Origin of the sequence: Streptomyces sp. NBC_01803, from assembly GCF_035917415.1 — a bacterium.
Taxonomy (GTDB): domain Bacteria; phylum Actinomycetota; class Actinomycetes; order Streptomycetales; family Streptomycetaceae; genus Streptomyces.
In genome coordinates this window covers 3,035,346-3,091,881 of record NZ_CP109073.1, presented here as the reverse complement: position 1 = coordinate 3,091,881, position 56,536 = coordinate 3,035,346, and the positions used below count along the sequence as shown (strand labels likewise).

The window sequence follows — 56,536 nt, the reverse complement described above, 5'->3', positions numbered from 1 at the left end:
ACCTCGTCTGGACCTGGCTGCGGGACCGCAACGACAAGCCGATGACCGACCTCTCCGTGGACGCGCTCTTCGGCACGGTGCAGCCCGCGTACCACCTCTGGTTCCTGTACGCGTACATCCCGATCATCATGGCGCTCGCCTTCATCACGCTCATCCGGGTCGGCCAGCGTCCCTGGAGCCTGGGCATCGCCCTGGTGGCGATCGCGGGCCTGCCGCAGGCGCTCCCGACGATCGGCGAGGTCACCGGCTGGCAGCCGCCGCCCGTCACCTGGAGCTTCGGGACATACTCGGTGGTCTACGCGGCGGCCGGCGCGCTGCTGTTCTCCCTGCCCGGCGGGCTGTCGCCGCGCTACCGCAAGCTGATGGTGCCGCTGTTCCTGCTGAGCGCGGTGGGCGTCCTGTGGTACGACACACAGATCCACTACCCGATCGCGAACGCGCACCCGTTCACCGCCGTCATGACGGGCGCTCTGCTGCTGGGGGTCAGCCGGATCCGCGTCCCGGAGCGGTGGCGCCCGAACCTCGGCAAGCTGGCCGCCGCGGCGATGGGGGCGTACATGGTGCACGTCTTCCTCGTTGAGGAGATCGTGATGCGGATCGTCACCGAGGACGTCGGCCCGGTCGACGGGAGCCTGCTGCTGATCGCCATGGTGCTGATGACCTGCGTGCTGTCCTACGGGGCCAGCCTGCTGTGGGGCCGCCTCGGCCTGCGGCGCTTCTTGGGTTGATCCGAGGCAGCCTCGGTTCATCCGAGCAGCCTCGGTTGATCGGTGCGGCCTGGGGTGAACGGCCTGGGCTGAGAGACACGGGAGAGAGGGGGCGGCGGGCACTGGCCCACCGCCCCCTCTCTCCCGCGTTCTCGTGCGTTCTCCCGCGTTCTCGTGCGTCGGCTACCGCTTGGTCTTGGCGTCGCGCAGGGTCGCCTTCCGCACCCGGCGCGCGATCCGCAGGGCCGCGCCCGAGCCGGGGAGCTGCCGCGTGATGCCCGAGGCGAAGCCGCCCGGCAGGGCCAGCGCGGTCAGCCTGGCCCGCTTGAAGTACCGCCAGGTCTCCTCGTTCAGGTGGGCGTCCAGCCACGCCTCGGCCTCGTCGCGCAGCCCCGGGTTCAGCTTGCCCTGCATGCAGTACCCGACGGTCCGGACCAGCGGCCCCACGGCGTCGGCCGCGTCCGCCCGCTCGGTGACGATCTCCCCGGCCTTCCGCCGCTCCAGATCGGGCACCAGGGCGTCGACGATGGTGAGCGGGACGCGGTTGCTGTTCTGATACGGCGCGATCCGCTCCAGCAGGAGTCCGGTCCCGACCCGGGCGATCGGCACCCCGTAGTACGCGGACGCGGTGAACATCGCGGTGGAGAAGCACCCGACCACCAGCCCCGGCCGGTACCGCTCGAAGACGGTCTCCGCCAGCATCGGCGTGTCCAGCACGGTCAGCCGCACACCGAGGTCGGCCGCCGCCTTCTCCAGCACCTTCGAGTAGTGCGCGGGGGCGGTCGGATGGGGCTTGAACACCACCGCGCGGAATCCGGCGGCGGCGGCGCCGCGCAGCATCCGCTCGTGCAGCGCCTCCTCCTCGCGCGGGGTGAGGATCTCCAGCGCCGCCAGGTACTGGCCGAGGATCACGGCTACCGGCGCGGGCACCTCCTGGTCGCTGGCGCGGTCCTCGGCGCTGATCTCGTCCAGCACGGCGCGGAAGGCGTCGTCGGGCACGACCTCGGACGGCACCGAGTGCTCGGCCAGCAGCAGCGGGCGCAGCCCCGGCACCAGGTCGAGGTGGAGCAGCCGCTGCACGCGGATCGCGGTGTCCTGCGGCAGCCGGTCGCGCGTCGGGCCGTAGCTCATCAGCCCGTCCGCGTACACGTGCACGTCGGCGTCGGCGAAGATCGTGGCCAGCGCGGCGGCCGGCTTGGCGTGCACGGACTCCACGACCAGCTCGACGCGGCCGTCCCCGAGGCCCCAGAAACGGCGCAGCGTCCGCTCCCATATCGGCGCGTCGCGGTCGGCCGGACCCCAGTCGCCGGGGTGGTGCGGGCTGATCGTCTCGTTCCAGTCGATGACGGTGTCGAAGCGGGCGGCGATGCGGCGCCAGCCGGCCATCTCGCGCAGGTCGGCGGCCGTTTCGGGAACGGCCGCGTTGTTGCTGATGAGCAGCACGCGGCGCGCGTCGCCGCGCGGCCCGAACTGGCCGGCGTCCAGCGCCGCGGCGAGCGTGGCCGCGCCGTACAGGGTCGAGGCTTCGAAGATCTGGGTGGTGCGCGTGGTGTCAGCCATGGCTCAGGCCGCCCTCCGTCCTCGGCCGAGCAGCCGCCTGAGCACTCTCTCGCGGTCTTCCCCCATGGCCACCAGTGTCCGCTCCAGGAGCTCGGGCGGGAAGCGCCGCATCGCCGCCGCCGACTCCTGCTTCAGCCGCCGGGCGGCCTCCGACTCGTAGCCGCCGGCGTTGGCGGCGTGGAAGGCGATCATCGCGCAGTAGGTCCTGATGATCTTGGGAAGGAAGCGGTCCGCCTCGTGGTCCGCCGAGACATCCCGCAGGATCACGTCGTGGGCGGGGATGAAGTCGAGCTGGCGCTCGTCGCGAATCTGCGTCAGCGAGGTGGTCACCCCGCGCCGGTAGAACACGCCCAGCAGGCCCACGGTGGCGAACGTCTTGGCCCGCAGGTGGAGCTGCCAGGAGAACACCCGGTCCTCGGCGGTCCGCAGGTGCGTCTCGAAGCGCATGCCGTCCTCGAACAGCCTGCGGTGGTAGATCCCGGCCCAGACAAAGGGATAGTCGACCATCGTCTTGCGGTCGGCGGGCGCTATCGCGTCGCGCGGGCTGATCACCTCGCCCCGGCGCGGGGCGGGGGCGCGGGCGATGGTGCGGCGCTTGCCGTGGGACTGCACGTGGTCGGTGCGCAGGAAGTCGCAGCCGAGCTCGTCGATCACGGCGACGAGCTGGTCCAGATAGCCCGGCGCGTACCAGTCGTCACCGTCGAGGAACGTGAGGTACTCGCCCTTGGCGGCCTCGATGCCGGTGTTGCGCGCGTGCGAGATGCCCAGGTTCTGATCGTGTCTGATGACTCTGGCCCGCGGCAGCTCCCCCTCCGCCCGGCCCAGGATTTCCCCTGTGGCGTCCGTGGAGCGGTCATCGACGAGGATGAACTCGGTCTCCGGCCCGGCGTTACGGGCGAGGCTGCGCAGCGTGGTGGGCGCGAAGTCCTGCACGTTGTGGCAGGCGACGATGACAGAGAGTTTGGGCACCGGGTTTCCAGGGGCTGTGAACAGGTCAAACGCGACGGTAGACAGGTGACCAGCGCGTCAGGGTACGGGTAAGTGACCACATGGTAAACGCTGGCTGCACGTTAGGTTATTTCGCCCTGATCGTCGTCCCCCGCGGCCGGTCGCGGAAGGCCCCCGGCGGGCGGAGGACACTCAGCAAAGAGACTGGCGACTCACTGCTAAGGAATTCCCCCGGGTGCTGGGGCATCGTGCTCGCATGATCAGTCGAAGAACACTTCTGGGTGCCGGGTCCGCCGCGACCGCTTACTCGGTCCTGCAAGCCGGTCCGGTGGTCGCCGGAGGCGGCCGATCCACCACGTCCATACCCTGGGATCAGCTCCGCCGACGCCTGACCGGCGACCTGATCCTCCCCTCCGACGCGGGCTATGCCACGGCGAAGCAGCTCGACACCGTCGAATACGACAAGATCAGCCCCCAGGGCGTCGTCTTCTGCGAGACCGCGAACGATGTCGCGGTGTCCCTCAAATTCGCCCAGGACAACTGTCTGGTGTTCGCCGCCCGCAGCGGCGGCCACAGCGGCGGCGGGTACTCCACGTCCCAGGGCCTCGTCATTGACGTCTCCCGGCTCAACGGCATCACGCTCGGCAGCGGCAGTGTGCGCGTCGGCGCCGGCACGCAGAACGTCGACATCCTCAACGCGCTCGCCCCCAGCGGCCTCGCCGTGGTCGGCGGCGCCTGCCCCACGGTCGCGGCCGGCGGTTTCATCCAGGGCGGCGGCATCGGCTTCCTCACCCCGTCGTTCGGAATGGCCTGCGACAACATCACCTCCGCCCAGGTCGTCCTGGCCAGCGGCCGGGTCGTGACCGCCTCCGGACAGGAGAACAGCGACCTTTTCTGGGCGCTGCGCGGCGGCGGTGGCGGCAACTTCGGCATCGTCACCTCCTACACGGTCACGCCCGACCAGCTCACCACGGTCGCCACGACGACCCTCTCCTTCCCGTGGGACCGCGCGGTCGACATGCTTCACGGGTACGCGCAGTGGCTGGTCGACGCCCCGCGCACCATCGGCGGCGGCGGCATCATCACCCTCCCCGACGCGGCCCCCGGCGGCGTGCCGGTCCCCGTGATCCAGCTCGTCTCCACCGGCACCAGCGCCGAACTGGAGTCCGAGGTCGCCCGCCTGCTGGCGCTGACCGGCCCCGCCGCGTCCCAGTCGGCGAATGTCCTGCCCTACGTGAACCTGATGATGGGCGTCTACGGCTGCGCCACCCGCACGGTGTCCCAGTGCCACCGCGTCGGCGCGACCCCCGAGGGCCAGCTTCCGCGACCGCTCCTCGGCCTGGAGCGCAGCCGCTTCTTCGGCCAAGCCCCGTCGCGCACCGCCTGGGAGCAGGCCGTGGCCGTCTTCGACGCCGACCGTCTGGCCGGCCAGACCCACCAGCTCCAGGTGCTGCCCACCGGCGGCGCCGTGCGCGACCTGAGCCGCACCGCCACCGCGTACGTGCACCGGGACAGCCTGTTCACGCTGAACTACCTGTCCACGATCCGCCAGGGCACCGTCACCGACGAGGCGCGTACCGTCGCGCACGCCTGGGTGGACCGGGGCTTCACCACGGCCGACCCGTACTCCAACGGCGAGACGTACCAGAACTTCATCGACCCGGCGCTCCCCAACTGGCAGCGTTCGTACTACGCCGAGAACTACAACGGCCTGGTCGCGGTGAAGCGCCGGTACGACCCGTACAACGCCTTCAAGTTCGCCCAGAGCGTCGGCGCCTGATCCCCCGCTCGCCGTCTCGGGCCGGCTGCCTTTCCCCCAGGCCGGCCCGAGGCGGTCGCCGGCGCCTGCTCATCCGGTCCGCGCGGCCACGGCGCGGGTCTCGGCGGTGACCTGACGGGTCTCCCCGGTGGGCACCAGGACGCCCGGCACCCCGGCGCCGGGCGGGGCGACGTGGACGGCGTCCCGCCCGGCGGCCGGACTCGCCCGGCTCCGCTCCCGACCCTCTCGCCCAGCAGGGCGCGCATCCGGTCGTCGACGAGGACATGGTCACGCCGGTCGGGGCCGCTGTGCGTGAGGCGGTGGCCGACCGTGTCCGGGCGCGGCGCCCGCGGGAGCAGGTCGCGCAGCTCGTCGGCGGTCCCCGGGCCGGGCGGGGCGGACGACGGGCGGCGGAAGGTCGATCGGCTCCATGGCGGACTCCCCCTCCTCTGCTGCTGTGCTCCTGCCGACCGGGCCGTGGTGGTGGTGGTGCGGGTCCTCGCTCCCCACCCTGCGCCCGCGCGCGCCGGGACGACAGCCCCGCTAGGCCGACTGGCCGCGCCGCAGCCCGTGCAGCACGCCCGCCGTCACCGCGCCGTAGGCGGCGTGCGGGACGGCGTCGCTGAGCCAGTCCGCGCGGCTCCACGTCCGGAGGTCCGTCACGCCGAGCGCCGCCATCGGGCCGTTGCCGCCGGCCATGGCGCCGAGTCCGGCGGCCAGAGCGGTCCGCACGGGTCCGGTGGCGCGGACGGCCCCCAGCGCCGCGCCGACCCCCACCCCGACCACGAGCCCGGACAGCGCCCCGAGCGCGGCGACGCGGTGGGCGCGGGTCTCGCCCGCGCCCGGCACGGGGACGTGGGTCGCCGCCGACAGCTTCTCCACCGTCTCCTCGGGCGTCCGGCTGGCCGCCCGGCCCCGTGCGGCCATGTCGAGACAGGTCACGATGTGGAGCGCGGCGGTCCCCGCCGCCCCGGCGGCGGCGCCGCGCAGCAGTCCGTCGGCGCGTGAGCGCGCACGCGAGCGCGTACCCATGGGCGTTTCCTCCCGGTTGTCCCTTTCCGGTCGAGGCTACGCGGTGCCGGTGCGCACCGCCGCCCAGAGCGAGGGGCAGTGTGCCAGGCGGCCGGCTGCCCGCGCTGCCAGGCGCCCGGCGCGGCCACCGGGTGGTCCCCGTCGTGGGTGGTGTCGAGGCGTCGATCACCTCGGACGACGGGCGCGCCGTCGCGGGCACCCGCACCCGCCCGGACTCGGGCGCCGCTCCGGCCGCCGGGGAGAGCCTCGGCGGCCGGACGGTGATGACCCGGCTCAGCAGCCGCCGCAGTTGTAGTAGAGAACGTCCCAGTGGTTGCTCTCACGCGCGTAGATGTTGCCCGACCCCGACCGGTACTGCGGAGCGCCGTCGCCCCGCAGGCCGATGTAGGTGAAGTTGTTCGTGACGTACGAGTTGATGCACGTGCCCAGCGAGTAGTCGAGCTTGTAGCCGTTCCAGTGGCTGTAGGTGCCGCTGGCGTGCCCGACCTCGGTGCCGCCGGTGATGTTCAGGCCGCAGCCGCTGGCCCGCTTCAGGGTCTGCGCGCCCTGCGCCGACGCCAGGTTGAGCTGCTCGAACGACGTACACGTGGAGTTGTAGCGGTCGGAACAACCGCCGGAGGACGACCAGGTGATGCCCACCTCACGGAACATGGCCGTGGCCTGCGAGTGGCTGATCTTCGTGACGTACGGCGTGACGTCCGCGGCGGAGGCGGTCGCCACCCCGGCCCCGGGCACCGCGAAGAGCGCGGCCCCGGCGAGGGCGAGTGAGGTGAGAACAGAACGGAGCTTCATGGTGGGGGAACCCTTCTGCTTCCTTGTGCGGAGGGATGGTCCGCGCCGGGGTTCCGGGCCGCGGGCCCGGAACCCCGGCGTTGGGCCGACCGGTTGAGCGGGTGCGACCGGTCAACCTGTCAGAACCGCAGGCCCCAGGAGTCGATCTTCCCGGTGTCCAGCGCGGCGTTGTCGCTGACCCGCAGCTTCCAGGTCCCGTTCGCCACCTCGCTCGACGCGTTGACCGTGTAGGTCTGGAGCACGTTGTCCGCGCTGCCGCCGACCCCGTAGTCCTTCAGCAGGTAGGCGGTGCCGTCGGGCGCGATGAGCTGGATGCGCAGGTCACCGATGTAGGTGTGCTTGATGTCGACCGGAACGCCCAGCGTGGCCGGGGCGTTGCCGGACACGCCGGTGACCGTGATCGGCGAGTCCACCGTGGTGTTGTCGCTGATCGTGTAGTCGGTGGCGTTGTCGAACGACGGGCCGGGCGGCGGCGTGGTGCCCGTGCCGACGTACAGCAGCCGGTTGGGCGAGCCGGTCCCGGGGCTGGTGACGACGCCGGTCGTGGCATTGTTCACCAGCGCCGTGCTCACCCCGGCCGGGGTGGCGGTGGGGTTGTCCGCGAGGTACAGCGCGGCGGCCCCGGCGACGTGGGGCGTCGCCATGGAGGTGCCGGAGATCGTGTTCGTCGCGGTGTCGCTGGTGTTCCACGCCGACGTGATGGATGAGCCCGGCGCGAAGATGTCCAGGATCGTCCCGTAGTTGGAGAAGCTGGAACGAGCGTCGGTGTTCGTGGTCGACCCGACCGTGATGGCCTCGCTGACGCGCGCCGGGGAGGAGTTGGAGGCGTTGGCGTTGTTGTTGCCCGCCGCCACGGCGTAGGTGATGCCGGAGGCGATGGAGTTGCGCACCGCCGTGTCCAGCGCGCTGTCGATGCCGCCGCCGAGGCTCATGTTGGCGACGGCCGGCTTCACGGCGTTGCGCGTCACCCAGTCGATGCCCGCGATGACCTGAGCGGTGGTGCCGGAGCCGGAGTTGTTCAGCACCCGGACGGCGACGATGTTGGCCCGCTTGGCCACGCCGTACGAGGTGCCCGCCACCGTGGCCGCGACGTGCGTGCCGTGGCCGTTGCCGTCCTGGGCGACGCTGTCGTTGTCGATCGCGTCGAAGCCGTTGCTGGCCCGGCCGCCGAAGTCGCTGTGGGAGATGCGGACTCCGGTGTCGATGATGTACGCCGTGACGCCCTGACCGGCCGAATCCGGGTAGGTGTAGCTCCCGTTGAGCGGCAGCGCCCGCTGGTCGATGCGGTCCAGACCCCAGGAGGGCGGGCTGGGCTGCGTGGTGTCGATCGTGAACGTCCGGTTCTGGACGACGGATTCGACCGCCGGGTCCGCGGCGAGCCGCCTCGCCCGCTGCTCCGACAGCTCGACGGCGTAGCCGTTGAGCGCCTCCGTGTACGTCTCGGTGATGTCGGCGCCGTACTCCTCGGCGAGGGCCCGGCCGGCGCTGGTCCCGGCGCGGAGGTCGCTCTCGTCAAGGGTGACGATGTAGCTGCCGGCTATCGCGCCGGCCGCGCCCGCGTTCTGGATGCGGCCCTCCGGCTGCTGCGCGGCGCCGGAGGGGAGTGCGGAGAGCAGGCCGATCGCGAGGGCCGCGGCGGTCGCCGCACTGGCACTTGCGAGTCTTCGCCTGAACTGACGTGCTCCTGCCATCGAGGGGTCCTCCTCGTCGTGGGGGTGGGCGCAGGCGTGTGCATGACAACACGTGGTTTACGCGCGTAGCCGTGCTCCATGCATTGCCAGCGCAAGGGTGCCCCATGCGTCCGGCTCCTACAAGAGGCCGCCGCGCCAGGAAACTTCACACGGCGGCAACATCACACGGTCAGTCGTCGCAGTTGTCGTGACTCCCGCCCCCGTGCGATGTGGAGCCACTTCCCCCACTTCCCCCACTTCCCCCGCTCCGGCCGCCGGAGCCGCCGCTGACGCGCTCCGGCGCGGCCATCAGGGCGATGTCGTCGGCGGCGGCGGTCGAGGTCCCCGCCCGGTCGTCGCAGTCGCCGTCGTCCGAGCAGCCCGTCAGCAGGGCCGCGGCGAGGAGCAGCGGTACGGCGGCGATCCCGCCACGTATCACGATCCGGTCCGGGGTGGGCATGGGTGACATCCTTCCGATCGAGCGCGGGCGACCGCCCTCCCGGCGCGGCCGCTGTGGAGGAAGGGTAGTCGCCGCGTGCGGCCCTCGGCCCCGCCGACCACGGCAGCCCCGGGACGACGTCCGCGACCACCGACCGGGCCGCCGACACCCCGCGCACCGCGAACGCCTGCGTCACCGTCAAGAACCACGGCACCCGCTCGGCTCCGAACACCTCACCGGCCGCGCCGCCGAACTCCCGCTGCTCGTCGAGGCGATGACCGCGCTCGGCGGTGTCAGCCGCTCCGACGCGGGGACAGTGGTGGACCCGCCCGGCTCGGCGAGCCCGCCGACGCCGCGCTGTTGGCCGACGTCGCGTTGTTGGCCGACCACACACTGATGGCTGGCACCACGCTCCCGCGGATCGACTGCCACGAGGCCGCCGCCCGTCGTCGCGGCGGGAGATTTTCGCCCAGGGCGGACCGCCGCTTCCGTGGCGGCGGCGCGTGCTCCTCCTACGCTGAACAGGTGAGCAACCACGCACCGGACCAGGCCCGCGTCATCCCGCTGCGCCGCCCCGCCAAGGCGGCGGCGCCCAAAGAGCCCCTGTGGCGGCACCTCGTCGGTGACGTTCTGCGCCGCGAGCGCCTCGCCCAGGAGCGCACCCTCAAGGATGTGGCCGACGCCGCCCGCATCTCGATGCCCTATCTCTCCGAGCTGGAACGTGGCCGTAAGGAGGCTTCCTCGGAAGTCCTCGCCGCCGCCGCCCGTGCCCTCGGTCTCCGCCTGACCGACCTGCTCTCCCTGGCGCAGGGCGAGTTGGCCGGCCCCGCGCGGACGAGGCCGGCCAGGACCCGGACCACTCCCGAGGCATCGCTGATGCTGCGCCTCGCCTCCTGAGGCCCCCGGGCCCTCAGGAGGCCATGGCGCGCCGGCTGAGTACGTGGTCGGCGAGCCCGTACGCCACCGCCTCCGACGCGGTGAACACCTTGTCGCGGTCCATGTCCGCGCGGAGGGTGGCGACATCATGGTGCGTGTGCCGGGAGAGGACCTCCTCGACCTGGGCGCGGATCCGGAGCATCTCCTTGGCCTGGAGGCTGAGATCGGAGACGGTGCCCCGGTGACCGGCGCTCGCCGGCTGCCCCAGCAGCACCCGGGCGTGCTCCAGGACGACCCGTCGTCCGGGATCGCCCCCGGCGAGCAGCACCGCCGCCGTCGAGGCCGCCTGACCGACGCAGATGGTCGAGATCGGCGAGGCGACGTAGGACATCGTGTCGTAGATCGCCATGAGTGAGGTGAACGAGCCGCCCGGTGAGTTGATGTAGATCGCGATCTCGCGGTCCGGGTTCGACGCCTCCAGGTGGATCAGTTGCGCGATGACGACGTTCGCCACGCCGTCGTCGATCTCGGTGCCGAGGAAGATGACCCGCTCGGACAGCAGCCGGCTGTAGACGTCGTAGGCCCGTTCCCCCTGCGGGGTGCGTTCCAGAACGGTCGGGATCGTGTATTGGCCCATGTCAGAACCCCATCCGTCGCTGCGAGCCACCCGGGCGGACGTCGGCCAGCGACTGGAGGACGTGATCGACCATCCCGTACTCCTTCGCCTCCTCGGCCGTGAACCACCGGTCGCGGTCCCCGTCGCGCGAGATCGTCTCCACGCTCTGGCCGGTGTGTTCGGCGGTGATCCGCTCGATGGACTTCTTCATGTACGCCAGGTTCTCGGCCTGGATCGCGATGTCGGCGGTCGTCCCGCCGATGCCGGCCGACGGCTGGTGCATCATGATCCGCGCGTTCGGCAGCGCGTACCGCTTCCCCTTCGCCCCCACGGTCAGCAGGAACTGCCCCATGCTGGCGGCGAATCCCATGGTGAGCGTCGAGACGTCGTTCGGGATCACCCGCATCGTGTCGTAGATCGCCAGCCCGGCCGTGACGGAGCCGCCCGGGCTGTTGACGCAGAGGCTGATGTCGGTGCGCGGATCCTCCGCCGACAGCAGAAGCATCTGCGCGCAGACGCGGTTCGCGGACACCTCGTCCACCTGTGTCCCGAGGAACACGATCCGCTGCCTGAGCAGCTCCGTGGCGAGGTGGTCGTCGAACCGCGTCGGAGGTGTGTCCCCCACCTCGGCGCGCAGCCGCGTGACGTGAGCTGGGCCGGTGCTGAATGACGTCATCGGGCCTCCCTCTTCCGGTGAGCGGCGACCCTCGCCGCTCCCTTCCGAGTCTTGGCCCGGCCGCGGCGCCGCATCCCGTTTATCGGCCCGCCGCTAATCTGCCGACGGCAGAGCGTCCCTCACCCGGCCGTGAGCAGCGCCTCCAGGGCGTGCGCATAGGCGCGCCACAGCGTCCGCGCGCCCCCCGGCACCTCCGAGTCCGGGCGCAGGATCGCGGGCAGGAAGGTGACGCGCCACATGCGGAACGCGATCCCGGGCTCGGCCCCGCCCAGCAGCGCGCAGGCCGTCCGCAGCGCGTCGGCGATCAGCCCGGCCGCCCGGCCGGGGTCCGGCCGCCGGACGAGGGCGGCGGCGACCAGGGCGTGCAGGAAGTGGGTCAGCTGGAGATCGGCGCCCATGCCCACCATGCGCCGGATCACGGCCGGATCGCCGGCGTCGAACGGATACGGCTCGATGAAGCCCGACCACATCACCAGGAACGGGGTCGCGTCGTGGTCCCGGTGCCAGCCCAACTCGTCGGCGATGGCCATCGTTTCCGCCGAGAACGCGCCGATGTCCCGGATGGTCGCCAGGAGTCCGTCCAGCTCCGCCCGGTGGGCCGGGGCGAAGGCCCCGACCGGCGTCGACGCGCCCGCCGCGCCGAGTGCCACGATGCCGCCCAGCGGGCCGAAGATCTCGCGGGCGAGCGAGGACTCCGGCACGGAGACGTTCGGTTCCGTCACTTCCATCCCTTCCATCCTTCCGGTCAGCGGTTCATCCAGGCCATGAAGGCGTCCATCGAATCCCGGATCCCGACGATGTTGTCGTTGATGACCGCGAGATCGTCCGCGTTGTTGACGAACCACTCTTCCTGCCTGTTGCCCGGCGGGCCGCCCATCTGCCGGATGCGGTCGGCGAAGTCCGCGGGCACCTCGACGCGCACGACCCTGCCGCCCGGACCGGCGTACTGCTGGATGGCCCTGGTCAGGTCGTTGGTCAGGTACACCCCCGCCTCCGGAGTGGCGCCGCGCACCGCGACGCCCGAGGGGGCGCCGAGCTGGAACACCGAGCCCCGGAAGTCCTGCGCGCCATGGTAGAGAACCACCGTGTGCGCGGCGAGGCCGAGCGGGTCGATGTCGTGGAGCGGATGGGTGACGTACGTGCGGGCGTTGGGCGCGGGGAGGAGACCGAGGGGGTCGAGCGTGAGGTAGCGGGCGGTCTCGGGGTCGTAGTAGCGCTGGTAGTTGTAGTGCAGGCCGGATTCGGGGTCGTGGTACTGACCGGGGAAGCGCAGGGGAGTGGTGGGCCCGCCGCCGCCGGAACCGGGCGCGATGACCCCGTAGAGCGTGGTGCGTGACTCCCATGCGGTGGCGCCCTCTTCGTCCACCAGATGGGTCGGGGTGCCCACGAGGTCGGTGACGATGGCGTAGAAGCGGCGGTCGACCTCGCTCTGTTCGACCTGGGTGAGGGGCCGGTGGCCGTCGTAGTCCCAGGTGAGCGTGGTGCCGGAGCCGGACTGTTCGACCAGGGTGGTGCCGGACCAGGTGAACGTGGTCTCCTCCGCGACGGAACCGTCCGCCGCCAGACGCCGCTTGGCGACGCGGCGGCCGAACGGGTCGTAGAGGTACCGCCATCGGGTCCCGTCGGGGGTGGTGAGGGCGGTGAGCCGGTCCTCGGCGTCCCATTCGTAGCGCCAGGTCTCGGGCTTCTTGGACAGCCGGGTCTTCTGCCGCAGGACCAGGCGGCCGGCGCGGTCGTACTCGTAGCGGACGCGGCCCGCCCGGGTGAGGAGGGTGCCCGCGTAGGCCCGTTCGCCGGCCGCGTCGGTGGTGCCGGTGGTGCCGGTGGGGTCCGTCCAGTCGGCGGAGATCTGGTTGCCCTGCGCGTCGTAGGCGTAGGTCTCGCGCCACCCGCCGGGGACATCGGTCCGGCCGAGCACGCGGCCCGAGGCGTCCAGGTCGAAGCGGGTGTCGCCGGCTTCGGTGAGGAAGTGGTCGGCCCGGTAGGCGTAGTCCTGGCGCTGGAGGGTGCGGCCGGCGGTGTCGGTGAGTGTCCGCGACGTCAGCCGGCCGGCCGCGTCCCAGTCGTTGGCCAGGGCGAAGCCGGAGGAGAACACGCGCCGGGTCTCGCGACCGGCGGCGTCGTGGTCGAACGCCAGGGTGCGGTCGGCGGTCAGCAGCGAGGCGAGTCGGCCCGCCTCGTCGTACGACCACCCGCTGGTGTGGCCCGAGGGTGTGGTGCGGCTGACCGGTCGGCCCAGAACGTCGTAACCGTACGTGGTGGTACGGCCGTTGACCGTCTCGGACGTCAGGCGGCCGGTCGCGTCGCGCCGGACGGTCAGTTCGGTCTCCGGGCCGGTCGCGGTCAGCAGCCGGCCGAGGGGGTCGTAGGCCAGGGTGGTGAGGTGGCCGTCGGCGTCCTTCCGGACGGGCAGGCCGAGGGCGTCGCGCGTGTACGTGACCGTCTGGCCCACGGCGTTGGTGCGCCCGATCAACTGCCCGGCGGCGTCCAGGCGGTAGGTGAGGGTGTGGCCGTCGAAGTCGGTCTCGGATATCAGGCGGCCGGCCGCGTCGTAGGTGTAGTCCCAGGTGTGGCCGTCGGGATGCATGACCTGGGTGATGTGCAACTCGGTGTCACGGATGAGCGCGTACCGGACCCCGTCCGGGCCGGTCTGCGAGACGGGCAGGTCGAACGGCCCGTACTCGTAGCGGGTCGTGCCGCCGTTGGCGTCGGTGTGCGTCAGGCAGTTGCCCTCGGGGTCGTAACTCCACGTCCGCGTCCCGCCGAGCGGGTCGGTCTGGGATCGGGTCCGGCCCTCCAGGGTGTACTCGGCGGTGCGGACGCCGCCCAGAGGGTCGATGACGCGGACCGTGCGGCCGAGGGAGTCGCGACGGTACTCGGTGGTCTCGCCCCGGGCGTTGGTGAACGCGACGGGCAGACCCGCCGCGTCGCAGCGGACCCGGGTGACGTTCCCGGCCGCGTCGGTGGCCGTGCCGAGGCCGCCGTGCGCGTCGTAGACGTAACGGGTGCGGTTCCCGGCCGGGTCGAGGACCGCGGTGCGGTTCCCGGCGGCGTCGTAGGCGTAGGACCAGACCGAGCCGTCGGCCTGGGTGATCTCCGAGATCAGCCCCAACTCGTTGTATTCGGCGCGGAGTCGGCGCCCGTCGGGGCGGGTCACCGCCGTGACCCGGCCGTGGTCGTCGTGTTCGTACCGGGTGCTCCGGCCCAGCGGGTCCGTCACGGTGAGGGCGCGGTCGTAACGGTCGTGCGCGTGGTGGGTCGTGTGGCCCAGCGGATCGGTCTCGGCGAGGAGCTGGAAGCTGTCGTTGAACCGGTAGACGGTGGCGTGCCCGAGGGAGTTGGTCGCGATGGAGCGGTGGTTCTCGGCGTCGTAGGTGTAGCGGTACTCCAGCGCCCGTTCGGTGCCGGTGGAGAAGACGCAGCGGCCCGCCTCGTCGTACTCGTACCGGTACCAGGTGCCGTTGCGGTCCTCCCACCGCGTGAGCCGCGCCTGTTCGTCGTACTCCAACCGCAGGGGCATCCCTGAGGAGTTGTAGACCTCGGCGAGGTTCCCGGCGTCGTCGTACCCGTACGCGATGAGGAGCCGCTCGGCCGGGTCGCTGGACAGCCGCAGGGACGTGACGCGGTTGCCGTGGACGGCGGTCCGGACGCGGTAGCCGCCCGAGTGGACGAGCTCGGTGAGGTCGCCGTCGTCCGCGTAGAGGAAGTCGATCCGGTTGCCGTTGCGGTCGGTGACGGCGGTCAGCGGTAGCTCGGTCGCGCGCCGCCCGGCCACCGGGGCGAAGTGGAGGGTGCGGCCCTCCTCCCGCTGATGGACCGTCAGCGGTGACCTCGGCTCGCCGTCCCAGGCCAGGCCCCAGCGCGGGCCCTCGACCGGCATGACCGGCGCATCGGCGTCGCGCGACGGGACGGGGTACTCCAGCACCATGCCGTCCGCCGTGTAGAACCGCACGCCGGCCTCGTCCAGGTCGAGGCGCTGGTCGAGGGTGGAGGCCCAGGACCGGCCGAACGACCGGCCGTGGCGGTAGGTCGAGATGTGGTGCCGTTCGAGGATCAGGGGCAGTACGCCGGGGAGTTGGAGGTCGGTGGCGGGCATGATCAGCTCGCCGGTCGCCATGTCCACCGGGTCGCCGCAGGCGTTCCGCCGGACCATCTGCACGCCCCGCTGGCGGATCTGGCGGCCCAGCCCCCTGGCCCCCTGGGCGAGTCCGCGCATCCCGGTGGTGGCCAGGGACCGCATGCCCCTCGCCAGGCCGCCGAGGGTGGTGAGGCCCTTCATGCCCGGGACGCAGTCCAGCGCGGCGAAGGCGACGTCGAGCAGCGTCGCCTGGCCTCTGGCGTACTTGACCAGTGTGTCCGCGAGCACCACCAGGGCGGCGGCCAGCACCACCCACGCCAGCGGCCCGCCGATGATCATCACGACCACGCCCAGCACGGCGACGATGACCTTGCAGACGTCCACGATGGTGTCCCAGTTGTCCTGGACCCACCTGAACGCCTTCTGCCACCACTTCCGGTTCTGGATGCCCGCGTCCGACGCCTCGTCGATGCCGGAGGCGCACTGGCGGGCCGCCTCCTCCCGCATCTCCCGCGCCTGCTCGGCCAGTTGACGGGCGGCGCTGAGGTCGCTCTCGGCGGTGGCGACCCGGTCACGGGCGGCGCCCGCCGCCGCGTCGGCGGCCTGCCGGTCACGGACCGCGTTACGGACGTCGTCCTCCGACGGCGGCTCCGGGGCGTTGTCCCGTTCGCCCTCCCGCTCCAGCCGCTCCGCCTCGTCACCGGCCCGGGAGACCCAGTCCTCCGCCTCCGACAACTGACCCTGCGCGGCGCTCAGATCCGCCTGCGCGGCGACCGCACGCTCCAGCGCCCGGTCCGCCATACCCTGCGCGTTCCGCAACACGGGCCAGTACGCCGCCAGCGCGTCCGCCGCCATGTCGTACGACGTCTGGAGCTTCGCGAGATTCTCCGGCACACCGTCGAACTCCGAACGGAAGGCATCCGCCGACAGACCCGACCAGTCCGCCACCGCCCGGTCCGACGCCATCCCCCGGATCTTCCCCAGCGCCTCACCCACATCATCGGCGAACGCCTGAAGCCCCTCCGCCAGTTCACACACCTCATCCGGACTCCCCGGCGTCGGATCGGAATCCATCCCCACCGGGGACCAGTCAGACGGCCGGACCATCGCAGACACCCCCGCGAGCTGTGCAAACGTACGAACGAAAACCTAGTCCCCGCCCACCGGTGTCTCAACGACGATCGCGTCGCAGGTCATCAACAATCACGTCCCGGGCCGGTACGGGTCCGGCCCCCGGCCAAGGAGCTCGGCCAGGCCACGCCGGGTGGCGGCGATGACCACCTGGTCGTCGGGACCCAGCACATAGCCGGGGTGCAGGTTCCACACCAGCCCGGTGGCGCCCTCGCCCGGCTCGGCGGTGTCCAGCGCGATCACGCGCCACGCCCCCGGCCGGGCGGCCTCGGCGACCGTCCGGCCCTCGAACTGCGCGTGCCCGGCGACATCCAGGCGGGCGAAGAGCAGCACCTTGCGTTCCACCGGTATGGCGCCGAGGATCTGACGCCCCATCATCGCTCCGGCGAACGCCGGGGCGGCGAGGGTGGACACGCTGCGGCTGCGGGTCCTGGCGGCCGGGTGCGCGGCCCGCAGCGTGCGGTAGACGGCGGTCGCGAAGTCGTCGTCGTACAGCCGCAGCGACACCCGCAGGTCCGGCTTGACGGTGCGGGCGTACAGCGCGGCCTCCAGGTTGGTGGTGTCGGAGCTGGTGACCGCCAGCAGGGAGTGCGCCCGGCCGATCTTGGCGGCCTCCAGCACACCCTCCTGCGTCACGTCCCCCAGCACCACCGGCACGCGCAGCCGCCGGGCCAGCGAAATGCCCCGCGCCTCCGGATCCCCCTCCACGCACACCACCGGGATGCCGAGCTCGCGCAGCCGGTCCAGCACCCGGGTGCCGATCTTGCCGAGGCCGAGCAGCACGACATGGCCGGACAGCCCCCGGGGCGGCCGGCGCAGCGCCGACGACCCGCGGAACGCCCCGAACGCCTCCAGCGCGCCCGCCACCAGGATCGGCAGCAGCGCCAACCCGACCAGCCCGGACAACAGTTGGAGCACCTGCCGGGAGACGGGCTCGCCGACGGCCGGATCGCCGATGGAGAACAGATCGAGCAGCGTCACGTACATGGCGTGCAGCGGTTCGTCGCCCGTGGTCCACCACGCCGCCACGGCCAGCGCCAGCACGGTGACGATCACCCCGAGCACCGCCCAGCGCAGCCGTCGCGAGAAGAACCGCCCGAGCGGAGCGCCCCGCCCCGCCAGCCGCCGCGCCGACCGCGGCCCGGCGTAGGTGACGGTCCGCAGCACCAGCGTGCCCCGCCCGGTGGCCGCCGCCACCGCCTCGTCGTCCGGCAGCAGGATCGGTGCCAGCGACCCGCTGCGGTCCGAACCATCGGCTCCCGCCGGGTCGTTGACCGTGGAGGAGAGCAACGCCAGCGTGCACAGCCCCGGGTCGGCGAGCTCCCCGCTGCCGGGCGGCGGACGTTCCACGGCCCGCAGCAGCAGTCCTTCCGCCTGCACGACCTTGCTGGTCCCGGCGACGGCGGTGGCGGCCAGCGCGGGCGCCGCCGTGTCGGCGTCGGAGAGCACGGTGGTGGAGACGTCCAGCACCGCGCCGCCGACGGCGGCGGCTTGGTCGAGCAGCTCGGCGAGGTGCTGCCCCAGCTTCCGGTTGTAGAGCCGGATCACCAGCCGCAGCCGGGGATTGAGCCGCCGGGCGGCCAACGCGCCCCGGACGTTGGTCTCGTCGTCGTTGTAGACCAGGGCCAGAGCGCTGGCTCGCTCCGCACCGGCCTGCCGCAGCACGTCATCGGAGGGCTCCGACGCCGCCACCTCCCGGATGGGAAGCACGACTTCACCGCTGGACCAGGGGTCGGCAGCCGTACCGGGCCGGGCCATCGCGGCGGATATCCGCCCCAGCAGCGCGGAGGCCCGGATCCGTCCCGGCACCGCCTCGGGACCGCGCACGGCGGGCACGACGAGTGTCACCCGCTCCCGGTATACCCCGTGCAACTCACCGGCGAGCCGGGCGGCCAGCGCGTCGTCACCGCAAACAATCATGTCCCCACCGGGAGGAAGTACCGACACGTCCCCGTTCCCCCTGCGGCTACCTCGCCACGAACTGCGTCAGGATGGCCTGCACCTCGTAGATGTCGACCCCCTTGGTGAAGGTCTTCTCGATCGGGGCGGAGGTGCCGGAGATCCAGATCTTGAGCTCGGCGTCGAGATCGAAGGTCCCGGCGGTCTCCACCGCGAAGTGCGTGATGCTCCGGTAGGGGACGGAGTGGTACTCCACCTTCTTGCCCGTGATCCCCTGCTTGTCGATGAGGATGAGCCGCCGGTCGGTGAAGAGGATGGTGTCGCGTATCAGCAGATACGCGGCGTACACCTGCTCCCCCTGCCCCAGCAGCCGCGCGTAATCCTGCTGCGCCGAACCCGGATCGATGCTGTGCGCGTTCCCGAACAACGCCACCCCTGCCCCCACTTCGCGACGTCCGACGATCCTTCCACCGTACCGGTACGGCCTGTGGCCCCGGCCGTACCGGTACGGTGCGGGATCGGACGGCCCGCCGCGCGTCAGGTGACCTGGCTCTTGCGCATCGTCTCGTCGAGCCGGACCGGTTGCTCCAGAAAGCCGCCGTCGGTGCCGATCAGGCTGACGATCTGGACGCGCTGGTCGAGGACGCGATCCGGTCGGGCGACGGCGACGGCGACGGCGAGATCGCCCAGCTCACCTGGCTCGCCGCGGTGATGGGCGCGCTGATCGGCCTCCCGGCGGCGAAGCTCGCACCGGGTCAGCCGGGGACCTACTGGCTCGCCGGCGCGCTGGCCTCGGGGCCATGCTGCTCGGCGAGACCTTCGCGACCGCCGTGCTCAGCGCCGAAGCCTCGGACGGCGCGAAGAGCGCCTTCGAACTGTTCTTCGACCACGTCTCCGGCCACTTCTCCGACCTGTGGGAGTCCTGGACGGACGCCTCGAACGGCGTCACCTGGCTGCTGACAGCCCCGGCCCCGGCCGCCGCGATCCTCACCGGCTACCTCCTGGCCCCCGGCGCGCCCCGGCCGCATCCCCAGCCTCAGCCATGGACGTGACGGGAGCCCATTGAGATGCCGCGCGCGGAGGGCCAAGCTAAGGCCATGCCATCGCCCCCCCATGAGCCCAAGACCGTACTGATCACCGGATGTGGCGGAGGAATCGGGCTCGCCACCGCCATGGCGGCCCACCGCCGCGGCCACCGGGTCTTCGCGACGATGCGCGACCTCGGCCGCCGTCCCGCCGCCCTGGACACCGGCGTCGAGACCCTCGCCCTGGACGTGACCGACCCGGAGTCGGTGCGGGACTGCGTCGAGTCCGTGCTGAAGGCCACCGACGGCCGCGTCGACGCCTTGGTGAACAACGCGGGCACCGCCTCCGCCGGCTTCTTCGAGGACACCTCGGACGCGGAGTTCCGGCGTGTGCTGGACACCAACTTCCACGGTGCCCTCAACGTCACCCGCGCCGTTCTCCCGGCCATGCGCGCCCGCCGGGCCGGCCGGGTCATCCTGGTCAGCAGCGTCATCGCGCTCAACGCCCAGGCGACGCTCTCGGCCTACGCCGCCTCCAAGTGGGCCCTTGAGGGCTGGGCCGAGGCCCTCGCCATCGAGCTCGCCCCCTTCGGCATCGAGACGGCCCTCGTCCAGCCCGGCGCCTACCGCACCGCCATCTTCGACAGCGCCCCGACCTTCACCCAGCCCGACAGCCCCTACTCCGAGCTCTTCGCCAGCACCGAGGCCCGCTTCCGCGAGGCCATCGGCCAGTCCGCGCGCGACCCCCAGGAGGCGGGCGCGCGCATCGCCGCCCTGGTGGACAGCCGCCGGCCCCCGTTCCGTACCCGGCTCGGCCCCGACGCCAGGATCGGCCATCTGGTGGCCCAACTCCCCGCCCGGACCCGCCATCGGCTCCTACGCCGCCTGATCGGCTTCCCCGCCCGGGCCAACCCCGAGCGCTGACGCCGGAGCTTTTCCCCGCCCCCAGCGGTCCGATGTCGCGGTCCGTGTCCTTGATCTCCTCGTCCAGACGTGCGCGATCCGTCAGCCCCTGGAACCTCAACCGGTGTCGTCCGCACGGACAGACCACCGCGTCGCGGACCGCTCTCCTCGGCCACGGTCGCGCTGATCAGCGGGGACATCAGGTCCCCTGGCCGCGCACATCCCCGTCGGTCCACGAGTCCGCTTTGCATCGCACGGACCCGCACACGGTGGCGACGTCACGACGACGCCGACGGCGCGGCCTCCTGGCCCGGACGAACGCCGAAGCGTGGAGGACTCCCTCCGCGCCATCCTCGGCTTCCAACGCCGGCTCGGCCTCGGCCCTCAGTCCTCAGTCCTCAGTCCTCGGCCCTCAGTCCTCGGCCCTCGGCCCTCGGCCCTCGGCCGGCGAGACGCGAACACGCTCCCCGAGCTTGGGCATCACCGCGCAGAAGAAACCGGCACAGGCGGTGACCCGCGGAGAAGTCCTCTCGTCCGGCTGTCCGCGTGCGCTCTTGCCGTGTCCGGCGCCGCGCGCGTGGACGCCATCAGTGCCTCTTCGACCCAGCGGACGGCTGGGCGCGCCGGAGCTACCGTGCCGAGCGCTTCGCGGTCGGCACGCCCGAGCACCGATGTGACAGAGCGCGCCGGGTGAACGCCGCGCGCGGGCCACGGATGCGGGACGCCGGGGCTACGACCGGCGGCGAGGCTTGCCGCGCCTGCCGCTTTTTGAGCCGCCGGAACCGCTCCGTGGGCTCTTGCCGGTCGATTTGCCGGCCGACTTGCCGGCCGCGGGTGTCCGCCGTGCGTCGCCGGCACCAGCACCGGCACCGGAGCGTTTGCCCTTCGGCTGGGGTGGGGTCGGGCGCCCCCGTGAGCTGTTGACCGTACGCCCGCGGACGATCCCGATGAACTGCTCCACCAAGTCGGTGGTTTCGTCCTCCGGCCACGACAGCGCGACGCGCGACTCGGGGACGTCCGAGACCGGCCGATACGTGAGGTCCTTGCGGTGGTGCAGGCGGGCGAGTGACTGCGGAACGACGAGCAGTCCCACTCCTGCCGCCACCAGTTCGACGGCGTCCGCCGTCGTGGCGGGGCGCTCGTTCGCGGGTCGTCCCGGCCGACGCTCCCATGCGAGGGTGTCGTCGAGGGGATGCAGCACGACATCGTCGGCGAGATCCTCGGCGGACACCTCATCGACCGCCGCCACCACGTGGTCCTTCGGGACCACGACCACCGTCGTCTCGGTGTAGAGGGGGATCACGCTGAGGTCCGTCCGGTCGATCGGCAACCGCAGGAAGCACGCATCGGCACCGCCACCGCGCAACACGTCGGACGCCTCGGCGGCGGACACCTGGGTAAGGGCCAGGGGGACTTCGGGCAGCCGCTCGTTCCAGATCCGCACCCACTTGGTCGGCGTCACGCCCGGAACGTACGCGAGCCGGAACGAGGGGGGTGCTTCCGAGCCTGTCACCACACCAGGCTATCCGGTCATGGTCGGAGGTATCGCGCGCGCTCGATACTCTTGACGCCATGACGTCGCACGACACCACCCAGACGATGAAGCCCGCGACCGCGGCGAAGAAGCTGGGTGTCTACCTCCAGGCCACCCCCGCCGAGTTCCAGGAGGGCGTCGTCTCGCGCGACGAGTTGCGCGCGCTGCAGGCCGCTCCGCCCGAGTGGCTGCTGGAACTGCGACGCGATGGCCCCCATCCCCGACCGGTGGTCGCGGCGAAGCTGGGCATCTCCATCGCGGGTCTCGCGCGTGGCGGAGTCACAGACGCTCTCACCACGGAGCAGATCGACGCGTTGAAGAAGGATCTTCCCGAGTGGCTGCGGCAGGAACGCGCCACCCAGGCCGAGGTCCGCAAAGAAGCGGCGCGCATCAAGGAGAAGAAGGAGAAGAACGCGGCACGAGGCGACAGCCCTCGCCGACCGCGTTCTTGACCTCTTCCCTCGACGATGCCGAGTTCGCCGACAGAGCCGGCCCGAGCCGCCTTGCCGTGCCGTCGATGCCTCCGCCAAGGAAGATCCGCCACGTCGGTGTGACATCGTCCTTCAAGGCGAAGGTACCGGTGAGCGGGTCAGCCGGGCGCGAGCCGCTGAAGCCCCGTCGTGACGTCGTCGAACGTCATCACCGGCAACATGGTGATCTTCGCCCCGAGCTCCTGGAAGAGCGGTTCGCAGACGTCCGGGATCTCGGCCGGCTCCTTCAGGTCGAAGACCAGGAATCCGGTGCGCGCGCCGTCCTTGGCTCCGAAGAAGGCGGCTTCTGGCTTGAGCTTCTCCATGGCGCCGCCCATGACCTGGGCCATGGTCTCGTCCTTGATGGCCTTGTTCGCTTTGTCGGTGTCGAACTCCGCTATGAGCATCGTTCTCATGCCAGATTTCACCTCTCGTGAGCGACCAGGCTGCCCCAAGCCCGGTACCTGATTGCGGTGGCACGTCGATCGTGACTCACGCCCGGGTGCGCCGCAGCCGGGGCGGGCCATCCGGGTGCGGCCCCTCGGTACCCGTGGCCACCCGAGGGCCGAAGCGATCGGCTCGGCACCTCCAGCGCACGACGGAGGGCGAGTCCTGGCCCGCGTCTGGCCGGGAGGTCGTCCGCTCCGGGGACGGGCAGCGGGAGCCGCACCGCGCCGCCGACCTCGCCAAGGACGGCAGCTATGTGCTCGGCGTGCGGGACACCGGAAGAAGAACGGGCACCGGCGCCGTAGAGGCGAGCGTCGGGACCCCGGACCTGCGCCGGAACGGGACGGCGCTCATGGACTCTCGCGTCGTCCGCGTACGGGGGTGCCCGCGGATGACGCCCCCCAGGCCGCTTTCCCGCTTCAGCCGCTCCAGTTGCTGAGCCAGGATTCAGGAGGGCGGCGTGAAAACTGTTCGACACTCTCGACACCCTCTCGAAATCAGATATAGAGGAGCCATTTCACCCACATAGTGTCGTGTCAAGGATTGTGCGGGCCGGCCGAGACCGACAGGAGAGCGCGTGACCACACCGCAGATCGATTACCGGACGCTGTTCTACGCCACCCCCACCCCCTACCTGGTGCTTGGACCCGACCTGGTGATCATCGATGTCAACCAGGCGTATCTCGTGGCGACCGGGCGCACCCGCGAGGACCTGATCGGCCAGTACATCTTCGAGGCGTTCCCCGAAAATCCAGGTGACCCCAACACCAATGGTGCGCGGAACCTGAACGCTTCCTTGCATCGGGTGCTCCGTTCGAGAAAGCCGGACACGATGGCGGTCCAGAAGTACGACATTCCCGTCGCTGACCGGCCCGGGGTGTTCGAGGAGCGATGGTGGTCCCCCATCAACACCCCCGTGCTGGGCCCGGAGGGGCAGGTCGCCTGGATCATCCACCGGGTGGCGGACGTCACCGCCTTCCTGCTGTCCCAGCCCACCCGCTCACGGGGACCACTCAGCGAACGCGATGCCGTGGAGGCCGAACTCTTCGCCCGAGCCCGCGAACTCCAGCGGCTCAACGAGGAACTGCGACAGGCCCACGCTCGCGAACGTGAGGTCGCCGTCGCCTTGCAAGAAGCCATGCTCCGTTCCCCTGACCTGGCACGGCACCCGAACATCGCCGTGCGCTACCTGCCCGCCGCCGGATCGCTCAACGCCTGCGGCGACTGGTACGACGTCGTCAACCTGTCCGACGACATTTTCACGGTCGCCGTCGGCGACGTCGTCGGCCACGGCATCGGGGCAGCCGCCGTCATGGGCATGCTCCGCAGCGCACTCTCCGCAGCCGTCCGCGCGGTCAGGAAGGCCGGCGACGCACTGGACGTCCTGGGCCTGTACGCACGTTCGGTGGAAGGCGCACTGGCCACCACGGTCGTCAACGCCGTCATCAACGGCCGCGAGCGCTCCATCACCTATAGCAGCGCAGGCCACCTCCCGGCCGTCCTGGTCCACGCAGACGGCACCCACGAACTGCTCGACCAGGCCACCGACCCGCCGCTGGGAACCCGCCCCACCCACCTTGCCCTCCCAGAGGCCACCCTGCGCTACTCCTCCGGGGATGTACTCGCCCTCTACACCGACGGGCTCGTCGAACGTCGCGGCGAAGACATCGATGTCGGTCTCCACCGTCTCACCGAGACGCTCACCAGCAACTCCCATCTCGGCATCGAACAGCTGGCCGACACTCTGCTCGCCCGTCTCGGCGTCGGTGGAGGCGGCGATGACGACATCGCCCTCATCCTCGTCCGCCTGTAAACCGCTCGACAACGCTGGACGAGGTCCATGCGTGAATGAACACACCAACGTGGACGGTGCGCGCGGGGTCGCGGTGGAGCCGCGCACCGTAGTACCCCTCCTGGCAGTCAGGTGGTGTTATTGAATTGGGGAACTACCTTTTGCCACAGAGACCGATCCGGCCCCTCCCAGCGGAAACGGGCCGTGGAGAGCCACCGCTGGTCGTCGTCAGCGCCCGCTGTTGACCGTTGTGTGAGGGGTGACCGGTGCGGACGGAGAACGAAGCGGACCCGGGTGCACCGGCTCCCATTCATGGGTGACGGAGCATCAACTTCGATAGGCTTTCCATGGGTGAAACCACTCGCGTCAGCGAGGCTCAACCAGGTGAATGGACTTCACTCGGCGAGGTTGACCAAAGGGGGTCGCGTGACATCAGCAGACTCGGCGGGACAGGCATGGAAGACGCCTTCCGACGCCATATCGGCAGCCGAGAGCCCGCCGCCACCCGCCGCCCCGCCGCCACCACCCGTCGCCCCGCCGCAGCCACCGGCCGGTCCACCGCCCACCGCCGATCCGTACCCCGATGTGGCATCAGCGGCCTCGACACAGCCGATCATCGGAGTCGACCTGCGGGTCAGTAAACGGCTGCTCTGGATCGGAGACGCCTACTACCCGCTGCACAACCTCGCCCGGGTGTACACGCTCACCATCCGCCCCCGGCGTAAGGACGCCGTTCTGCTCTTCCTGAAGCGGCTGCTGATCATCGGGGCGGTGACGACATTCCTGAGTCTGCTCGCCGCCGTGATCGACGAGTCCGGCGGCAGCTTCGGAAGCAGCGACAGCAATGGCTCCGGCGGACTCTCCGCCCTCGTCGTGATCATCGCGGTCGCGGCGCTGATCTACTCCCTCGTGGTGATGCTGCAGGTGCTCGGCGCGCCCGCGCACTTCGTCCTGGCCGTCGAGACCTCCGGCCCCTCCACCGCCGTGGTGACCAGCCAGCGGCCGGACCAACTGCGGCAGCTGGCCCGCCAGATCGCCGACGCGATCGAGAACCCGGAGGCGGACTTCGCAGTGCGGGTGAACACCATCACGATCAGCCCCAAGCACTACTACTTCGGAGACAGCGTCAACATGTACGGCGGCACCGGCAATGTAGGGATGGCGAGCTGATGAGCGGGGACCAGCACTACTACCTCGGCAGCGGCGACCATGTCACCCTGCACGGCGGCTCGGGCAACATCGGCATCGACAAGCGAGTCACTCCGGCCCAAGAGCCGCCCTTGGCCGTCCAAGAGGCCCTCCGCGAGCTCCTCACCCTGGTCCAGGAACTGCGTGCCCAGGTGCCGCCGGTCAGCGCCGAAGCTCTCGACGACTCACTGCCGGCACTCCGTGCCGAGGCGGATGTCCAACCGCAGGAGCGGCACCGCGCCCTGCTCGCCGTGGCGGGCATCGCCGCGACCATCGGTGCGCTCGGCGTACCGGTCGTCGAGGCCATCAACAAGGTTCTCGCACTCATGGGTGCGAAGTGAGCACCCGATGGCCGCGCGGGAGGCGACCGTCGACCGCGTGAACAGCGTGTGAGACCGACGACCGTCCGGCCCGGACGAGTCCGACCTTCGTGCGGATCTCCCCGGCGGTCGTGGTCCGGGCACGAATCTGGCACGCGGCCGGTAGTGAAAAGGGTCCGTGGGGACCCGTGTGGACCGTGATTCGCCGCCTGTTGAGGCACGCGGAGGGCACGGGGCACGGGGCCTCGTCAGGAGGCTACTGATTGACGTCAGGATCCCCTCGCGGGCAGGTGGAAGAAGGGGGCGCGGGTACTCCCAGGGGGATTGCTGGTGCATCCGCTCAGGGGCGTCGTGCTCGCCAACCCGCTTTCCCAAGGTTCGTCGGGGCCGAGGCGGGGTTTCCTGACCTGCGGAAGGCCCGGCGCTGAAGGGGTTTGTAACGGTGCCGGACGTCCGTAAAGGGGACCGAGGGCCGCTCTCGCTGGCCAGAGTGTGGGCTTGCCGCCGACGGATGCCGGAGCGGTCAACTGCGCTGAGTACGCCACTCGGTGGAGCGCGAGCGGGACGTGGCGGCGATGGCGCCGGGGAGGCCGGGGAGGCCGGGGAAAAAGTAACGGGGCGACACGTTCCCACAGTTCGTCAGGCGCGAGGGCATCCGGCACTCACAGATGAGTGCCGCCCTCGGCCCAACCGCCCCAGGGCCCGCGCCGGTTCACGCCGGTGCGCGCGGCGCACTGCGCGTGGCCACGAGCGCCCCGTGGGAACACCGCACGCTCTACCGGTGCCCACAGGCGGCAGAAAAGATGAGCACACCGCACATGAACCAGGTGATCCGCACCCCTGTCCCTCGGCCAGGCGGACTTGCGGCGGAAGGAGCCCATGGTGTTGCTTCTCATCTCCCCGGACAGCGTCGAGGAGGCCCTCGACTGTGCGAAGGCGGCGGAGCACCTTGACATCGTTGACGTCAAGAAGCCCGACGAGGGCTCGCTCGGCGCCAACTTCCCCTGGGTCATCAGAGAGATCCGCGACGCGGTCCCGGCGGACAAACCGGTGTCCGCCACCGTGGGAGACGTCCCGTACAAGCCCGGCACGGTGGCTCAGGCCGCGCTCGGCGCGGTCGTCTCCGGCGCCACGTACATCAAGGTCGGCCTCTACGGATGCACGACGCCCGAGCAGGGCATCGAGGTCATGCGCGCGGTCGTCCGGGCGGTGAAGGATCACCGCCCCGAAGCGCTCGTCGTCGCTTCGGGCTACGCCGACGCCCACCGGATCGGCTGCGTCAACCCGCTTGCCGTGCCCGACATCGCCGCCCGCTCCGGCGCCGACGCGGCCATGCTGGACACCGCCATCAAGGACGGGACGCGGCTGTTCGACCACGTTGGGCCGGACGTCTGTGCCGAGTTCGTCCGGCTGGCCCACGCGTCCGGTCTGCTCGCCGCTCTCGCGGGCAGTGTCACACAGACTGACCTCGGTCCGCTGACCCGCATCGGCACGGACATCGTGGGTGTGCGCGGAGCGGTCTGCGAGGGTGGCGACCGCAATGCCGGAAGGATCCAGCCGCATCTGGTGGCCGCCTTCCGGGCGGAGATGGACCGGCAGGCCCGGGAGCACGCGGCCGGCGTCCCGGCCTGAACGGACCACCGGCATGCCGACCTCTGAGCCCGACCGCGTCGCCGGACGCCGGGCCGCACGTTTCGCCGTCATCGACCCGGCCACCGGGGAGACCTTCGACGAGGCCCCCGACCAGCAGCCGGACGAGTTGGACGCCGTGGTCGGCCGGGCCCATCGGGCCTGGCACCGCTGGCGCGCCGACCCCGCCGCCCGCACCACCGCGTTGCGCGTGGCGGCCGACGCCGTGGAGACGGCCGGCGACGACCTCGCCCGGTTGCTCACCCGGGAACAGGGCAAGCCCCTGGCCGAGTCCTACGCGGAGATCGCCCGTACGGTGGCCCGCCTGCGCTACTTCGCGGACCTCGCCCCCAGAACTCGGCGGATCACCGACGGTCGGCCCGTACACAGCGAGATCCGCTGGCGATCCCTCGGACCCGTCGCCGCGATCGTGCCGTGGAACTTTCCCCTCCAGCTCGCGGCGGCGAAGTTCGCGCCCGCGCTCGCGGCGGGCAACACCGTGGTCCTCAAACCGTCCCCGCTCACCCCCCTCGCCACCCGACTGCTCTGCTCCCTCCTCGCCACCGCCCTGCCCGAGGACGTACTGACCGTCGTCACCGGCAGCGGACCCCTCGGCGCCCGCCTTGCCTCCCACCCGGGTATTCGCCACGTCACCTTCACCGGCTCGGCGCCCACCGGGCGGGCCGTCGCCGAAGCGGCGGCGGCCTCGCTCGCCCGGGTCACCCTGGAGCTGGGCGGCAACGACGCCGCCGTCCTGCTGGACGACGTCGAGGTGGACCGGATCGCGGACCGGCTGTTCTGGGCCGCGTTCCGCAACTGCGGGCAGGTCTGCATGGCGGTCAAACGCGTCTACGCCCCGGCCCGGCTCCACGCCGAGGTTGTCGAGGCCCTCGCCCAGCGCGCGAAGACCGTCGTCGTCGGGGCCGGCCTCGACCCGGAGACCCAGCTGGGCCCGGTCAACAACGCCCCCCAGCTGACCCGAGTCGAGCGGATCGCGAAGCAGGCCCTGGCGGACGGCGCCCGGGCGGCGGCCGGCGGCCACCGGCTGGACGGGCCGGGCTACTTCTTCGCTCCCACGATCCTCACCGATGTCCCGCCCGGCAGCCCAGTGGTGACCGAGGAACAGTTCGGACCGGTCCTGCCGGTGCTGCCGTACCGGAGCCTCGACGAAGCCGTCGACGCGGCCAACGGCACCGGCTTCGGACTGGGCGGCTCCGTATGGGGCACCGATCTGGACCGGGCCGAGGCGGTGGCCGACCGGCTCGAATGCGGCACGGCCTGGATCAACCACCATGCCGAGCTGTCCCTCGCCCAGCCCTTCGCAGGCGTCAAAACCAGCGGTGTCGGCGTCGCGGGCGGACCGTGGGGTCTGTATGGCAACCTCCGGCCGTTCGTCGTCCACCGCCCGCAGGAGCCATGACGATGAGGTTTCAGGCGGCCGTACTGCGCTCGTACGAGGACCCGTTCGCGGTGGAGGAGGTGACCCTGCGCACGGAACCCGCCATGGGCGAGATCCTGGTCGAGATCGCGGGCTGCGGGATGTGCCGGACCGATCTCGCGGTCCGGCGATCGGCCGGCCGCAGCCCGCTGCCGGCGGTGCTCGGCCACGAGGGGGCCGGGGTCGTGGTGCGGACGGGCGGCGGCCCGGACACCGCGATCGGCGTCGGTGACCACGTCGTGCTGAGCTTCGACTCCTGCGGACACTGCCGGAACTGCCGTGGCGCGGCACCTGCCTACTGCGACTCCTTCGCCTCCCTCAACCTCTTCGGAGGACGCCAGGAGGACGTGCCGCGGCTCACCGACGTGACCGGGGAAGCGCTGGCCCCCCGGTGGTTCGGCCAGTCCTCGTTCGCCGAGTACGCGCTCGTCCCGGCCCGCAACGCCGTCCGAGTGGACCCCGCACTGCCCGTCGAACTGCTCGGGCCGCTCGGCTGCGGCTTCCTCACCGGCGCCGGAGCCGTGCTGAACGCCTTCGGCGTTGGCCCTGGCGACACCCTCGCGGTCTTCGGCGCGGGAGCGGTGGGCTTGGCCGCGGTGATGGCGGCCACCGCCGCCGGCGCGCTGACCGTGGCCGTCGACCGGCATCCTCAACGGTTGGTCCTGGCCGAACGGTTCGGCGCGATCCCGCTGCCCGCCGGAACGGCCGGACTGCCCGAGCGGATCCGGCGGCTGACCGACGGCGGCGCGCAGTACGCGCTGGACACCACGGCTTCGCCGCCGCTCATCAACGACGCGCTCCGGGCACTGCGCCCCACCGGCAGCCTCGGCCTGGTGGCACGGCTCCACACCGCGCTGCCGCTCGAACCGGGCACGCTGGACCGAGGCCGCAGCATCCGCCACATAAGCGAGGGGGACGCCGTACCTGGACTGTTGATACCCCTGCTGACCAGGCTGTGGCAGACCGGACGCTTCCCCTTCGACCAGCTGATCCGCACCTACCCGCTGGCCGACATCAACGAGGCCGAACGCGACTGTGACGCGGGCCGCGTGGTCAAACCCGTCCTGCTCCCGGAGAGAGGAAGCCGATGAGCGAGGCACGCGACACCGCCGACTCACCGCATCCGACAAGCAGGCACCTCGTAGCCCCCACTCCCGCCAATGGAGGAAAGATGGTCGGCATGGCGCCGCAGCACACGGACGTGGACGGCGTGGAGGGAGGCGTGGGTCTGACCGCCCTCCTGGTCGCTGCGGCACGGGCGATCGAGACCCACCGCCACGACAGCCTGGCCCAGGACGTCTACGCGGAACACTTCGTGCGCGCCGCCCCGGCGTGCGCGGACTGGCCGGTGCGCATCCAGCAGGTCCCGGACGGCGACGACAACGCGCTGTGGGGGCGGTTCGCCCGCTATTTCGGCCTGCGGACCAGGGTCCTCGACGACTTCCTCCTCCGGTCGGTCCACACGAGCGCTCGCCAAGTGGTCCTGCTGGGTGCCGGGTTGGATACCCGCGCCTTCCGGCTGGACTGGCCGTCCGACTGCGTGGTCTTCGAGATCGACAGGGCGGGCGTGCTGGCGTTCAAGCACCAGGTGCTCACGGACCTGTCGGCCACCCCGCAGGTGAAGTGCGTCCCCGTACCGGCCGACCTGTGCGCCGACTGGGTCACCGCGCTGACCGCCGCCGGCTTCGACCCAGCCGCACCGAGCGTCTGGCTGGCCGAGGGACTGCTCTTCTACCTGCCGAGCCCCGCCGAGACGCGGCTCATCGACTCGGTGGACCGGCTGACCACCGCGGGTAGCGCACTGGCCTTCGAGGCCAAGCTGGAGAAGGACCTGCTGGCGTACCGCGACAGCGCGATCTACACGGCGACGCGAGCACAGATCGGCATCGACCTGCTCCACCTCTTCGACAAGGGACCACGACCCGACTCCGTCGGCGACCTGACGGCCAAGGGCTGGTCCACCCGGGTACACACCCCCTTCGACTTCACCCACCAGCACGGACGCGGCCCCCTCCCCGAGCCGAACGACGCGCTGGAGGGGAATCGGTGGGTGTTCGCGCACAAGCCCCGGCCATGACGTCCGCAGCGCTCACGGCGATGTCCGCACCGGGCCGGCATCCGTACACCGCCCGGACCTTCGCCGACATCGCCAACGACCGCCTGGTATCACAGGCGATTCAGGGCGGGGCGGGACTGCCTGAGGATTTCCGGTTCTACGACCTGCGGCATACCGGGCACACCCTCTCCACGCAGAGCGGGGCGACGCGGAAGGACGGGTGCGGGGAGGGCGAAGAACCAGCCGTCCGTGAGGAGAGGGATGCGGCGAAGTCCGCCGGGCCCGCCGTGGCTTGGGCCGGCGCCGATGTCAGTGACGTCGATGCCGACTTCAGCGAGGGCTACCAGTTCGTCGGCCAGTCGCTCGACTTCGGTGACTACGTGTGGGGGAAGTCCGGAGGCAACGTGCTCGCCGTCGGGGTCGTACTCCCACCGCCACTGTTCCTTGTCGCTCACAGTGCGCTCTGGCCGCGCTGGATGCCGGCTTCGGCCACTGCGGTGTCGATGATGTCACCGATTTCGGCCGCGGTGACGCGGGCCTCTGCGAGTTCGTCGGCCTCGGAGGCGCGCGTTTCCAGTGCTCGCAGGTGTGCGGTCCGATTCGGGTGGCGCTCGATCGCGACATACAGCGCCCACTGACCGACAAAGCGGCGCATGGGCGCGGCGCTCACCTGCTCGCGAGCCTGCTGGAGGGCGACGGCGCGTTCGGCGTCGAACGTGGGCAGCGTTTGGGGAGCGAGCAACGCGAGTGCGGCACGCAGATCCTCAGGGGTGCCGGCAGGCTGGGGGATCCGGGGAACGTCCGGCCGAGGAGTCCGATGCGGTCGTCATGCGGGTGCCCCTTCTCTCTTCGTTGTCGGCTGCCAGCCAGCGTGTCTGACGATAACGGGAACTCAAGCGCGACGGCGGGTAACCAAGAGAATCGGATCCGTCACTGCGTGAGGAGTGAAGGGCAGCGCCGGCCCGTCGGCCTACGGCAGCGAACCGCGACGCCGAGTTCGGCCGACGCCGACACTCCGTCTGTGGCCCACCGCTGCGAGGGGCACGAGGAACTCCGGTACGCGCGGCAGGGCCGCAGGGTCGGCGCGCCTGAGGGCGCGTACTATCTCAACCTCGGCCAGGGCGCTGCGTTCTAGTAACTACATCGCGTTTATGACGCGTGTCCGCGTCGCTGGTAGTGGTGTCGGCGGGCGGTGCGCTGGTGTCTTCGTCGCCAGCGTGAGCGGCGCAGCTGAGCACAGGACGCCTCCTTCAGCTTCCGTTCGCGGCCGAGCGCGGTGGCTGCCGTGCCTGGTTCCGGAACTGTGCGGGCGATGAGCCGACCACACGGCGGAACGCGGTGCTGAACGCGCTCTCGGACAGGTAGCCCGTGGCCCGTGCGAGCTCGGGGATCGACAGAGTGTCGCGGGCGAGGGCATCGCGCGCGAGGCTCATGCGCCATTGGATCAGGTACTCCAACGGCGGGACCCCGACGTGCCTCTTGAAGGCCTGGGCGAACGCGGAACGCGACATGTGGCTGATCTCGGCGAGCTCCTTGAGACTCCAGGAGTGCGCCACGTCCGCGTGCACGGCGCGCAGGGCAGCACCTATGCCGTCCTCGCTCAGGGCGCCCAGCCAGCCGGTGGGCCGGTCTGTTTGACCGGCGTGAGCGCGCAGCATGTGCACGAGCAGGACCTGTGCGAGGTGGTTCTGCACCAGCGGGCCGCCGGCGGCGGCGACCCCGACCTCGGTGGCCAGGAGATCGATCAGCTGCGCGAGCCGCCTGCCATGAGGATCGGCCACGCGGACGATCACGAGCGGCGGCAGAAGATCGGTCAGGAGGGCCGCGTTCCTGTCGTCGAACGCGATGTGCCCGATGCAGAGGTAGAGGTCCTCCTCGGACTCCGGGCCGATCCGCACGAACCCGTCTTCGGCGCCCGCCCACACCGGCTCCGCAGGGCGCGGGCTTGCGTCGAGCGTGCTGGCCAGCACGTAAGGTGGCGGGTTGCCCAGCATGAAGGTGTCACCCTCCTGCAGGAGCACCGGCTCGTGCCCCTCGAGGATCAACCAGCACGTGCCGCGCACGAGGCCCCCGATCCGCACGTGCAAGAACGTGTCGAAGCGCAACGCCCACTCTGCCGCGGCCCGGAGGCTGGGCCCGATCACCGTGCGGGGCCGGAGCAGGCCGATCGCGTCAGCCACTGGATCCCGAAATCCGAGCACCGACGACACCTCCTGGACGATACGTAAAGAATACCGGACTCTGCATCATGGATAGTATCCCCGATCTCCCGCAGTATCGATGTTGAACGGATCGGCATCGAGAGAGTGATGGAGACACCCACATGGGACAGCTGGATGGCAAGACGTCGGTGGTCACCGGGGGCAGCAGCGGGATCGGTCTGGCCACCGCCGTACGGCTGGCGGACGAGGGCGCGTACGTATTCGTCACCGGCCGGCGCGAGGCCGAACTGGAGGCCGCCGTCAAGACGATCGGAGCAGACCGGGCCACCGCGGTCGTCGGCGACATCTCGAAGCCGGAGGACCTGGACCGGCTCTATGCTGCGGTCCGGGCGCGGGGCAAGGGTTTGGACGTGCTTGTGGCGAACGCGGCGGTCGGCGCGTTCGTGACGCTGGAGCAGACCACCGAGGAGCACTTCGACCAGACCTTCGCGGTCAACGTCCGAGGCACGCTGTTCACCGTGCAGAAGGCGTTGCCGCTGCTCAACGACGAAGCCTCGATCGTCCTGGTCGGTTCGACTGCCGGCGACCGTGGAGTAGAGGCGTTCGGCGCATACGCGGCGTCGAAGGCGGCCGTCCGGTCCTTCGCGCGGACGTGGTCCAACGAGCTCAAGGACCATGGCATCCGGGTCAACGTGGTCTCGCCGGCATGGATCGAGACTCCCGGGGGCACCGCCGCTTTCGGCGACGAGGAGACCGCTCGGGCCGTCAAGGAGAATGTCGCCGCGACCGTGGCCAGGGGCCGCATGGGTCAGCCTGAGGAGGCCGCCGCAGTCGTGGCCTTCCTGGCCTCGGAACAGAGCAGCTACGTCGTCGGCGCGAACTTCTACGTTGACGGAGGCGCGAACCAGATCTGAGCAGGCACCACACGGTGGGTGGCATCTGAAGCGTTCCAGGTTCTATGCCGCTGCTATCTAGCCAGGAGGCCCGGGGTTTCGGCCCCGGAAGGAATGGCTTCCTTGGGGCTGAGCTGCGTAGATCCGCGACTACATCAACTCCTGGAACACGACAGCGAAACCGTTTACCTGGACCGCGACTGCCGACGAGGTTCTCGCGAAGGTCCGACTCGTCGCGACCAACGTGAAGAAACTCGTCAATAACAACTCGAACTGATGTGAACAGGATCACGAGACACGAGTCGTCGTGTGGGAAGCGGTAGGAGACCAGAGAGGGTTCAGCGTCCGGCCGAGGTGCCGACTGTCGGTTCATGGGCGCTCCATGAGTGTGGCCGGAGCAGGGATGCTGGTAAGAGTGCGAAGCTGGTCGACGCCCACGTTGGCGCCGAAGGCAGGCGTGCCGGGCTCGAGCCGGACGCCCGCTGCGAGGTCGCCGATGGTGAGTGAGTCGAATCCGAGCCTCTCGATCAGCTCCGACACGACGGCGAGATCCCCGGGTGAGTCGCCGGCGATCGCGATCGCCTTGCGCCCGGGGGTTCCGGCTGGGCGGGCCCCGTCTTCGAGGTCGTGGTAACCCATGTGGTTGAGGGCTTTCACGACTCGCGCGCCCGTCAGAAACTGTTGCACGACCTCGCTCGAGGAGGTATCGGGCGGGACGATCGTTTCGCGGGGACCATCGATTTCCCACCAGTGGTTCATCGCGTCGACGACCAGCTTCCCCACCAGCTCCGCGATCGGGAGGTTGCGGTGTTTGCTGAGCGGGAGGGCGAGGATCACCACGTCGGCGGCGTCCGAGGCCTTGGACGGCCACACGGCGGTCGCGCCGGGGGTGAGGATCTCGGTGGTCAGCGCGATCTTCGCCGGGTCTCCGGATCCGGAGATCAGGACCCGGTAGCCGGCTGCGACCGCGAGGCGCGCCAAGACGGTGCCGACCTTCCCGGCCCCCAGGATGCCGATGGTGGTGACGGGCGTGGTCATCGTGTCGCCCCCGCCGTGGTGGTGGGCTGTTCGGCCAGCAGCTCGCGGACCCGGGGGATGACCTGGGTGCCATACAGCTCGACTGAACGTAGCCGGGCGGTGGCGGAGACGGTGCCGGCGGCCGAGTAGATCATGTCGAACCGGCCTGCATCGAGCGCTCGGATCGCCTGGGCGATCTTGTTCGCGACCGTCTCGACCGAGCCGACATAGAGAGATCCGTGATCCACCTCGGCGTCGAACTCTTCCCGGCGGATCGGCGGCCAGCCGCGCAGCGCCCCGATCCGGTCGCGAGTCTCCTTGAACCCGGGGTAGAACAGTTCTTTCGCCTCGGCGTCGGTGGCGGCGACAAACCCCGGCGAGTGCATCCCGATCGGCTGTGCGGTGGTGCCGAGCTGCTCGCTCGCCCGCCGGTACAGGTCAACATAGGGAGCGAACCGGCCGGGGGCGCCGCCGATGATGGCGAGCATGAGCCGAAACCCGTAGTGGGCGGTGCGGATCACGGACTGTGGTGACCCGCCAACCCCTACCCAGGTATCGAGACGTCCCGACTCGGTCTTCGGGTACACGTCCGCATCATGTAGGGCGGCACGCGTGGTGCCCTCCCAGGTAACCGGCGTCTCGTCCAGGAGTCGGTGGAACAGATCGATCTTCTCTTCGAACAGCACCTCGTAGTCTTTCAGGTCGTACCCGAACAGCGGGAACGACTCGGTGAACGAACCCCGTCCGAGGATCACCTCGGCGCGGCCGCTGGAGAGCGCGTCGACGGTGGCAAAGCGTTGGAACACTCGCACCGGGTCGTCCGAAGACAGAACCGTCACCCCCGAGGCGAGCCGGATGCGCTTCGTGGCGGTCGCGATGCCGGCCAGCACCGTCTCAGGGCTCGAGATCGCGAACTCCGGCCGGTGGTGCTCGCCCAACGCGACCACGTTGATGCCGACCTGATCGGCCAGCACCGCCTCGGTCACAGCCGCGCGGATCGCCTGCGCGTGCGAGACGATCTCCCCGCGGTCGTCACGGGGCCGGTCCCCGAAGCTGTCGATACCGAACTCGATCTGCGAAACATCCATCATTTAACTTCCTCAGAGCTTTCGTTGTGTCCGTGTGTGGTGGTGCGAGGTCATGAGGCGCGGGCGGGTTCGCCGCCCTGAGTGATCTGCGCAAGTTCCCTGCCGGTTGGCTCCCAGCTGGAAGTTCAGTTACGCGCGGGCGACTTGCTCGCCGAACAGTCGGACGCTCTGCTCCCGCGCCTGACGCGGCAGGTGTCGAAAGCCATGCGTCAGTTCGAACCGGCGACGCTATCGGCGGAGAACGAGATGCTCGGCAAGGCGGTGGGGCTCGTCGACTCGGGAAGGCCGGTGGGCAGCGCACACCTGTCACCATTCGTTGCCCGGCTACCCCCGCTCTCATTGGAAGCGGGGGTAGCCGTTCTCGTATGAAGCCCTGGTAACAATAAGAGGCCACCGGCCAGTGCCCTATGGGGTCTTCACGCCGCCAAGACTGCTCCGTGGTGCGCCGCGAGTAAGGAACCGCACCTCAGTAATCAACAGCCGATGACGAATGCCTTTCGGTCTCGTCGCGGATCTAGTCGAGGAAGGAGCGCAGGGCTGAATTAACCTCGTCTGCGTGCGTCCAGAGCAACCCGTGTGGGGCGCCCTCAATCTCCACATACTGCGCCTCGGGCAAGTCCCGCCGAAAGCGGCGGGCGGTAGCGTCGATGGGTAGGATCTTGTCGGCCGTGCCGTGCAAGATCAGAGCTGGCTTGCCACTGTCGCGGACCGCTTCGACGTCGGTGCGGAAGTCTTCGATCCAAGCGGAAACGACCGCGTAGGCCGCCACGGGGGCACTCGACGTCGCCACGTTCCAGCTCGCGGTGACGGCCTCCTGGCTGATCCGACTGCCAAGGTTCTCCTCAAGATTGTAGAAATTCGAGAAGAACTGCGTGTACCAGGCGTACCGATCACCTTTCGCCGCCGCCTCGATTCCGTCGAAGACCTCCTGCGGCACACCCTCGGGGTTGTCGTCACGGGCGACGAGGAAAGGCTCCAGCGAGGCCAGGAACGCCAGCTTGGCGACCCTTTCATATCCGAATTGTGAGACGTAGCGGGCGACCTCGCCCGTACCCATCGAGAAGCCCACCAGGACGACGTCGCGAAGGTCGAGCGTCTCCAGCACGGCGTTCAGGTCTGCGGCGAAGGTGTCGTAGTCATATCCGGAGTTCACCTTTGACGACTTGCCGAAGCCCCGACGGTCGTAGGTGATGACACGGTATCCGGCCGCGAGGAGATTTCGCGTCTGGCGCTCCCAGCTGTGACCGTTCAGTGGATATCCGTGGATGAGGACGACAGGCTGACCCGCGCCCTGATCCTCGTAGTAGAGCTCGACCGGCGTGCTGTTTTCATTCCCTACGGTCATGTACCCCATTTCATGTCCTTTCTGAGTCGCTGTGGGCGGGCACGGAGGATCAGATCCTCTATGTTCTATGCCTACTCTTAGACTGGCGTCGACGGCGCGAATCCGCTTTCGAGCCTTCGCTGACCGACATCGTGACGCACGTTAAGCGGTGGGGCCTCCAGACCACCATCTTCAGATCGCGGTCCAGCAGCATCAGCTCATGCGCATCTCGCCAGCACACTCATCTGGCTCGACCATGATCGGCAAGACACTCCCTGGTTAGCGAACATTCGCTCGGACCGCCTCTTCGATCGGTGTTGAACCTGTGTTGAGTTCGAGGATCTGCCGACCGATACGGGGCTCGTGGAGCAGTTCGGCGAGGGTGCTGGCAACGTCGTCGCGGGTGATCTGGCCGCGGAACTCCGCTGGACCGAGGGACACGGCGCCGGCTCCTGGACCGTCGATAAGTAGTGATGGACGGAGAATCAGCCAATTCAGCTCACTGCGGCTGAGCGCGATGTCTGCGTCCTTCTTCACGCCACCTGTCCAGGGCCCGCGGTGGGCGGCGGAACATCGACGACACGCTGCACGTCAGGGGTGCCGTACTCGGAGAACTGCACGGCGAGGGACATCTGCTCGACTCCTGGTTCTTCTGGGCCACTTACGTGTGAGAGGGGCGGGTCAGCCCGACGCTGCCTGACCGCATGGCCCCGTATGGTCGCAGTACGGCTGAAGGCGGCTCTGCCCGCAACCACACAGAACGACCCTGGTCTCCGCGCGCGGGCCTGCCGCCGTGTCCATGCTCAACTCGCCGCGCGCGATCAACTGCCCGGCGGAGTTGTGCGTGATCTGCGTGGGCCGGTCCGAGGGCTCCGACCCTCCGTCCACGAGTTCGTACTGCAGCGCACCCGAGGGACAGCGCCGCACCACCTCGGCCAGGCGCTCGGCCTCGGCGCCGTCCGGCCGGATCCACGGGCGCTCACCCGGGTCGAAGACCTCAGGCAAACCGTGGACGCATTCGGCGGCGTGCAGGCAGCGCCTGGCCTCGAAGGTCACGGTGATCGACTTGCCCTCGTACGCCTTCTTCTCGGTTCCGCTGCTCATACCAGCCTCCGTCGCTGCCATATTCGGTGTTCAGTCGCTGACTCTGCTGCGGGACTGATACAGCAGGTCCATGTACTCGGGGTGCCGGGCGATCCACCCCGCGAAGAACGGGCAGGTGGCCAGCACCCGCAGGTTCGCGGCGCGCGCCTCGTCGAGGGCGGTGCGCGCCAATGCCGCCCCAACCCCCCTGCCCTCGTGCTCCGGTGAGACCTCGGTATGCACGAAGGCGACGAGTTCCGTCGTACGGATGTAATCCGCGACGCCCGCGACCTTGGACTCTCCATCGACCCGAGCCTCGTACCGCTTAGCCTCGGGAACGTCACTCACTTCCACTGTCACGTGTTCTCCATGTGCTTTCCGCATGGGCCTTGCTTCACGCCAAACCCAGTCCAGTTGATGAATCGATGTGTCTAATTTGCAAGCGTGGCCACACCCACTTACGGCAACTTCAGCGCCCCGCCCTGAAGTTCGCGCTCAGAGGAGGCCGGTACCCCAGGGCGTTCCCGAGTACCTGGACAACGTCCTGTCCTGAGCGATTCGAAAACGGGTCGCCGCCGTATCCGGCGATCCGTTTTGGAAAGGTTGCGGTTGGCCTCCGTCACTCGGCGGCGAAAGCTTCCGCGTAGGGGAAGATAAGCTCTCCGGAGGACGATTCCGGTGGGGACATGACGATCTGCCGCGATCCGTTCTGGAATTGACCGACCTCATGGCCGGAGATTCCCTGGAACTGGACCTGCAGGACACGGGGCTCCGACCACTCGCCCTTGGCTCCAAACCTGACATCGCCCATGACGGTCGGGAAGGTCACCTCCCGTGCGTACGCCGAGAGACTCGCGTCGTCGACACCGCCCGTTGCGTCGACGGCCTTGGCGACCACCTGCATCTGGGCGTAGGCGAGTGGAACCATGTAGTGCCCCAGGAGGTCGACACCGGCCTTCACCGGCCCGTTCCTGATAGGCGTTCAGCACTTCCTGAACGCCCGGGAACATCATTTTAGGCATACCGGCGCCCAGTACTCGTAGTTCACGAAACCGTTGAGCAACGGGCCGAGCTCCGTCCCCACCGCTGTGTTCTGAGGGCCGATCATGGCCCCGCCGACCATCTTCGGCGCCCAGTCACTGCCACGCAGCGCCCGTACCAGGCCGATCGAGTCATCGAGGTAGGAGCACAGGAGCAGCAGGTCAGGGTCCTTGCTGGCCACGGAGTCGATGATCGGCGTGAACGCGCTGGTCGACAGCGGATAGGTTCTCTCGTCGACGACGGCGAATCCGTGCTTCTTGGCGTTCTCCGCGGCACCGATGATGGGGTTGTGGGCGAATTCCGCGTCCGCTGAGATGAAGGCCACGGTGCGGGGACGCGGCACCTGCCGGGCGGCGAGCTCGAAGAAACCCTCTGTCAGCGTAGAGCTGGGGTTTGGTCCGGTGGGTATCATCGCGAAGTAGTTCGGGTATTGCCGCTCGGTGTTGACGCCGAGTCCCATCAGTCCCACGAAATATTGGTTGCGTTCGGCGATGAGCGGCATCGCCGGAGCGAGTGTGTTCGTGCCGTAGCCGCCGAGCACAAGGTCGACCTCGTCGACGTCCATCAACCGCCGGTAGATGCCGGGGACCAGCGTGCCATCGGTTCGATCGTCGTAGACGACGAGCTGGACGGGACGCCCGAGCAGTCCACCGCGGCCGTTGATGTCGTCGGTCCAGATCTTCTGCGCGAGGAGGGCCGAACGCCCGTTGAGGCCGAGCGGGCCGGTCAGAGACATGCTCACTCCGATCGTGATCGCCTCGTGCTGGTCGGTGGCTGCCGGGTACCGCAACGCGCGCTCCGAGTGAGCTGCGCCGTTTCCCGTGCTGCCCTCGTCTGGCGCGTCTGTGCCTGTGACGGTTGCGGACATGACCATCCTTACGATGCTTCTGCGGCGCTTGTCTTCGTGGTGTGCGGTCGCCGACCGCTCGTTGAAACACTGGGAGACGGTCTGGCGCTCACGGCCGTGAGCGCCAGACCGCCTCCGGCTCAGCAGCCGTCAGCGCTACACGCCAGCACCCTCGGTGGTGGGTGTGGCCAGCAGCTGCAGCTCCCAGGTGAGCGCGATCCCGCTAGCGCCACCGTGGTCGAAGAGAACCGGCGCGAGCGCGGCGGCCGTCGACTCGCGAGCCCAGTCGCGCTGCCATTCGCTGGCCACGGCCAGCCAGGTGATGGGTACCACGCCGGCCTGCACCATGCGACGCACCGCCATGTCGTGCGCCTCGGCAGTGACCCCGCCGCTGGCGTCCGTGACGACGAAGACGTCGTACCCCTCACCCAGCGCCTGGAGGGCGGGCATGGCGACGCAGACCTCCGTCCACAGCCCGGCAATGATCAGCTTCTTGCGCCCCGTGTTCTCCACGACGTCGACGACGCGACGGTCTTCCCAGGTGTTGATGAACGTGCGGTTGATCGGCTTCTGGTCCGGGAAGACGTCCTGGAGGCCCTGGATGAGGTAGCCGCCGCGTTCTTCTATCACCGTGGTCAGCACCGTGGGGACGTCGAACACCTTCGCGGCCTTGGCCAGGCCGACGACGTTGTTGACGATCATGGTTGATTCGTGGCTGTTGAGATTGGTGAACTGGAAGGGCTGGTGGTCAATGAGCACCAGGACGCTCTCCCCGGGGGTGAGCAGTGCTTCCAGTCCGGCCTTTGCGGTGCGCGTCACGGTGGTTCCTTCTGTGATGGGTTGAACGGTCGATGGTGAGAGTCAGAGTTGTTCGGGCGATGCCATCCGGTAGACGAACTGGCCGAGCCCGGACTGCGCGATCGCGAAGAACGGGCCGACCAGGCCTTGCTGAGCGGCGGCCATGCTCAGGTCGCCCAGGCGGACCGCGTCGTATCCGGCGTCGAGACTGAGCTGCCTGACAAGGCCTTGGGCTTCGTCGTCACCGGACCTCAGGTTGCTCGGCCGTACACGGGCATCGGCGATCTGCCGAAGAAAGAGGCGAAGTTGTGTTGAACGCCTTCGCCGTCGGCCCGCCCGTCACCGACGTGACGTACTCGGCGTTGGAGGAGAACCCGGCCGGAGGCCGGGCACCGACATAGAGGTTCGTGGCGTCGAGCACCGTCTTGCCCTCAAGGCCGACGATGGATGACAGAGCGACCTCCACGGCGGTTCCCGGGACGGAGAGCAGCACCGCCTCCGAGGCGCCGACGTCGCCGCCTCCGCGCCCCAGCCGCGTCACCTGGTGCCCGGCACGTTCCCACAGCTCGGCGAGCCCGCCGCCGATGTTGCCTCGTCCGATCACGGCGATGTTCACGCTTCTCTCCTTGCCGGGCTGATGTGCCATGGAGGCCGGTCACGTCAACCGAGACCGGTTCCGGCCAGGCTCGGCCAGACTCGGCGGGGCAGGTTGGGACGTCTCCCGTGGCGTGAACCGACGCTACGGCGGCCATCCGGCGGGCGTCCAAGACTTGTCCGGACGCCGGGCAATAGGATTCGTCTATGGATGTCAGCCCCCGCGTCCTCCGCTACTTCATGGCCGTAGCCGAGGAACTCCACTTCGGCCGCGCAGCCATGCGTCTCTACATCTCCCAGCCGTCCCTGAGCCATCAGATTCGCAAGCTTGAGGAGACCCTCGAAACCCCGCTCTTTGTGCGTTCGAGCCGTCGGGTGCAGCTCACGGCCGCGGGCCGGACGCTGGCGCACGAGGCACCGATAGCGCTGGCCGCGCTGGAGCAAGCCGTGCAGTTCACCCAGCGGGCCGGGTCCGGGATCGCGACGACGATTCGGTTGGGCTATACGCCGGTCACGAGCTTCGGCACGCTCACGGTGCTTCTGAATGCTCTCCAGGAAGACCACCCCGACTTCACGATCGACCCTCGAGAGTTGTTCAGCGCCGAGATTCCCGAACGGCTCTGTGCTGGCGACTTGGACATCGGTCTCGCCCTCTCACCGCAGCCGCGCGACGGGGTAGGGGACGAGATTCTCCGTGAAGAGCCCGTTTCCGCGCTTCTCAGCACTCGCCACCGCCTCGCTGCCGCACCGACGATCCCGGTGACGGTCCTCCGCGACGAGACGCTGCAGCTGTTCCCTCGGCGTCTCGCCCCGGCGTACTACGACGGCATCGTCGCCGCGTGCCACGAAGCAGGCTTCTCACCCGAGATTTGCGCGTTCGAGGATCCGCCGGTAAACGCCATGCTCGCCAGGCTCTCCAGCGGACGCGAGGTCGGCTTGGCCCCTAAATCGTTCGCCGAGCACGCCGCGAAGGCCAACACCGGCATCGTTCGTCGCGATGTGGTCGATCCGTTGATCGTGGCAGAACTCTCGGTGCTGTGGCCCGCGAACGATCCGTCGCCTGCCATTGCGGGTGTCCTCGCCACCGCCCGACGATGCGCTGAACGCAACGGATGGCTACGCAGGCCCATCACCTAGCGCGTGATGCTGCGGCCCGCAGCCTCGATCACCGAATCGCTCCGACACGCACGGTCGCGGTCGTTCGACCCCGTCGCCTGCGTCGCGCAGCCGGCGAGGGCCGCCAACCGTGCACTGCAACACCCCGGGCAGGACGAAAGCTGCGGACTGCCCCGGCGGCAGTGGTGCGGGAGGGGGCGGAGCAGTGGGGCGCCACCGGCGCCGGACCCGGCTACTACAGCTACGCGCTGACCGCCCCGTTCGGCGACCGCCGGCTCGTCGTCGGCACCACCGTCTACGACCTGGCGGCGGAGGTGAGCGGCCAGGACCAGCCCCCTGGGCGGCGCCGCCGCTGCCGCCGCTCACCGCCGCGTTCTGCGACGCCTGACCGGCCGACGCCCTCACTCGCCCCACGGCAGGAGCGCCGCCAGCGCGGCCAGCCCGCCGGTCTCGGCGGGGGAGTGCGGCGCCGACTCGGGAGACAGGGCGCGGAAGGCGATCGGCGCGATGCCGTACGCGGACGAAACCCGGCGTCGCAGCCCGACACCGCTGTCTCAACTTGAGCCGGCGGTTTTTGACTCGGTCGGCGTTCGCTGTCGGCATGGTGGTCAACATCGCGCACTCTCGAGATGCACCTGCCTGTGGTATCTATCTCGCGCGCGAACTGGTGCGCCGTTCCGTGCAGGGCTCCTGAACTTGGGCCTTTGCGGGCGACTTGAAGGCTCATGGAAAGGCTGAGCTCAGGGCGCAGAAGGGTCACGAAATGTAGCAAAAGGTGCATCAGTTGCCTGGCTCGAGGAATGCCGAAGGCGCCCCTCGAGACACGAAGAGCGCCTATGACCTGCAGGTTTACACTTTCAGAGCGGGCGACGAGAATCGAACTCGCGCTCTGAGCTTGGGAATCACCGGCGCAACGGATCTTGCCGTTGAGGCGCTGCGTGCCTGGCTGCGCCGCCGCGGCAGCCGTCCGGCGACGTTCATGGCGATGGCCAAGCACTTTCCCCAGGCATCCGCACCCTTGCGTAAGGCCTTGGAGGTCCTGCTGTGACTCCCCGTCCCACGCGAGCCACCGAGGCCGGCCGCACCTACCTGGACTTGCAGAACCTGGCCCGGCGCAGCGGCCGGCCCACCGAGGAGCTGCATCAGCTGTATGTCCTGGAGTGCTTTCTGGACCGCCTCGTGCGCTCCCCGTACGCGGACCGGTTCGTCCTCAAGGGAGGTGCGCTGCTGGCCGCCTACGACATCCGTCGCCCTACCCGCGACGTGGCTCTGCGGGCCGATCGGCTGGCGGCGACGCCGGAAGCCGTCCTCGATGCTGTCCGGAGCATTGCCGCCGCCGGTAAACCAGGGCGCGGGCTCGCATCGGTCGGGCTCGGCCTCGTGGTTATGCCCAGGCGTCGAGGAGGTCGTCCGGGGTGAGGTGGGCGATCCCTCCGGCGGTGCATCCGCTGCGTGCTACGGCGAGCAGCGGGGTGGCGTCGTCGGCGCCCGGCAGCTGGGACCGGTGGACGATCAGACGGGAGAGGTCTCGCTGGTCAAAGGGCTTGTTCTCCAGCCACTTGATCGAGCCGACGAGCGTGACCTTCTTGGCGATGGGCGAGCGGTCCGCGCCGACGATGTCGATTTCCGGATCGTTGCTCCGGGTCCAGTACCCGCCGATAGCATCAGTGCCAGGAGGAAGCCGGTCGTCGGCCAGTCGCCACAGAGCGTCCCGGAGAACGGGTTCGACGGCCCGTCCTCTCCAGGAGGGCCAGCTGCTGCGGATCGCTTCGACGACCCGCTCCCCGCGGCCCCGCTCGATGGTGGGGATACCCGGACCGATGAAGGAGAGCCAGAAGCGGAGGTACGGGTCTTCGATTCGGTAGCGGGTCTCCCGGCTCGGGCGGGTGGAGAGAGGGGTGTCGGCAGCGACGATCCGGCGGGAGGTGAGCAGCTCCAGTGAGCGGGTCAGTGAGCCGGGGTTGAGGCCGCCGGCCGCGCGGCCGATGAGGGTGAAGGTGCGCTCTCCGTGTCCGATGGCGCTGAGGACCGTGCGGGCCTGTGCCTCGGTGGGGAACTCCGCCGCCAGGGCGCGCTCACCGCTGATCAGCAGAGCGGAGGTTGGCCGCCGCAAGGCCCGGTCCAGGTAACCCCAGAGGTCGGCGCCCCGAGGCCACTCCTCGAGGATCAGCGGAAGTCCGCCGGTGATCAGGAAGGCGTCGAAGGCGTCGGCGGGCGGCAGATCGAGCATGGCGGCCACCTCGGCCGGGTTGAGCGGCGGGACGACCATTTCGGTGCCGCGCTGGTAGAAGGGGCGCCCGTAGGTGTTCAGCTGCTCCATCATGGCCAGATCGGAGCCGATGAGGATCAGCAGTACGGGCAACTTGGACAGGGTCCGGTCGAAAGCCTTTTGCAGCGCGCCTTCGAACGCGGGATCTTCCCGTACGAGGTACGGCATCTCGTCGAAAACGACGACGCTAGGTGTGTCAGCGGGCAGCACCCCCGCCAGGAGGTTCAGGGCGGCGTCCCAGGTCTGCGGTACGGAGAAGTCGGCAACATGGGAGGCGTCGGGCAGCTCAGATCCGGCCACCTCGGCGGCGAAGCCCGCCAAGTCTTCCTGCTTCGAGCCCCCGACGGCTGTGAAGAACACGTGCGGAAACCCTGAACGCTCCAGGAACTCCTCAACCAGCCGCGACTTGCCTACCCGCCGACGCCCTCGGATGAGCACGGCGCGACCTCGCCGCCCGCCACGACCTCCGGTGACCACTGGCGCCAGCAGGTCCTCAAGCGTTGCCAGCTCGGTGCGTCGCCCGACGAAACCATCCATGATCGCCCCTTCCATTGGTTTGAAACATGCAAACAAGAAAGTTTCTTCAATGCAAGTCACTTGTCAGGCGGCCGTCGGTACACCACTCCATCGGCCGTGGCCCGTCCACTGCGGAGCCGATGGCCCGGTCCATGCTTGCGCGACGTCAGTACTTGTCGATCTCATGGCCGCGGTGGCTCCGCGTCCGTCAGGAGCCAGGGGAGATCACGGGAGGGGTCCCTCGGGCTGGGTAGCTCCGCTGTTCGCGATCACGGGTATGGTCATCGGTGCCCGGTCGTCCCTGGCCGTGGAGAGGCGGCGGTGGAAGCGAGAAACCGGCAGCGGACGGTGGGGGAGGTCCAGCGTCAGGTGTACCCCGCCTATCTCACGCACATGGCGCGCGCCTTCGAGGGATGAGGATGGCAGCCGAGGACGACTACGACTCGGCACAGGAACGCCGCCGGGCCATCCTGGCCAAGTTCGAAGACGCCAATGTGTATGAGACGCGGTTCCGGCTCACCATGCTTGCGCCGACGGCGGTGGTCGCAACGGCGGTGCATGCGTTCCGTAAGTGCAGGGCCGTCCGCGATCTCCTGGCCGACGGCCGAGGGCATCATGATGAGGTCTTCCGTGCCGCTCAGTTGCGGTATTCCCGTGCGCTCCAGGCGACTTCGGAACGCCATGCGAAAGGAGCTTGGGATGCCCGAACTACCCTTTCTCCCATACGGCTACGCTCCTGGTGAACAACCTCCGGACCCAATCCGAGGCCGACGGAACGCGGCATGAGTGAGCGCGAGAAGTTTCCCGTCCCGGAAGGGGTTCCGGATCGGAACTCGGCACGGTCGAAGCTTCTGGTGCGGACCTGGTGCAACGGCCTGGACCGGTCTGGACAATCCCCAACCCCCAGGTCGCTGACCTGGGGGTTGGGGGTGGAGCGGGCGACGAGAATCGAACTCGCGCTCTGAGCTTGGGAAGATCACACGGACAGCTTCCGTCCCTGCTGGCCAGCGCCCTCATATCCGGCTCCGACCAGCAGGATCACTTTACAGCGACACGCGACTCAACGCACCAGTTGCCGATCTTTACTCGCACTTTCTTGCACGCCTGTCGCACGCAATAGCACGGGCGCTGGGCCGATTTGTGGCCAGCGACCTCGTGCGTGGTTGACGAGGGTGGTCTTCGCCGGCGGCGTAAGGATTTTGGGGGACTCGCCGACGGTCATGCATTCGTGCGGGTCAGGCCGCAGGCTTTGCCACTTCCGCCTCGGCGGCACGGGCGAGGCGCTCGACCCAGTCCTGGTGATAGCGGTAAAGCGCACCGGGATGCTTACGTCCGAGTTCCTCGACGAAGAAGGGGCCCTGCTGTGTTTCCTCGGTCAATACGTGACAACCATTGTCCGTGGGCGTGATGACCCAGCCGTGGTACGCGCTCGAACCCGTTTCGTCGCCGTCGACTGTCGTCTCCCACGCGAGCCTGGTGAACGGCTCATACTCCGTCACGTCGAGAGTCATGGGAAATCCAACCGTCACTCGGCTGAACTTGGTTCGGAGAGCCAGTACCGACTCGCCGGTCAGGATCTTCACGCGATCTTCGGGAGGGAAGTAACTCGACCAGTTCTCGGCGTCGACGAGCAGCTTCCATACCACTTCAGGCGGCGCCTTCACGTCGATATCATTGAGCGCGTAGAGAGCCGACAACTTCGGGTCATACCGTTCGGGCCATTTTACCTTGTCATACATCGGCCATTTTCCTTTCAGGGTGTTTTGGTGAGAGCACTTCAATGCGCCTCGCGAGTCAACCGGCTTGATTTTCACGCTCGGTCGCCACCTTGGCGAGCGCCGTGAGAAGGTTCTCGTGCGTGCGCCAAAAGACTTCGGGATCCTGCTTCGCCAGTTCGATCCAGAGCGGGCCCCGCATCGTCTCCTCGGTCCAGAGGTGGCTCCCCTTTGGCGTGGGTGTGATGATCCAGGCGTGGTAAGCCCTGGATGCTTCAGACGCCTTGGGGTAACCACCCCAGGCGATACGCGTCTCAGGCTGGAACTCCTGTACGGACGCGAAGACGTCCTGGCCGGCCAGGTTGGTTTCGAATCGAGTTCCGAGGCGCAGTGAGTCATGGCCGTCAAGCAGCTGGACATGTCCGACGCCCGGGTAGAAGGTGGGCCAGGTTCGAGGGTCCACGAGCAGGGACCAGATCGTTTCCGGAGAGGCTTCGACCTCGAGCTCGTTGGTGAAGTGGATGGGGGAGCGGCTGGGAGCCATGGCCTCCGGCCAATTTATTGCTTCAAACATGGAAATCTCCAAACGTTGGACCGCTCCCTGGCGGTCATGTATTCGCGACGCCGGCTGGATGCCCGCGAGCAGCCCGACCGCATCTTCGAAGTCGCGGTCTCCCTCGTCATCGACGTACGAGTTGCTCGGCCGCACTCGCTGCTTGTGCGCTTCGCCGTACACAGGCCGGCCAGAACGTTGACGTGCGCCCGGTTGAAGGTGGATGGCGCTTCATGCGCGGCTGAGTGCCACCGAGTTTCTGACGGCGTCCAGGCCGGCGGCGTGCTCGACAACGGGCTCGTATCCGAGCTCGGCAACGGCCTTGTCCGTCCGCAGGGTGCACTGCTGCCCGAGGAACCATCGCGCGGGAACGGGGACCTCGTCGGCGGCGGTCTCGGCGTCCATGTCGGGGATCGGGACGTCGACGCCATAGATCTCGAACTGGGTCTCCAGGAACTCGCGAAGGGTGACGCGGTGCCGGTCAGTGATGAAGTAGGCCTGACCCGGCCGGCCGCGCTGCCATCCGAGCACGAGTCCCTCGACGGCGTTCTCGACGAACGTGACGTCGGTTGTGTACCGGCCTCCGTCGATCCAAGCGAACTGTCCCGCCTTCGCCGCCGCGACCAGGCCCTCGACGAGGAAGCTGTCGGGACCCCAGACGAACCGCGGGCGAATCGATACCGTGGCGAAGCCCGGGGTATTCGCGTCGAGCACGATCTTCTCGGCCACGGCCTTCACCGCACTGTAAGCGGCCTCCGAGTCGGGCCGCAGCGGCGCGGTCTCGTCGACCTCGACGAGCGGGGCGCCGGCGAGCAGCGCGGCTTCGCTCCCGCAGTGGACGAAACGTGGAACCTGCGCGTAGCGGGCCGCATCGACGGCTGCCTGGGTGCCGCGAACCGTCACCAGCTCATGGCGCTCACGATCAGCGGCGACATCCGTCTCGGCGGCGAGGTGGAACACCACATCACTGCCCGTCACATCGTTCCGCCACGTGAGCGGGTCGGTCAACTCGCCCCGCACGGGCTCCGCGCCCAGCGCCGAGATCTTCGCAGCCGATGCCTCACTTCGAACCAGAACACCTACCGAGTGCCCCGCGCCGAGGAGCCGACGTACCAGCACCTGGCCGATGAACCCGGAACCGCCGGTAACGAACACCTGTGCCATGAATCTCTCCTTCGCTCTGTGTGAGTCCCCTCGCCAGCCCTGGGCGAGAAGGTCTCGTGGGTTCAGAGCAACCAGGGATCCGGATGGCTTCCCTCAATCACAGTCATGCTTCGAAGGTCTGCGATAAAATTCATGGATGGCTTCTCTACGGGCACTGGAGTGCCTTGTCGCCGTCGCGGACTCCGGATCGATCACGCAGGCCGCGCTGCTGCTGCATTCGTCGCAACCTGCTGTCTCTCATCAGCTCGCTTCGTTGGAACGCGAGACCCGGACGGTCCTGCTTCGCCGCGAGCCTCGGGGGGTCAAGCTCACTTCTGCGGGGCGTGCCGCCGTCGCGGATGCCAGACGAGCGATCGAAGCGGCCGCTTCCGCGGTGCGGTCGGCACGCGCAGCGGGTCAAGCGGCTGGGGGTGTCCTGCGATTGGTCTGTGCGCAGAGCCTCACGGTGCCGCTGCTCGCTGCCGTCATTCGTCAGTGGCATCGCCGCTATCCAGAGGTCGCGATCACGCTGCGCGAGTCCACGGCGATGGACGAGGCACTCGGCCTCGTGGACTCCGACGAAGTCGACGTAGCAGTGCTGACCGCTCCCTCGGCCGGCCGCTTCACAATCACCGCCGTCGCAGAGGAGGAGATCGTGGTGGCGACACCCGTCGACCATCTGCTGGCCGAGCAGTCGGCGGTACGCCTTGAGGATCTTGAAGGTGCGCCGCTCGTTCACTTCACACCGGACAACGGCCTCAGCGCCTGGCTCGACCAGTCCTTCGCCCGCGCGGGAGTCCACCCGGAGACGGTGATGAGGACATCGGTGACTGCGACGGCGCCGCAGCTCGCGGCTGCCGGATTGGGAATCGCCGTGTGTCCCGTGAGCGCGGTCAGCCACGGCTTTCCGGGAGCAGTGCGACCGTTCTCTCCGCGGTGGGTCAGACAACTGGTGGCGGTGACGTCCACGGAACCGGATCCGCTTGTCGCACGTTTCATCGGCGATCTGCGCAGTCTCGGCATGAGTGTGCCTCTCGATGTGCGGAATCAGCTCGCACAGGACGGTCTTCCGGAGGAGACACCACGGCCGTCCTCCTGAGCATCGCCGCCGCAGCCGACGGCGACGAGGTGTTCGGGATGCCGCTGTTCCCGCGGGCGGCGAGCGCGTACGCCGAGGTCGTGTCGGCGCCGGCGTCGCACCTGGTACGCAAGCCGGCGTCGCTCTCGCACGTCGAGGCGGCAGCGCTGCCGGTCGTCGGGCTGACGGCGTGGCAGGGCCTCGTCGACCTCGCCGGCGTGAGCGAGGGCGACCGCGTCCTGGTCCACGGCGGTGGTGGCGGGGCCGGCCACGTCGCGATCCAGATCGCGAAAGCGCTCGGCGCGCATGTGATCACGACCGCCGGCGGGAGCAAGCGAAAGTTCGTCGAGGCGTTCGGCGCCGACGAGGTGATCGACTGCACGGAGGTCGACTTCACCGAGGCGGTCCGCGACATCGACGTCGTACTCGACATGATCGGCGGCGACACCGTCGAGCGGTCGCTCGACGTGCTCCGCCCCGGCGGGCACCTGGTGACGGCGGTCGCCGAGGACGACGCGCAACTCGTCGCCAAGTACGAGGCGGCCGGCGTGCGCTTCAGCGGCATCGCGGTCGACCCCGATCCGGTCGCCCTGCGCGGTCTCGTCGAACTCGTCGAACTCGTCGAACTCGTCGAACAGGGCAGGCTCCGGGTCCACGTGCAGGAGACGTTCCCGTTCGAGCGCGTCACCGACGCGCACCGGCTGCTCGACGGCGGTCACCTCCAGGGCAAGCTCGTCCTCACCCTCTGATCCCGTCGTGGGGCCCCGCGTGAGCGAGGCCCCACTGGCGAACGGCTACCAGCCTCCAGCCGTGCTTTGCTCTGCCCTGCGCTTCCTCACCACAAGTGTTTCTAGCTGTTCACACGGAAGATGTGACTTCCCGCGCCGACTGAGAACCGGGTGTAGCCGTCCTGGCGTCCGCGTACCGACCACCACGTGCGACAAAACGCGCTGTCGGCTGCCGGTCCCCGGTCCCCCGGTCTCGCATTCTAGACGACCGGTCTAATCTGGTGTTACGGTCTACACATGTCAGTCACCAAGGTGGAGACGCGCCAGAGTCTTCTGGAAGCCGCACGACGGATCGTAGCCGCGAAGGGCTACGCCGCGGTCGGCATCAATGAGGTCCTCGCCGCGGCCGGTGTCCCAAAGGGGTCGTTTTACCACTACTTCGCCTCCAAGGACGCCTTCGGCGAGGCGATGATGAAGAGCTACTTCGACGACTACCTCACGACCATGGATGGCATCGTTGTCGACAAGGGCAAGAGCTCTGCAGAGCACCTGATGAGCTACTGGCAGAGGTTTTACGACACGCAGGCTGTGGACGACTGCCAAGGCGGGTGCCTGGTCGTCAAGCTCGGCGCGGAGGTTGCCGACCTCTCCGAGGTGATGAGGGTGGTGACGAAAGTCGGGACCACTGCGATCGTCGACCGCCTGGAGCAGATGATCGCCGACGGTATTGCGGATGGGTCCGTGTCCGTGGATGCAAGCCCCCGCACGGCGGCCGAGGCTCTCTACGACCTGTGGCTCGGAGCGAGCATGATGGCGAAGATTCATCGCAGTGCGCACCATCTCGACCGTGCCATGACTGTCACCCGCCAGGTCCTCCACACCTGACAAGCCCTCTACTGCCTGCGACACACCGGTCCAGGCGGCGGGCTCCATCTACTAGTAGACCGGTCTAAACTTGGAGGCCGTCGTGACCACCAACCTCATCCACTCCGACGCGAGCGAACTCGCTGAGTTGATCCGCAACAGGGAGGTCTCTTCCGTCGAGGTGGTGCAGGCGCACCTCGATCGCATCGAGGCCACCAATCCGAAGGTCAATGCCATCGTTACGCTCGCCGACGGGGCTCTTGAGTCCGCGAAGGCCGCGGACGCTGCAGTGGCGGCCGGCGTGGAGGTCGGGCCGTTGCACGGCGTGCCGTTCACGGCCAAGGACTCGTTCGACACCGCCGGGGTGCTGACCCAGCGTGGTTCCCCGATCTTCGAGGGCCGCATCCCGGACACGGACGCCACCAGCGTGGCCCGTCTGAAGCGTGCCGGCGCGATCCTCCTCGCGAAGACCAACCTCCCGGAGTTCTCGTACTCGACCGAGTCCGACAACCTCCTGACAGGCAGGACGAACAACCCCTGGAACCTCGACCGTACGTCCGGCGGTTCCAGCGGCGGCGAATCAGCAGCGATCGCGGCCGGCATGTCGCCTCTCGGGCTCGGCAGCGACCTGGCCATCTCGGTGCGCGGGCCGGCTGCTCACACCGGCATCGTCGCCCTCAAGGCAACGCACGGGCGAATCCCGATGACCGGGGTCTGGCCACGGGCGCCCCGCCGTGACTGGCACGCCGGCCCGATGGCCCGCACCATCCGCGACCTCGCACTGGCCTATTCGCTGCTGTCCGGCCCGGACGGTGCCGACGGTTTCGCCACCGTTCCGCACGAATTCGACGCCGGCCTGGGCACGTCGCCGGACCGGCCCGTCCGCGTCGGATGGCTGATCGACTCCGGACTCGGCCCGATCGACTCGGAGGTCGCCGCCACCGTGCAGAAGGCCGCCGAAGCGCTGCAGAGTACGGGGGTTCTGGTCGATGCGGTGAGCATCCCGGCGCTAGAGGGGGACAATCCGCTCGACCTCTTCTACCGACAGCACGTCATGGAGGTCAAGCCGGCCTTCCGGGACGTCACCGCCGGTCACGAGGACCAGATGGCCAAGGTCTCGAAGCACATGCTCGCAAGCCCCGACACGTCCATCCACGACTACGTCCTGGCCGAACAGGGCGTCGAACGTCTCCGGGACGCATTCACCGAGTACTTCCAGCAGTACGACGTCCTCCTGCTCCCGGTCCTGCCCATCCCTGCCCACGAACACGGACTCTCCCGGTTCACCATCAACGGCCAGACGGTGAAAGCCGCCCACATCCAGACAGCGACCATTCCGTTCAACCTGACCGGACTCCCGGCGCTGTCCATGCGGTTCGGCACCAGCGGCGACGGCATGCCGATCGGTGTGCAGCTGGCAGCAAACTGGCACTCCGAGTCGACAATCCTGCACATCGCCTCGCTGTTGGAGTCGCTCAGCCCGGTCCGTGACCAGCACCCCACGATCTGACAAGCGTGAGGGGCCGCCACGGTGAACTCGGGTCGAACCGCGCCTTGCCGAGTGCGCGGCCGAGTTCGCTGATCCGTGTGCGCGACCAATTCAGCTACGGACCCCAGGACGGCGTTCTGCCTCGGCATTGCCGCTCTCCGCATTGGTCAGGATCGCGCTCGCGACCACTTCGAAGAGGTGGCCGGCGCGTGGCGCGAGCGAGGGTTGGTCGCCGAGCCAGGCGAGCGCCGCCACCAGCGCGAACAGATCGGTGCCGTCGATGTCGGTCCGGGCTGCGCCCGCGGCCTGGGCGCGTGTGAGGAGCCGCGCACCGGCTGCGCGCAGGGTGACACACGAGGCGTGGAGTGCGGATTCGCTGTCCTCGATGGCGGCTGCCATCAACACGGTCACGCCCCGGTACTCGGTTGTCCAGGCGACGCAGTCGCGCAGCCACGAGACGAGCGCGTCTTCGGGTTCGCTCATCCTCTCCAGCTCGTCCGCCTTTGCCGTCAACTCGTCGAAGCTCGTGCGGAGCAGGGCATCGAGCAGCGCCTCGCGGGTCGGGAAGTGCCGCAGCAGCGTGGCGAGCCCGACGTCTGCCCTGCGTGCGATGTCGCGCAGTGACACGTCGACGCCTTGCTCGGTGATGGCGGTGCCCGCTACTGCGAGCAGCTGGTCGCGGTTCTTCCTGGCGTCGGCCCGCATCTGTCCCTTGACTATCCGGATCAGTGATCCATATATTCGCACCAGTGGTCCACTTATGTGGGTCACTGATCCGAATAAGCGTATCCCGCAGTCCGGGCAGGAGAAAACAATGCCGACACACACGATGCGGGCGGTCCGGCTCCATGAGCACGGCGGCCCCGAAGTTCTGCGTTACGACGAGGTGCCGATTCCTGAGCCGGGGCCGGGTGAGGTACTCGTCCGCGTGCACGCCATCGGCATCAATCCTCCGGACTGGTACCTGCGCGGCGGGCTGACCACGATGCCCGGAGAGCCGGAATCGACAGTCAGCCTGCCGGTGATTCCGGGGACAGACGTGTCGGGCGTCGTCGAGGCCGTCGCCACGGACGTGCACGGCCTCGCCGTAGGCGACGAAGTCTTCGGCCTCCTGCGCTTTCCCAGCTTCAACGGCAGCGCATACGCCGAGTACGTCGCCGCCCCCGCGTCGGACCTCGCACGCAAACCGACCGGCATCGATCACCTGCACGCCGCCGGGGCACCCATGGCCGGCCTCACCGCGTGGCAGTTCCTGATCGAAGTCGGTCACGATCATCCTTCGCCCTTCCAGGAGGCACGGCATCGCCCGACGGCACTCGACGCCGACGCGACGGTGCTCATCAACGGCGCCGCGGGCGGCGTGGGGCACTTCGCAGTGCAGCTCGCGAAATGGAAGGGCGCGCGGGTCATCGCGGTGGCATCCGGCGCGCATGAATCGTTCCTGAGGGATCTCGGCGCCGACCGGTTCATCGACTACACCAAGAGCCGTCCCGAGGAGCTTGTACACGACGTCGACCTCGTTCTGGACACCGTCGGCGGCCCCCACAGCAACCGCTTCCTGCGCACGCTCAAGCGCGGCGGCGCTCAGTTCCCCGTACTTCCCGGGGACTTCGACGAAGAAGAAACCGCGAAGCTGGACGTCACGGTCTCGAGTGCCCAGGTCCGCTCGAACGGCGCGCAGCTCGCCGAACTGGTACGCCTGCTCGACACGGGCACGGTCCGCGTCGCGATCGACAGCACGTTCACGCTCCCGGATGCACGAGCCGCGCACGAACGCGCCGCCCGGGGGCACATCCGCGGCAAGATCGTGCTCACGGTCGTCTAGGAACGAGCCGCTTCACCAGGGCGTCCGTGCCCGTCCTCGCGGCATCGGCGGCCATCGAGACAGCCGACGCGGAGAACGTGGGGCGCGGTCGGCGCCCAGGCGGTCGCGATGCTCATGTCCCATCGCCCGCTCTCCCTGGCCCGCCGAGTGGCCGCTGCCGATGTGCGCGCCCGATCTCTCTTACCGACAACCGAGCACAAGCGAGACTTGATATGACGACAACTACCGCTTCCGGCTGGGGAAGCAGCCATCTGAACACAACATCGGCGGGAGAGGTGGATCTTGACCCGGTGGAGCAGCTCGCCATCCAGCAGACGCTGGGACGCTACGCCTTCGCCCTGGATCACGGAGATCTGGTCACGCTGGCGAGCGTCCTGACGGAAGACGCCACCTGGACGGTCAACATCGCCGGTGAGGTCGAGCAGGGCCCCTTCGTCGGGCACGCAGCGATTCTCGGCCTCGTGCGAGATGCGACCGAAGCCCGAACCGATCAACGAAGGCACAACCTGATCAACCTGGTATTCCACCATGCGGACACCGACACGGCAGTGGTGTGGGCCTATCTGATGCTGACGTCGAACGCGGGCGGGAGCGTGAACGTGATCGCGACCGGCTTCTACACGTTCGCTCTGCGGCACGCCGACGGCGAGTGGCGCATCGCGAAGCTGTTCGTCGGCATGGACAACGCCGTGTGAGGTTCAGTGATCGCTGAAGTATCAGTGCAGGGCGACGGCAATGGGCGCCGTCAGGCATCGCGGTCGGGCGGCGCGTAGTGCAGGTGCCCCTGCTGGCCAACGAAGACGCCGAGGCGATCATCGCTCGGGTCGGGCCCGCGTGACAGGAGATGACGTGGACCGGCGGGGCGGCAGCTGAAGTCTTGGCGTTCCGAACCGCACAAGCCGAGAAGTGCGCTGTCCTCTTCCGACGTCCCGACAACGGACAGCACCGCCCGCGGATTGCCCAGTCAAGCCGGACTACCTCGACCCCTTCCTGGATCGGTACCTGCCGTCCGCTCTGCGGCTCTGCTGCCTTTCCCAGCCCGACAGGGCCGGTTGTCAGCAGCGACTACGCCCTGTCGGTTCAGGACACCAACCTCGACGATCAGCTGTTTCCGGTCAACAGGAATCATCCGAATCGGCGGAGCGGTTGTGGTGAGGTCACAGCATGGCCTCGATGAGGTGGGGACCGGGCTCAAGCAGTGCGCGGCGAAATTGCTGGGCGAGTTCCTCCGCGGTCCGGGCGCGAGCGGCGGGCACACCCATGCCTGTGGCGAGGGAGACGAAGTCCAGATCCGGACGAGCCAGGTCCGCGGCCCCGGTGGCCAGGGACAGTCCCTGTCCGATCGACAGGCCGGTCAATCCGAGGAGGTCGTGGGCCTGCGCACTGGCTGTGGCGGCATGCAGCGTAC

The 56,536-nt window shown here is 69.2% G+C and carries 56 protein-coding genes and 1 pseudogene (1 of these 57 running past the window's edge); 24 read left to right on the top strand and 33 right to left on the bottom strand.

The features are described from left to right. A protein-coding gene (locus OIE51_RS13820) for an acyltransferase (protein WP_326597954.1) crosses the window boundary here: on the top strand, nt 1–728 show its 3' portion. It extends 436 nt beyond the left edge of the window; only the last 728 of its 1,164 coding nucleotides appear in the window; its start codon lies beyond the left edge, outside the window; its stop codon occupies nt 726–728. Between the two features lie 162 nt (nt 729–890). Here the strand turns inward: OIE51_RS13820 and OIE51_RS13815 are convergent, their stop codons facing one another. Together OIE51_RS13815 and OIE51_RS13810 are read right to left on the bottom strand one after the other, a co-directional pair. Then, the gene (locus OIE51_RS13815) at nt 891–2,267 is read right to left on the bottom strand and encodes a polysialyltransferase family glycosyltransferase (protein WP_326597953.1); all 1,377 of its coding nucleotides are present in this window, start codon (nt 2,265–2,267) and stop codon (nt 891–893) included. Nucleotides 2,268–2,270: 3 nt separating this feature from the next. Next, the gene (locus tag OIE51_RS13810; protein WP_326597952.1) at nt 2,271–3,236 is read right to left on the bottom strand and encodes a glycosyltransferase family 2 protein; all 966 of its coding nucleotides are present in this window, start codon (nt 3,234–3,236) and stop codon (nt 2,271–2,273) included. Nucleotides 3,237–3,471: 235 nt separating this feature from the next. On the opposite strand from OIE51_RS13810, the gene OIE51_RS13805 reads away from it, so the two are divergent. Then, a complete protein-coding gene (locus OIE51_RS13805) occupies nt 3,472–4,995 on the top strand; it encodes an FAD-binding oxidoreductase (protein ID WP_326597951.1) in 1,524 nt (507 codons plus the stop codon). A 522-nt stretch (nt 4,996–5,517) separates the two neighbouring features. Here OIE51_RS13805 and OIE51_RS13800 read toward each other — a convergent pair. The 4 genes from OIE51_RS13800 to OIE51_RS13785 all read right to left on the bottom strand — a co-directional run bounded on the left by OIE51_RS13800 (nt 5,518) and on the right by OIE51_RS13785 (nt 8,928). After that, nucleotides 5,518–6,006 carry a hypothetical protein gene (locus tag OIE51_RS13800; protein ID WP_326597950.1) on the bottom strand — a complete coding sequence of 163 codons (489 nt, stop codon included), beginning with the start codon at nt 6,004–6,006 and terminating at the stop codon, nt 5,518–5,520. Between the two features lie 273 nt (nt 6,007–6,279). Then, nucleotides 6,280–6,798: a hypothetical protein gene (locus OIE51_RS13795; protein WP_326597949.1), complete on the bottom strand. Its 519-nt coding sequence runs from the start codon at nt 6,796–6,798 to the stop codon at nt 6,280–6,282. A 119-nt stretch (nt 6,799–6,917) separates the two neighbouring features. Further along, on the bottom strand, nt 6,918–8,489 hold the full coding sequence (locus OIE51_RS13790) for a S8 family peptidase (RefSeq protein WP_326597948.1): 1,572 nt from the start codon (nt 8,487–8,489) through the stop codon (nt 6,918–6,920). A 169-nt stretch (nt 8,490–8,658) separates the two neighbouring features. Next, nucleotides 8,659–8,928 carry a hypothetical protein gene (locus tag OIE51_RS13785; RefSeq protein WP_326597947.1) on the bottom strand — a complete coding sequence of 90 codons (270 nt, stop codon included), beginning with the start codon at nt 8,926–8,928 and terminating at the stop codon, nt 8,659–8,661. Nucleotides 8,929–9,432: 504 nt separating this feature from the next. On the opposite strand from OIE51_RS13785, the gene OIE51_RS13780 reads away from it, so the two are divergent. Further along, nucleotides 9,433–9,804: a helix-turn-helix domain-containing protein gene (locus OIE51_RS13780; protein ID WP_326597946.1), complete on the top strand. Its 372-nt coding sequence runs from the start codon at nt 9,433–9,435 to the stop codon at nt 9,802–9,804. 13 nt (nt 9,805–9,817) lie between these two features. Here the strand turns inward: OIE51_RS13780 and OIE51_RS13775 are convergent, their stop codons facing one another. The 6 genes from OIE51_RS13775 to OIE51_RS13750 form a co-directional block, all read right to left on the bottom strand. Continuing rightward, nucleotides 9,818–10,420 (bottom strand): ClpP family protease, encoded by a 603-nt coding sequence (locus tag OIE51_RS13775; protein WP_326597945.1) that lies wholly within the window; start codon nt 10,418–10,420, stop codon nt 9,818–9,820. A 1-nt stretch (nt 10,421) separates the two neighbouring features. Beyond that, a complete protein-coding gene (locus tag OIE51_RS13770) occupies nt 10,422–11,075 on the bottom strand; it encodes an ATP-dependent Clp protease proteolytic subunit (protein WP_326597944.1) in 654 nt (217 codons plus the stop codon). Nucleotides 11,076–11,194: 119 nt separating this feature from the next. Next, nucleotides 11,195–11,803, bottom strand: a complete 609-nt coding sequence (locus OIE51_RS13765; protein ID WP_326597943.1) for a hypothetical protein — start codon at nt 11,801–11,803, stop codon at nt 11,195–11,197. A 17-nt stretch (nt 11,804–11,820) separates the two neighbouring features. Then, nucleotides 11,821–16,191 carry a DUF6531 domain-containing protein gene (locus OIE51_RS13760; protein ID WP_442811919.1) on the bottom strand — a complete coding sequence of 1,457 codons (4,371 nt, stop codon included), beginning with the start codon at nt 16,189–16,191 and terminating at the stop codon, nt 11,821–11,823. 165 nt (nt 16,192–16,356) lie between these two features. Further along, nucleotides 16,357–18,204 carry an NAD-binding protein gene (locus OIE51_RS13755; RefSeq protein ID WP_326597942.1) on the bottom strand — a complete coding sequence of 616 codons (1,848 nt, stop codon included), beginning with the start codon at nt 18,202–18,204 and terminating at the stop codon, nt 16,357–16,359. 46 nt (nt 18,205–18,250) lie between these two features. Continuing rightward, complete coding sequence (locus OIE51_RS13750) at nt 18,251–18,616, bottom strand: PH domain-containing protein (RefSeq protein ID WP_326597941.1); 366 nt, start codon at nt 18,614–18,616, stop codon at nt 18,251–18,253. A gap of 367 nt (nt 18,617–18,983) precedes the next feature. Here OIE51_RS13750 and OIE51_RS13745 point away from each other — a divergent pair, with 367 nt between their 5' ends. Continuing rightward, nucleotides 18,984–19,235 carry a hypothetical protein gene (locus OIE51_RS13745; protein WP_326597940.1) on the top strand — a complete coding sequence of 84 codons (252 nt, stop codon included), beginning with the start codon at nt 18,984–18,986 and terminating at the stop codon, nt 19,233–19,235. A gap of 45 nt (nt 19,236–19,280) precedes the next feature. Further along, nucleotides 19,281–20,132: an SDR family oxidoreductase gene (locus OIE51_RS13740; RefSeq protein WP_326597939.1), complete on the top strand. Its 852-nt coding sequence runs from the start codon at nt 19,281–19,283 to the stop codon at nt 20,130–20,132. Nucleotides 20,133–20,841: 709 nt separating this feature from the next. Here the strand turns inward: OIE51_RS13740 and OIE51_RS13735 are convergent. Continuing rightward, nucleotides 20,842–21,624: a LysR substrate-binding domain-containing protein gene (locus OIE51_RS13735; protein ID WP_326597938.1), complete on the bottom strand. Its 783-nt coding sequence runs from the start codon at nt 21,622–21,624 to the stop codon at nt 20,842–20,844. Nucleotides 21,625–21,683: 59 nt separating this feature from the next. Between OIE51_RS13735 and OIE51_RS13730 the strand changes: the two genes are divergently transcribed. Continuing rightward, complete coding sequence (locus tag OIE51_RS13730) at nt 21,684–22,097, top strand: DUF5997 family protein (RefSeq protein WP_326597937.1); 414 nt, start codon at nt 21,684–21,686, stop codon at nt 22,095–22,097. A 137-nt stretch (nt 22,098–22,234) separates the two neighbouring features. On the opposite strand, the gene OIE51_RS13725 is transcribed toward OIE51_RS13730, so the two are convergent. Further along, nucleotides 22,235–22,531, bottom strand: a complete 297-nt coding sequence (locus OIE51_RS13725) for a hypothetical protein (RefSeq protein ID WP_326597936.1) — start codon at nt 22,529–22,531, stop codon at nt 22,235–22,237. Nucleotides 22,532–23,139: 608 nt separating this feature from the next. On the opposite strand from OIE51_RS13725, the gene OIE51_RS13720 reads away from it, so the two are divergent. The 7 genes from OIE51_RS13720 (at nt 23,140) to OIE51_RS13690 (ending at nt 31,006) form a co-directional block, all read left to right on the top strand. Next, the gene (locus OIE51_RS13720; RefSeq protein WP_326597935.1) at nt 23,140–24,375 is read left to right on the top strand and encodes a PP2C family protein-serine/threonine phosphatase; all 1,236 of its coding nucleotides are present in this window, start codon (nt 23,140–23,142) and stop codon (nt 24,373–24,375) included. 405 nt (nt 24,376–24,780) lie between these two features. Further along, nucleotides 24,781–25,524 (top strand): DUF6232 family protein, encoded by a 744-nt coding sequence (locus OIE51_RS13715; RefSeq protein WP_326597934.1) that lies wholly within the window; start codon nt 24,781–24,783, stop codon nt 25,522–25,524. Continuing rightward, nucleotides 25,524–25,883, top strand: coding sequence for a hypothetical protein (locus OIE51_RS13710; protein ID WP_326597933.1), 360 nt, complete (start codon nt 25,524–25,526; stop codon nt 25,881–25,883). The genes OIE51_RS13715 and OIE51_RS13710 overlap by 1 nt, the downstream gene beginning before the upstream one ends. 861 nt (nt 25,884–26,744) lie before the next feature. Continuing rightward, nucleotides 26,745–27,494 (top strand): (5-formylfuran-3-yl)methyl phosphate synthase, encoded by a 750-nt coding sequence (locus OIE51_RS13705; protein WP_326600624.1) that lies wholly within the window; start codon nt 26,745–26,747, stop codon nt 27,492–27,494. A 13-nt stretch (nt 27,495–27,507) separates the two neighbouring features. After that, a complete protein-coding gene (locus tag OIE51_RS13700) occupies nt 27,508–28,911 on the top strand; it encodes an aldehyde dehydrogenase family protein (RefSeq protein WP_326597932.1) in 1,404 nt (467 codons plus the stop codon). Nucleotides 28,912–28,913: 2 nt separating this feature from the next. Next, a complete protein-coding gene (locus OIE51_RS13695) occupies nt 28,914–30,020 on the top strand; it encodes an NAD(P)-dependent alcohol dehydrogenase (protein WP_326597931.1) in 1,107 nt (368 codons plus the stop codon). Nucleotides 30,021–30,100: 80 nt separating this feature from the next. Beyond that, on the top strand, nt 30,101–31,006 hold the full coding sequence (locus OIE51_RS13690; RefSeq protein ID WP_326597930.1) for a class I SAM-dependent methyltransferase: 906 nt from the start codon (nt 30,101–30,103) through the stop codon (nt 31,004–31,006). Nucleotides 31,007–31,095: 89 nt separating this feature from the next. Here OIE51_RS13690 and OIE51_RS13685 read toward each other — a convergent pair whose 3' ends face one another. The 3 genes from OIE51_RS13685 to OIE51_RS13675 form a co-directional block, all read right to left on the bottom strand. Further along, entirely contained in the window at nt 31,096–31,440 is a 345-nt protein-coding gene (locus OIE51_RS13685) for a hypothetical protein (protein WP_326597929.1), read from the bottom strand. Beyond that, nucleotides 31,437–31,775: a DUF6247 family protein gene (locus OIE51_RS13680; protein WP_326600622.1), complete on the bottom strand. Its 339-nt coding sequence runs from the start codon at nt 31,773–31,775 to the stop codon at nt 31,437–31,439. Before OIE51_RS13680 ends, OIE51_RS13685 begins: the two co-directional genes overlap by 4 nt. A 460-nt stretch (nt 31,776–32,235) precedes the next feature. Next, on the bottom strand, nt 32,236–33,195 hold the full coding sequence (locus OIE51_RS13675) for an AraC family transcriptional regulator (RefSeq protein WP_326597928.1): 960 nt from the start codon (nt 33,193–33,195) through the stop codon (nt 32,236–32,238). A 113-nt stretch (nt 33,196–33,308) separates the two neighbouring features. Here OIE51_RS13675 and OIE51_RS13670 point away from each other — a divergent pair, with 113 nt between their 5' ends. After that, entirely contained in the window at nt 33,309–34,061 is a 753-nt protein-coding gene (locus tag OIE51_RS13670; protein ID WP_326597927.1) for an SDR family NAD(P)-dependent oxidoreductase, read from the top strand. 348 nt (nt 34,062–34,409) lie between these two features. Here the strand turns inward: OIE51_RS13670 and OIE51_RS13665 are convergent, their stop codons facing one another. From OIE51_RS13665 to OIE51_RS13620, 10 genes are all read right to left on the bottom strand, one after another. Beyond that, nucleotides 34,410–35,078, bottom strand: a complete 669-nt coding sequence (locus OIE51_RS13665) for an NADPH-dependent F420 reductase (RefSeq protein ID WP_326597926.1) — start codon at nt 35,076–35,078, stop codon at nt 34,410–34,412. Then, a complete protein-coding gene (locus OIE51_RS13660) occupies nt 35,075–36,145 on the bottom strand; it encodes an LLM class flavin-dependent oxidoreductase (protein WP_326600621.1) in 1,071 nt (356 codons plus the stop codon). Before OIE51_RS13660 ends, OIE51_RS13665 begins: the two co-directional genes overlap by 4 nt. 514 nt (nt 36,146–36,659) lie before the next feature. Next, entirely contained in the window at nt 36,660–37,499 is an 840-nt protein-coding gene (locus OIE51_RS13655; protein WP_326597925.1) for an alpha/beta fold hydrolase, read from the bottom strand. A gap of 249 nt (nt 37,500–37,748) precedes the next feature. Further along, nucleotides 37,749–38,006 carry an NAD(P)H-binding protein gene (locus tag OIE51_RS13650; RefSeq protein ID WP_326597924.1) on the bottom strand — a complete coding sequence of 86 codons (258 nt, stop codon included), beginning with the start codon at nt 38,004–38,006 and terminating at the stop codon, nt 37,749–37,751. A 144-nt stretch (nt 38,007–38,150) separates the two neighbouring features. Next, nucleotides 38,151–38,573, bottom strand: coding sequence for a (4Fe-4S)-binding protein (locus OIE51_RS13645; RefSeq protein WP_326597923.1), 423 nt, complete (start codon nt 38,571–38,573; stop codon nt 38,151–38,153). Nucleotides 38,574–38,603: 30 nt separating this feature from the next. Continuing rightward, entirely contained in the window at nt 38,604–38,912 is a 309-nt protein-coding gene (locus OIE51_RS13640) for a GNAT family N-acetyltransferase (RefSeq protein ID WP_326597922.1), read from the bottom strand. A gap of 259 nt (nt 38,913–39,171) precedes the next feature. Continuing rightward, entirely contained in the window at nt 39,172–39,513 is a 342-nt protein-coding gene (locus OIE51_RS13635; protein ID WP_326597921.1) for a hypothetical protein, read from the bottom strand. Between the two features lie 48 nt (nt 39,514–39,561). Continuing rightward, nucleotides 39,562–40,461 carry an amino acid ABC transporter substrate-binding protein gene (locus OIE51_RS13630; protein ID WP_326597920.1) on the bottom strand — a complete coding sequence of 300 codons (900 nt, stop codon included), beginning with the start codon at nt 40,459–40,461 and terminating at the stop codon, nt 39,562–39,564. 135 nt (nt 40,462–40,596) lie between these two features. Beyond that, a complete protein-coding gene (locus OIE51_RS13625; RefSeq protein ID WP_326597919.1) occupies nt 40,597–41,259 on the bottom strand; it encodes a hydrolase in 663 nt (220 codons plus the stop codon). A 220-nt stretch (nt 41,260–41,479) separates the two neighbouring features. Beyond that, the gene (locus OIE51_RS13620; RefSeq protein ID WP_326597918.1) at nt 41,480–41,854 is read right to left on the bottom strand and encodes a hypothetical protein; all 375 of its coding nucleotides are present in this window, start codon (nt 41,852–41,854) and stop codon (nt 41,480–41,482) included. Nucleotides 41,855–42,039: 185 nt separating this feature from the next. On the opposite strand from OIE51_RS13620, the gene OIE51_RS13615 reads away from it, so the two are divergent. The 3 genes from OIE51_RS13615 (at nt 42,040) to OIE51_RS13605 (ending at nt 44,367) form a co-directional block, all read left to right on the top strand. Then, nucleotides 42,040–42,969, top strand: coding sequence for a LysR substrate-binding domain-containing protein (locus OIE51_RS13615; RefSeq protein WP_326597917.1), 930 nt, complete (start codon nt 42,040–42,042; stop codon nt 42,967–42,969). A gap of 754 nt (nt 42,970–43,723) precedes the next feature. After that, nucleotides 43,724–43,996: a hypothetical protein gene (locus OIE51_RS13610; protein ID WP_326597916.1), complete on the top strand. Its 273-nt coding sequence runs from the start codon at nt 43,724–43,726 to the stop codon at nt 43,994–43,996. After that, the gene (locus OIE51_RS13605; RefSeq protein ID WP_326597915.1) at nt 43,993–44,367 is read left to right on the top strand and encodes a nucleotidyl transferase AbiEii/AbiGii toxin family protein; all 375 of its coding nucleotides are present in this window, start codon (nt 43,993–43,995) and stop codon (nt 44,365–44,367) included. Before OIE51_RS13610 ends, OIE51_RS13605 begins: the two co-directional genes overlap by 4 nt. Here the strand turns inward: OIE51_RS13605 and OIE51_RS13600 are convergent. Continuing rightward, nucleotides 44,333–45,754, bottom strand: coding sequence for an ATP-binding protein (locus tag OIE51_RS13600; protein ID WP_326600620.1), 1,422 nt, complete (start codon nt 45,752–45,754; stop codon nt 44,333–44,335). The genes OIE51_RS13605 and OIE51_RS13600 overlap by 35 nt on opposite strands. Before the next feature lie 398 nt (nt 45,755–46,152). Here OIE51_RS13600 and OIE51_RS13595 point away from each other — a divergent pair, with 398 nt between their 5' ends. Continuing rightward, nucleotides 46,153–46,476, top strand: coding sequence for a hypothetical protein (locus OIE51_RS13595; protein WP_326597914.1), 324 nt, complete (start codon nt 46,153–46,155; stop codon nt 46,474–46,476). A 492-nt stretch (nt 46,477–46,968) separates the two neighbouring features. Here OIE51_RS13595 and OIE51_RS13590 read toward each other — a convergent pair whose 3' ends face one another. From OIE51_RS13590 to OIE51_RS13580, 3 genes are read right to left on the bottom strand one after another with little or no spacing between them, the layout of a single operon-like run. Then, complete coding sequence (locus tag OIE51_RS13590) at nt 46,969–47,472, bottom strand: SRPBCC domain-containing protein (protein WP_326597913.1); 504 nt, start codon at nt 47,470–47,472, stop codon at nt 46,969–46,971. Nucleotides 47,473–47,527: 55 nt separating this feature from the next. Beyond that, nucleotides 47,528–48,184: an SRPBCC domain-containing protein gene (locus OIE51_RS13585; RefSeq protein WP_326597912.1), complete on the bottom strand. Its 657-nt coding sequence runs from the start codon at nt 48,182–48,184 to the stop codon at nt 47,528–47,530. A 48-nt stretch (nt 48,185–48,232) separates the two neighbouring features. Then, nucleotides 48,233–49,165 carry an NAD-dependent epimerase/dehydratase family protein gene (locus tag OIE51_RS13580; RefSeq protein ID WP_326597911.1) on the bottom strand — a complete coding sequence of 311 codons (933 nt, stop codon included), beginning with the start codon at nt 49,163–49,165 and terminating at the stop codon, nt 48,233–48,235. Nucleotides 49,166–49,301: 136 nt separating this feature from the next. Here OIE51_RS13580 and OIE51_RS13575 point away from each other — a divergent pair, with 136 nt between their 5' ends. The 4 genes and pseudogenes from OIE51_RS13575 (at nt 49,302) to OIE51_RS13560 (ending at nt 53,324) form a co-directional block, all read left to right on the top strand. After that, nucleotides 49,302–50,243: a LysR family transcriptional regulator gene (locus OIE51_RS13575; RefSeq protein WP_326597910.1), complete on the top strand. Its 942-nt coding sequence runs from the start codon at nt 49,302–49,304 to the stop codon at nt 50,241–50,243. A 20-nt stretch (nt 50,244–50,263) separates the two neighbouring features. Further along, a pseudogene (locus OIE51_RS13570) lies at nt 50,264–50,971 on the top strand (NADP-dependent oxidoreductase); the annotation flags it as partial. Between the two features lie 276 nt (nt 50,972–51,247). Then, the gene (locus OIE51_RS13565; protein WP_326597909.1) at nt 51,248–51,835 is read left to right on the top strand and encodes a TetR/AcrR family transcriptional regulator; all 588 of its coding nucleotides are present in this window, start codon (nt 51,248–51,250) and stop codon (nt 51,833–51,835) included. 82 nt (nt 51,836–51,917) lie between these two features. Continuing rightward, a complete protein-coding gene (locus tag OIE51_RS13560; protein WP_326597908.1) occupies nt 51,918–53,324 on the top strand; it encodes an amidase in 1,407 nt (468 codons plus the stop codon). Between the two features lie 90 nt (nt 53,325–53,414). Here the strand turns inward: OIE51_RS13560 and OIE51_RS13555 are convergent, their stop codons facing one another. Continuing rightward, nucleotides 53,415–54,008 carry a TetR/AcrR family transcriptional regulator gene (locus OIE51_RS13555; RefSeq protein WP_326597907.1) on the bottom strand — a complete coding sequence of 198 codons (594 nt, stop codon included), beginning with the start codon at nt 54,006–54,008 and terminating at the stop codon, nt 53,415–53,417. 109 nt (nt 54,009–54,117) lie between these two features. Between OIE51_RS13555 and OIE51_RS13550 the strand changes: the two genes are divergently transcribed. Beyond that, complete coding sequence (locus OIE51_RS13550) at nt 54,118–55,128, top strand: NADP-dependent oxidoreductase (RefSeq protein ID WP_326597906.1); 1,011 nt, start codon at nt 54,118–54,120, stop codon at nt 55,126–55,128. 290 nt (nt 55,129–55,418) lie between these two features. After that, on the top strand, nt 55,419–55,823 hold the full coding sequence (locus OIE51_RS13545; RefSeq protein WP_326597905.1) for a nuclear transport factor 2 family protein: 405 nt from the start codon (nt 55,419–55,421) through the stop codon (nt 55,821–55,823). A gap of 462 nt (nt 55,824–56,285) precedes the next feature. Here the strand turns inward: OIE51_RS13545 and OIE51_RS13540 are convergent, their stop codons facing one another. Continuing rightward, complete coding sequence (locus OIE51_RS13540; RefSeq protein ID WP_326597904.1) at nt 56,286–56,486, bottom strand: thiamine pyrophosphate-dependent enzyme; 201 nt, start codon at nt 56,484–56,486, stop codon at nt 56,286–56,288. Between the last annotated feature and the right edge of the window lie 50 nt (nt 56,487–56,536).

Coding starts and splice junctions, on each gene's coding strand:
- OIE51_RS13555 (WP_326597907.1), bottom strand. CDS start 54,008: ATGCGGGCCGACGCCAGGAAGAACCGCGACCAGCTGCTCGCAGTAGCG.
- OIE51_RS13710 (WP_326597933.1), top strand. CDS start 25,524: ATGAGCGGGGACCAGCACTACTACCTCGGCAGCGGCGACCATGTCACC.
- OIE51_RS13755 (WP_326597942.1), bottom strand. CDS start 18,204: ATGATTGTTTGCGGTGACGACGCGCTGGCCGCCCGGCTCGCCGGTGAG.
- OIE51_RS13695 (WP_326597931.1), top strand. CDS start 28,914: ATGAGGTTTCAGGCGGCCGTACTGCGCTCGTACGAGGACCCGTTCGCG.
- OIE51_RS13805 (WP_326597951.1), top strand. CDS start 3,472: ATGATCAGTCGAAGAACACTTCTGGGTGCCGGGTCCGCCGCGACCGCT.
- OIE51_RS13800 (WP_326597950.1), bottom strand. CDS start 6,006: ATGGGTACGCGCTCGCGTGCGCGCTCACGCGCCGACGGACTGCTGCGC.
- OIE51_RS13815 (WP_326597953.1), bottom strand. CDS start 2,267: ATGGCTGACACCACGCGCACCACCCAGATCTTCGAAGCCTCGACCCTG.
- OIE51_RS13770 (WP_326597944.1), bottom strand. CDS start 11,075: ATGACGTCATTCAGCACCGGCCCAGCTCACGTCACGCGGCTGCGCGCC.
- OIE51_RS13565 (WP_326597909.1), top strand. CDS start 51,248: ATGTCAGTCACCAAGGTGGAGACGCGCCAGAGTCTTCTGGAAGCCGCA.
- OIE51_RS13660 (WP_326600621.1), bottom strand. CDS start 36,145: ATGGATGTTTCGCAGATCGAGTTCGGTATCGACAGCTTCGGGGACCGG.
- OIE51_RS13765 (WP_326597943.1), bottom strand. CDS start 11,803: ATGGAAGTGACGGAACCGAACGTCTCCGTGCCGGAGTCCTCGCTCGCC.
- OIE51_RS13645 (WP_326597923.1), bottom strand. CDS start 38,573: ATGAGCAGCGGAACCGAGAAGAAGGCGTACGAGGGCAAGTCGATCACC.
- OIE51_RS13590 (WP_326597913.1), bottom strand. CDS start 47,472: ATGTATGACAAGGTAAAATGGCCCGAACGGTATGACCCGAAGTTGTCG.
- OIE51_RS13745 (WP_326597940.1), top strand. CDS start 18,984: ATGCTGCTCGGCGAGACCTTCGCGACCGCCGTGCTCAGCGCCGAAGCC.
- OIE51_RS13775 (WP_326597945.1), bottom strand. CDS start 10,420: ATGGGCCAATACACGATCCCGACCGTTCTGGAACGCACCCCGCAGGGG.
- OIE51_RS13725 (WP_326597936.1), bottom strand. CDS start 22,531: ATGAGAACGATGCTCATAGCGGAGTTCGACACCGACAAAGCGAACAAG.
- OIE51_RS13670 (WP_326597927.1), top strand. CDS start 33,309: ATGGGACAGCTGGATGGCAAGACGTCGGTGGTCACCGGGGGCAGCAGC.
- OIE51_RS13700 (WP_326597932.1), top strand. CDS start 27,508: ATGCCGACCTCTGAGCCCGACCGCGTCGCCGGACGCCGGGCCGCACGT.
- OIE51_RS13740 (WP_326597939.1), top strand. CDS start 19,281: ATGCCATCGCCCCCCCATGAGCCCAAGACCGTACTGATCACCGGATGT.
- OIE51_RS13580 (WP_326597911.1), bottom strand. CDS start 49,165: ATGGCACAGGTGTTCGTTACCGGCGGTTCCGGGTTCATCGGCCAGGTG.
- OIE51_RS13665 (WP_326597926.1), bottom strand. CDS start 35,078: ATGACCACGCCCGTCACCACCATCGGCATCCTGGGGGCCGGGAAGGTC.
- OIE51_RS13600 (WP_326600620.1), bottom strand. CDS start 45,754: ATGGATGGTTTCGTCGGGCGACGCACCGAGCTGGCAACGCTTGAGGAC.
- OIE51_RS13630 (WP_326597920.1), bottom strand. CDS start 40,461: ATGTCCGCAACCGTCACAGGCACAGACGCGCCAGACGAGGGCAGCACG.
- OIE51_RS13550 (WP_326597906.1), top strand. CDS start 54,118: ATGCCGACACACACGATGCGGGCGGTCCGGCTCCATGAGCACGGCGGC.
- OIE51_RS13655 (WP_326597925.1), bottom strand. CDS start 37,499: ATGGGGTACATGACCGTAGGGAATGAAAACAGCACGCCGGTCGAGCTC.
- OIE51_RS13595 (WP_326597914.1), top strand. CDS start 46,153: ATGGCAGCCGAGGACGACTACGACTCGGCACAGGAACGCCGCCGGGCC.
- OIE51_RS13730 (WP_326597937.1), top strand. CDS start 21,684: ATGACGTCGCACGACACCACCCAGACGATGAAGCCCGCGACCGCGGCG.
- OIE51_RS13615 (WP_326597917.1), top strand. CDS start 42,040: ATGGATGTCAGCCCCCGCGTCCTCCGCTACTTCATGGCCGTAGCCGAG.
- OIE51_RS13690 (WP_326597930.1), top strand. CDS start 30,101: ATGGTCGGCATGGCGCCGCAGCACACGGACGTGGACGGCGTGGAGGGA.
- OIE51_RS13575 (WP_326597910.1), top strand. CDS start 49,302: ATGGCTTCTCTACGGGCACTGGAGTGCCTTGTCGCCGTCGCGGACTCC.
- OIE51_RS13795 (WP_326597949.1), bottom strand. CDS start 6,798: ATGAAGCTCCGTTCTGTTCTCACCTCACTCGCCCTCGCCGGGGCCGCG.
- OIE51_RS13790 (WP_326597948.1), bottom strand. CDS start 8,489: ATGGCAGGAGCACGTCAGTTCAGGCGAAGACTCGCAAGTGCCAGTGCG.
- OIE51_RS13785 (WP_326597947.1), bottom strand. CDS start 8,928: ATGCCCACCCCGGACCGGATCGTGATACGTGGCGGGATCGCCGCCGTA.